The 57,671-nt window shown below is 42.8% G+C and carries 52 protein-coding genes, 3 tRNA genes and 1 pseudogene (1 of these 56 running past the window's edge); 23 read left to right on the forward strand and 33 right to left on the reverse strand.

Annotated elements, in window-relative coordinates; genetic code table 11:
• The 4 genes and pseudogenes from JMX91_RS07700 to JMX91_RS07715 all read left to right on the forward strand — a co-directional run.
• Positions 1-266, forward strand: a 266-nt coding sequence (locus JMX91_RS07700; protein WP_201548381.1) for an IS3 family transposase, incomplete at its 5' end; no start/stop codon positions are given.
• A gap of 89 nt (positions 267-355) precedes the next feature.
• Positions 356-1,297, forward strand: coding sequence for a restriction endonuclease subunit S (locus tag JMX91_RS07705; protein WP_201548382.1), 942 nt, complete (start codon positions 356-358; stop codon positions 1,295-1,297).
• A 217-nt stretch (positions 1,298-1,514) separates the two neighbouring features.
• A pseudogene (gene thyA / locus JMX91_RS07710) lies at positions 1,515-1,799 on the forward strand (thymidylate synthase); the annotation flags it as partial.
• Positions 1,800-1,863: 64 nt separating this feature from the next.
• A complete protein-coding gene (locus tag JMX91_RS07715) occupies positions 1,864-2,436 on the forward strand; it encodes a dihydrofolate reductase (RefSeq protein ID WP_201548383.1) in 573 nt (190 codons plus the stop codon).
• 132 nt (positions 2,437-2,568) lie between these two features.
• Here JMX91_RS07715 and uvrC read toward each other — a convergent pair whose 3' ends face one another.
• Positions 2,569-4,413, reverse strand: coding sequence for an excinuclease ABC subunit UvrC (uvrC, locus tag JMX91_RS07720; RefSeq protein WP_201548384.1), 1,845 nt, complete (start codon positions 4,411-4,413; stop codon positions 2,569-2,571).
• A 154-nt stretch (positions 4,414-4,567) separates the two neighbouring features.
• Positions 4,568-6,091: a DUF3360 family protein gene (locus JMX91_RS07725; protein ID WP_227679326.1), complete on the reverse strand. Its 1,524-nt coding sequence runs from the start codon at positions 6,089-6,091 to the stop codon at positions 4,568-4,570.
• Positions 6,092-6,603: 512 nt separating this feature from the next.
• On the opposite strand from JMX91_RS07725, the gene JMX91_RS07730 reads away from it, so the two are divergent.
• Positions 6,604-7,164, forward strand: a complete 561-nt coding sequence (locus tag JMX91_RS07730) for a DUF4442 domain-containing protein (RefSeq protein WP_201548385.1) — start codon at positions 6,604-6,606, stop codon at positions 7,162-7,164.
• A 275-nt stretch (positions 7,165-7,439) separates the two neighbouring features.
• On the opposite strand, the gene rplS is transcribed toward JMX91_RS07730, so the two are convergent.
• From rplS to rpsP, 4 genes are all read right to left on the reverse strand, one after another.
• A complete protein-coding gene (gene rplS / locus JMX91_RS07735; protein WP_165598205.1) occupies positions 7,440-7,859 on the reverse strand; it encodes a 50S ribosomal protein L19 in 420 nt (139 codons plus the stop codon).
• Positions 7,860-8,064: 205 nt separating this feature from the next.
• Positions 8,065-8,829, reverse strand: coding sequence for a tRNA (guanosine(37)-N1)-methyltransferase TrmD (trmD, locus tag JMX91_RS07740; protein WP_201548386.1), 765 nt, complete (start codon positions 8,827-8,829; stop codon positions 8,065-8,067).
• A gap of 77 nt (positions 8,830-8,906) precedes the next feature.
• Positions 8,907-9,440 carry a ribosome maturation factor RimM gene (gene rimM / locus JMX91_RS07745; protein WP_101205950.1) on the reverse strand — a complete coding sequence of 178 codons (534 nt, stop codon included), beginning with the start codon at positions 9,438-9,440 and terminating at the stop codon, positions 8,907-8,909.
• 164 nt (positions 9,441-9,604) lie between these two features.
• The gene (gene rpsP / locus JMX91_RS07750; protein ID WP_021812802.1) at positions 9,605-9,874 is read right to left on the reverse strand and encodes a 30S ribosomal protein S16; all 270 of its coding nucleotides are present in this window, start codon (positions 9,872-9,874) and stop codon (positions 9,605-9,607) included.
• 426 nt (positions 9,875-10,300) lie between these two features.
• On the opposite strand from rpsP, the gene JMX91_RS07755 reads away from it, so the two are divergent.
• Positions 10,301-11,776, forward strand: coding sequence for an ATP-binding protein (locus JMX91_RS07755; RefSeq protein WP_201548388.1), 1,476 nt, complete (start codon positions 10,301-10,303; stop codon positions 11,774-11,776).
• 38 nt (positions 11,777-11,814) lie between these two features.
• Here JMX91_RS07755 and JMX91_RS07760 read toward each other — a convergent pair whose 3' ends face one another.
• From JMX91_RS07760 to JMX91_RS07820, 13 genes are all read right to left on the reverse strand, one after another.
• On the reverse strand, positions 11,815-11,994 hold the full coding sequence (locus JMX91_RS07760; protein WP_201548390.1) for a hypothetical protein: 180 nt from the start codon (positions 11,992-11,994) through the stop codon (positions 11,815-11,817).
• 204 nt (positions 11,995-12,198) lie between these two features.
• Complete coding sequence (locus tag JMX91_RS07765; protein WP_201548392.1) at positions 12,199-13,896, reverse strand: ATP-binding protein; 1,698 nt, start codon at positions 13,894-13,896, stop codon at positions 12,199-12,201.
• A 449-nt stretch (positions 13,897-14,345) separates the two neighbouring features.
• The gene (locus JMX91_RS07770) at positions 14,346-15,062 is read right to left on the reverse strand and encodes a response regulator (protein WP_057761994.1); all 717 of its coding nucleotides are present in this window, start codon (positions 15,060-15,062) and stop codon (positions 14,346-14,348) included.
• Between the two features lie 599 nt (positions 15,063-15,661).
• Entirely contained in the window at positions 15,662-16,078 is a 417-nt protein-coding gene (locus JMX91_RS07775) for a F0F1 ATP synthase subunit epsilon (RefSeq protein ID WP_057761996.1), read from the reverse strand.
• 114 nt (positions 16,079-16,192) lie between these two features.
• Positions 16,193-17,626, reverse strand: a complete 1,434-nt coding sequence (gene atpD, locus JMX91_RS07780) for a F0F1 ATP synthase subunit beta (protein WP_057761998.1) — start codon at positions 17,624-17,626, stop codon at positions 16,193-16,195.
• A gap of 38 nt (positions 17,627-17,664) precedes the next feature.
• Complete coding sequence (atpG, locus tag JMX91_RS07785) at positions 17,665-18,546, reverse strand: F0F1 ATP synthase subunit gamma (RefSeq protein WP_101205955.1); 882 nt, start codon at positions 18,544-18,546, stop codon at positions 17,665-17,667.
• 216 nt (positions 18,547-18,762) lie between these two features.
• Complete coding sequence (gene atpA / locus JMX91_RS07790) at positions 18,763-20,307, reverse strand: F0F1 ATP synthase subunit alpha (protein ID WP_057762002.1); 1,545 nt, start codon at positions 20,305-20,307, stop codon at positions 18,763-18,765.
• A gap of 93 nt (positions 20,308-20,400) precedes the next feature.
• The gene (locus tag JMX91_RS07795; RefSeq protein ID WP_075106456.1) at positions 20,401-21,024 is read right to left on the reverse strand and encodes a F0F1 ATP synthase subunit delta; all 624 of its coding nucleotides are present in this window, start codon (positions 21,022-21,024) and stop codon (positions 20,401-20,403) included.
• Between the two features lie 13 nt (positions 21,025-21,037).
• Positions 21,038-21,508, reverse strand: a complete 471-nt coding sequence (locus JMX91_RS07800) for a F0F1 ATP synthase subunit B (protein ID WP_058023503.1) — start codon at positions 21,506-21,508, stop codon at positions 21,038-21,040.
• A gap of 117 nt (positions 21,509-21,625) precedes the next feature.
• Entirely contained in the window at positions 21,626-21,874 is a 249-nt protein-coding gene (gene atpE / locus JMX91_RS07805) for a F0F1 ATP synthase subunit C (RefSeq protein ID WP_010197960.1), read from the reverse strand.
• Between the two features lie 33 nt (positions 21,875-21,907).
• Complete coding sequence (gene atpB, locus JMX91_RS07810; protein ID WP_201548394.1) at positions 21,908-22,774, reverse strand: F0F1 ATP synthase subunit A; 867 nt, start codon at positions 22,772-22,774, stop codon at positions 21,908-21,910.
• Between the two features lie 676 nt (positions 22,775-23,450).
• A complete protein-coding gene (locus JMX91_RS07815; protein WP_102093133.1) occupies positions 23,451-23,849 on the reverse strand; it encodes an ATP synthase subunit I in 399 nt (132 codons plus the stop codon).
• A gap of 275 nt (positions 23,850-24,124) precedes the next feature.
• On the reverse strand, positions 24,125-25,021 hold the full coding sequence (locus tag JMX91_RS07820) for a metal ABC transporter solute-binding protein, Zn/Mn family (RefSeq protein ID WP_201548396.1): 897 nt from the start codon (positions 25,019-25,021) through the stop codon (positions 24,125-24,127).
• A 198-nt stretch (positions 25,022-25,219) separates the two neighbouring features.
• Between JMX91_RS07820 and JMX91_RS07825 the strand changes: the two genes are divergently transcribed.
• The 6 genes from JMX91_RS07825 (at position 25,220) to gluQRS (ending at position 30,922) form a co-directional block, all read left to right on the forward strand.
• Positions 25,220-25,768: a Fur family transcriptional regulator gene (locus JMX91_RS07825; RefSeq protein ID WP_201548398.1), complete on the forward strand. Its 549-nt coding sequence runs from the start codon at positions 25,220-25,222 to the stop codon at positions 25,766-25,768.
• Between the two features lie 134 nt (positions 25,769-25,902).
• Entirely contained in the window at positions 25,903-26,706 is an 804-nt protein-coding gene (locus JMX91_RS07830; protein WP_201548400.1) for a metal ABC transporter ATP-binding protein, read from the forward strand.
• Between the two features lie 97 nt (positions 26,707-26,803).
• Positions 26,804-27,607 carry a metal ABC transporter permease gene (locus JMX91_RS07835; protein WP_201548402.1) on the forward strand — a complete coding sequence of 268 codons (804 nt, stop codon included), beginning with the start codon at positions 26,804-26,806 and terminating at the stop codon, positions 27,605-27,607.
• A 310-nt stretch (positions 27,608-27,917) separates the two neighbouring features.
• The gene (locus tag JMX91_RS07840; RefSeq protein ID WP_201548404.1) at positions 27,918-28,757 is read left to right on the forward strand and encodes a metallophosphoesterase; all 840 of its coding nucleotides are present in this window, start codon (positions 27,918-27,920) and stop codon (positions 28,755-28,757) included.
• Between the two features lie 492 nt (positions 28,758-29,249).
• Positions 29,250-29,687 carry an RNA polymerase-binding protein DksA gene (gene dksA, locus JMX91_RS07845; protein WP_057762021.1) on the forward strand — a complete coding sequence of 146 codons (438 nt, stop codon included), beginning with the start codon at positions 29,250-29,252 and terminating at the stop codon, positions 29,685-29,687.
• 242 nt (positions 29,688-29,929) lie between these two features.
• Positions 29,930-30,922, forward strand: coding sequence for a tRNA glutamyl-Q(34) synthetase GluQRS (gene gluQRS / locus JMX91_RS07850; protein WP_201548406.1), 993 nt, complete (start codon positions 29,930-29,932; stop codon positions 30,920-30,922).
• A gap of 126 nt (positions 30,923-31,048) precedes the next feature.
• Here the strand turns inward: gluQRS and JMX91_RS07855 are convergent, their stop codons facing one another.
• Positions 31,049-32,245, reverse strand: a complete 1,197-nt coding sequence (locus JMX91_RS07855; protein ID WP_182176715.1) for an FtsW/RodA/SpoVE family cell cycle protein — start codon at positions 32,243-32,245, stop codon at positions 31,049-31,051.
• Between the two features lie 277 nt (positions 32,246-32,522).
• Positions 32,523-33,947 carry a UDP-N-acetylmuramoyl-L-alanine--D-glutamate ligase gene (gene murD / locus JMX91_RS07860; protein WP_201548408.1) on the reverse strand — a complete coding sequence of 475 codons (1,425 nt, stop codon included), beginning with the start codon at positions 33,945-33,947 and terminating at the stop codon, positions 32,523-32,525.
• Positions 33,948-34,654: 707 nt separating this feature from the next.
• Between murD and JMX91_RS07865 the strand changes: the two genes are divergently transcribed.
• From JMX91_RS07865 to JMX91_RS07880, 4 genes are all read left to right on the forward strand, one after another.
• Positions 34,655-36,154, forward strand: a complete 1,500-nt coding sequence (locus JMX91_RS07865; RefSeq protein WP_057762027.1) for a SulP family inorganic anion transporter — start codon at positions 34,655-34,657, stop codon at positions 36,152-36,154.
• Between the two features lie 174 nt (positions 36,155-36,328).
• Positions 36,329-37,183 carry a universal stress protein gene (locus JMX91_RS07870; RefSeq protein WP_201548410.1) on the forward strand — a complete coding sequence of 285 codons (855 nt, stop codon included), beginning with the start codon at positions 36,329-36,331 and terminating at the stop codon, positions 37,181-37,183.
• Positions 37,184-37,662: 479 nt separating this feature from the next.
• Positions 37,663-38,001, forward strand: a complete 339-nt coding sequence (locus tag JMX91_RS07875) for a P-II family nitrogen regulator (protein WP_010197981.1) — start codon at positions 37,663-37,665, stop codon at positions 37,999-38,001.
• A gap of 107 nt (positions 38,002-38,108) precedes the next feature.
• Positions 38,109-39,371: an ammonium transporter gene (locus JMX91_RS07880; RefSeq protein WP_101205964.1), complete on the forward strand. Its 1,263-nt coding sequence runs from the start codon at positions 38,109-38,111 to the stop codon at positions 39,369-39,371.
• Between the two features lie 194 nt (positions 39,372-39,565).
• Here the strand turns inward: JMX91_RS07880 and JMX91_RS07885 are convergent, their stop codons facing one another.
• The 3 genes from JMX91_RS07885 to JMX91_RS07895 form a co-directional block, all read right to left on the reverse strand.
• Positions 39,566-39,949: a DUF2147 domain-containing protein gene (locus JMX91_RS07885; RefSeq protein WP_101205965.1), complete on the reverse strand. Its 384-nt coding sequence runs from the start codon at positions 39,947-39,949 to the stop codon at positions 39,566-39,568.
• A gap of 261 nt (positions 39,950-40,210) precedes the next feature.
• Positions 40,211-40,474, reverse strand: coding sequence for a hypothetical protein (locus JMX91_RS07890; RefSeq protein WP_102092103.1), 264 nt, complete (start codon positions 40,472-40,474; stop codon positions 40,211-40,213).
• A 71-nt stretch (positions 40,475-40,545) separates the two neighbouring features.
• Positions 40,546-41,391, reverse strand: coding sequence for a DNA/RNA non-specific endonuclease (locus tag JMX91_RS07895; RefSeq protein ID WP_201548412.1), 846 nt, complete (start codon positions 41,389-41,391; stop codon positions 40,546-40,548).
• Positions 41,392-41,568: 177 nt separating this feature from the next.
• On the opposite strand from JMX91_RS07895, the gene JMX91_RS07900 reads away from it, so the two are divergent.
• A tRNA-Ser gene (locus JMX91_RS07900) sits at positions 41,569-41,659 on the forward strand.
• Between the two features lie 1,052 nt (positions 41,660-42,711).
• Positions 42,712-43,431, forward strand: coding sequence for a hypothetical protein (locus JMX91_RS07905; protein WP_201548414.1), 720 nt, complete (start codon positions 42,712-42,714; stop codon positions 43,429-43,431).
• A gap of 89 nt (positions 43,432-43,520) precedes the next feature.
• Here the strand turns inward: JMX91_RS07905 and JMX91_RS07910 are convergent, their stop codons facing one another.
• The 8 genes from JMX91_RS07910 to rsmH form a co-directional block, all read right to left on the reverse strand.
• Positions 43,521-43,817 carry a hypothetical protein gene (locus tag JMX91_RS07910; protein ID WP_201548416.1) on the reverse strand — a complete coding sequence of 99 codons (297 nt, stop codon included), beginning with the start codon at positions 43,815-43,817 and terminating at the stop codon, positions 43,521-43,523.
• A 379-nt stretch (positions 43,818-44,196) separates the two neighbouring features.
• Entirely contained in the window at positions 44,197-45,144 is a 948-nt protein-coding gene (locus JMX91_RS07915) for a putative RNA methyltransferase (protein WP_201548466.1), read from the reverse strand.
• Between the two features lie 135 nt (positions 45,145-45,279).
• Positions 45,280-46,398, reverse strand: coding sequence for a phospho-N-acetylmuramoyl-pentapeptide-transferase (gene mraY, locus JMX91_RS07920; RefSeq protein WP_201548417.1), 1,119 nt, complete (start codon positions 46,396-46,398; stop codon positions 45,280-45,282).
• A 3-nt stretch (positions 46,399-46,401) separates the two neighbouring features.
• Complete coding sequence (locus tag JMX91_RS07925; protein ID WP_201548419.1) at positions 46,402-47,850, reverse strand: UDP-N-acetylmuramoyl-tripeptide--D-alanyl-D-alanine ligase; 1,449 nt, start codon at positions 47,848-47,850, stop codon at positions 46,402-46,404.
• Between the two features lie 82 nt (positions 47,851-47,932).
• Entirely contained in the window at positions 47,933-49,645 is a 1,713-nt protein-coding gene (locus tag JMX91_RS07930; RefSeq protein WP_201548421.1) for a UDP-N-acetylmuramoyl-L-alanyl-D-glutamate--2,6-diaminopimelate ligase, read from the reverse strand.
• Between the two features lie 66 nt (positions 49,646-49,711).
• Positions 49,712-51,802, reverse strand: a complete 2,091-nt coding sequence (locus tag JMX91_RS07935) for a peptidoglycan D,D-transpeptidase FtsI family protein (RefSeq protein ID WP_201548423.1) — start codon at positions 51,800-51,802, stop codon at positions 49,712-49,714.
• The gene (locus JMX91_RS07940; RefSeq protein ID WP_201548425.1) at positions 51,799-52,281 is read right to left on the reverse strand and encodes a cell division protein FtsL; all 483 of its coding nucleotides are present in this window, start codon (positions 52,279-52,281) and stop codon (positions 51,799-51,801) included. Before JMX91_RS07940 ends, JMX91_RS07935 begins: the two co-directional genes overlap by 4 nt.
• A 409-nt stretch (positions 52,282-52,690) precedes the next feature.
• Positions 52,691-53,725: a 16S rRNA (cytosine(1402)-N(4))-methyltransferase RsmH gene (gene rsmH / locus JMX91_RS07945; RefSeq protein WP_413786785.1), complete on the reverse strand. Its 1,035-nt coding sequence runs from the start codon at positions 53,723-53,725 to the stop codon at positions 52,691-52,693.
• 364 nt (positions 53,726-54,089) lie between these two features.
• On the opposite strand from rsmH, the gene gltX reads away from it, so the two are divergent.
• The 5 genes from gltX (at position 54,090) to JMX91_RS07970 (ending at position 57,509) form a co-directional block, all read left to right on the forward strand.
• A complete protein-coding gene (gene gltX / locus JMX91_RS07950) occupies positions 54,090-55,616 on the forward strand; it encodes a glutamate--tRNA ligase (RefSeq protein WP_201548467.1) in 1,527 nt (508 codons plus the stop codon).
• 159 nt (positions 55,617-55,775) lie between these two features.
• Positions 55,776-56,141 carry a hypothetical protein gene (locus JMX91_RS07955; RefSeq protein ID WP_201548429.1) on the forward strand — a complete coding sequence of 122 codons (366 nt, stop codon included), beginning with the start codon at positions 55,776-55,778 and terminating at the stop codon, positions 56,139-56,141.
• A 122-nt stretch (positions 56,142-56,263) separates the two neighbouring features.
• A tRNA-Ala gene (locus tag JMX91_RS07960) sits at positions 56,264-56,339 on the forward strand.
• A 148-nt stretch (positions 56,340-56,487) separates the two neighbouring features.
• Positions 56,488-56,563 (forward strand) — tRNA-Glu (locus JMX91_RS07965).
• A gap of 292 nt (positions 56,564-56,855) precedes the next feature.
• Positions 56,856-57,509, forward strand: coding sequence for a LysE family translocator (locus JMX91_RS07970; protein WP_201548431.1), 654 nt, complete (start codon positions 56,856-56,858; stop codon positions 57,507-57,509).
• Positions 57,510-57,608: 99 nt separating this feature from the next.
• On the opposite strand, the gene JMX91_RS07975 is transcribed toward JMX91_RS07970, so the two are convergent.
• On the reverse strand, positions 57,609-57,671 hold the end of the coding sequence (locus tag JMX91_RS07975) for an aconitate hydratase (RefSeq protein ID WP_201548432.1). It continues 2,775 nt past the right edge of the window; the window shows 63 of its 2,838 coding nt (coding positions 2,776-2,838); its start codon lies beyond the right edge, outside the window; its stop codon occupies positions 57,609-57,611.

The following is a 57,671-nucleotide window of genomic DNA, read 5'->3' on the forward strand; positions in this document are numbered from 1 at the left end:
GCTTTGATAATGCGCCCATAGAAAGCTTCTGGGGCATATTAAAGAATGAGTTGGTGTATCACGAAGACTATAAAACAAGGTTTGAAGCCATCAGTGATATCACTAAATATATTGAGCTTGAGTACAATGAGGAGCGATCAGCAAAGGACTGCTTTGCAGCGACGCAAGGCAAGAGCTATGCTCGCAGTGAAACTAGAATCCAAAAGGGTTTAGGCTATAAAACGCCAAGACAGGTATGGTTTGACTTTTATCGTCAGGCTGCGTAACTAAAATCTCCCAAGTCAATGTCTACAGATTTGACAGCATAGGTCAGAACTTTCTGTCTCCAACTTTTTTTAGCCAGTTTTCGGATTCGATGACAGGGATAATTGGTGGTATTTCAATGGCGAAATTCTCACATCTTGTAATTGCCATTCCTCCCAAAGAAGAACAACAGCGTATTGTTGCCAAAGTTGGTAACTTAATGTTGCTATGTGATCAATTGGAACAGCAAACTGAAGGCAGTATCGATGCTCATTCTACCCTTGTAGAGGTACTGTTAGCCACCTTAACAGAAAGCATTAATTCTGATGAATTGAAGCAAAACTGGAAGAGAATTGCAGAATATTTCGATATTTTATTTACTACTAAACAAAGCATCGAAGAGCTTGCTAAAGCAATTCTCGATATGGCAATTAAAGGGTTACTTACAGACAATTTGGATATCAAAGTTGTACCGCTGGAAAAAGTGTTATTATTTGGACCGAAAAATGGGTATTCACCAAGAGAGGTTGATTATCCCAGCGAAGCAAAAGTTTTATCTTTAGGAGCTACATCAACAGGAAGTTTATTACTCGAAAAAAGCAAAAACTTTGATAAAGAAATAGCAGCTGATTCCCATTTATGGTTAACTAAAGATGATATTTTAATACAGCGTGGAAATTCAGCTGAATACGTTGGAAGTAATTTACTGATACATGAAGATATTCCTGGTTTCATCTATCCAGATTTGATGATGAAAATTCAAGCAGATAGTTGTATACACCCAAAATACTTATCTATAGCTCTATCGTCACCTACTTCGAGGAAGTTTATGTGGGAGAGAATGGTAGGCACTTCTGGTACTATGCCAAAAATAAATAAGAAAACTGTCGAATCCGTTCCAGTTCCTTTACCAACCTTAGAGGAGCAAAGCCAAATCGTTGCCAAAGTTGGTGAACTTATGGCTATTTGTGACCAATTAAAAGAGAAGCTACAGCAATCTCAAGAGACGCAAGTTCAGCTTACCGATGCGTTGGTTGATCGGGCTTTAGGGTGATTTTTAGTATTGGGGTAAGTGTTTTATATGTTTTGATAAGATATAATATATCTTATCAAAACACGCACTCAGTAAATCAGATAATGTTGGTATTACTTCTAAAAACAACTGAGTGATTACATAGTTCGTAGTGTGCATAATTAAAAATGCACAGTCAGAATATAGCGCTCTACACTAGAAAATAAAACGACTTGTGCATAAATTAGGGGTTGTAAATTTTTTAGGCGTGCCTTTCAACATTGCGAGCTATGCGCTATTGACTCATATGATCGCGCAGGTGTGTGGTCTAGAAGTTGGAGAGTTTGTTTGGACAGGTGGTGATTGTCATATTTATCAAAACCACCGTGAGCAGGCCGAGCTACAGTTGACACGATCGCTATATAAACTGCCGACACTGTCTTTGAATCCTGAAGTGAAAGACATATTTGCGTTTGAATACGAAGACATTAGTGTCAATGACTATGAGTCGCACCCTGCTATCAAAGCCAAAGTTGCCGTATAAAGTTAGTCTGGTTAACTACACTGAATCAGAGCAAAATTTAAGAATACAATAAAAAGGATATATTATGAGCTATGCCCATACCGAAGTTGCCCAAATCGCTGCTATTAGTAGCAATCGCTGTATCGGCAAAAACAATGAGCTACCGTGGCATATCTCAGCAGATTTGCAACATTTTAAAAGCATGACGACCAAAGAAAACGATAGTAAGATTCAAGGTATCGTAATTATGGGTCGTAAGACATTTGAGTCGATGGGTAGCAAACCATTACCAAAGCGTGTGAGCTTCATTGTCACGACACAGATGGATTATGCTGAGACAAATGGTCTCGCAGATAGCAGCAATGCTTATGTGGTACACAACTTAGACGATGCTCTGACACAAGCAGCTAGCCTAGCACATGGCGCGCATCTCGATACGATTTGGGTGATTGGCGGTGAGCGAGTATTTAGTGACGCTCTGATGTACACCGACCGTATTGAGCTGACTCATGTAGATACTGATATTGCTGACGGTGATGCATTCTATCCTGAGCTGCCAGAACGCTTTAAAGTAGCAGACGAATCTGAGCAAATGCACGATGAAAAAAGCGATTTAAGCTTTAAATTTACCACTTATAAAGTAGAAACTGATAAGTAGTAAAAGCTTATTAAAAAAGGGGCAGTCTTGGATAATTTTACTTATCCAAGACTGCCCCTTTTTTGTTTAATCTTCACATAGCCTTATTTATAGACAATCAATAAAAACTGCTGCTTGATAATATCTAATCCATTACTCATGCAATACTTTATAAACCGTTTTTGCGAGTACTGGTCCGATTCCTTGTACGCCTGCCAACTCCTGCTGCGAAGCGCCAAGCAATTGCTGCATACCACCAAAGTGATTGAGCAAGTCACGACGACGTTTCTCACCCAATCCCGGTATTACCTCTAGCACTGATGATGAGCGACGCTTATCGCGTTTTTTACGATGAGCAGTAATCGCAAAACGATGTGCCTCATCACGAATATGCATTAACAAGTGCAATGCTTTGCTATCCATCGGTAGATCTAACGGTTCGTGATCGATAAAGTGCAATACCTCAAGCCCAGCCTTGCGCCCTTCCCCTTTTGCCACACTAATGAGCAAAGTATCGCCAAGAATACCCAACTCAGTTAATACTTCTTTGGCAATACCAAGCTGACCTTTACCACCATCAACCAATAGCAAATCCGGCAATGGCTGTTTCTTGTAACGCCGAGTCAGCACTTGTTTCATCGCTGCATAGTCATCGCCACCTTGGATGTCATGAATAGCATACTGACGGTAATCGCGACGGCGCGAGCCACCTTGATCAAATACCACGCAGCTACCAATGGTCGCCTCACCCATCGTATGTGAGATATCGAAGCACTCAATGCGATCTATCGTCCGATCGGTGACAGTCGCCAATACGTCTTTTAGTGCACCAAAGCGTGCATGTAGCTCTAAATAATCGCCAAGCTTGGTTTTTAATGCATTACTGGTATTCAATGTGGCTAAGTCCAGCCACTCTGAGCGATGCTCGCGCACATTGGTCTTAATAACTACTTTATTGCCAAAGTGCGTTGCCAATGCTTCACTCACTGCCACCTGATCCGGTATCTGATGACTCAATATGATTTCAGCGGGCAAATCATCGGTCACTTGGAAATAGAATGAAGTAATAAAGGCCGATAAATTGTCTGCTAACGACTCACTACTATCCACATCTGGGAAATAGTTTTTCCCGCCCAATACACGGCCGCCACGTACCGTCAGTACGTTCACACAGGTCATGCCAGCCTGACTGGCAATCGCAATCACATCTGCCTCACCTTGTACGGTATAGACTGCTTGCCTTGCTTGTACTTCACGCAACATGGACAACTGATCACGATAAAATACTGCTTTCTCAAAATCTAGTGCTTCAGCTGACGCTTCCATCTTTTCAATCAGAGTCGTATGAATATCACTAGAGTCGCCCTTTAAAAAACGAATAGTATTATTCACATCTTCTGCGTACTCTTCTGGCGATACCAAACCGACACAGGGCGCACGGCAACGTTTGATCTGATACTCAAGGCAAGGACGCTGACGCTGCTTAAAAAAGGTGTTAGTACATTGCCGCATTTGAAACATCTTCTGCATCAACACCAACGTTTCTTTTGCCGCATGTGCAGAGGGAAACGGGCCAAAGAATCGACCCTTCTGGTGATTACCTTTGCCACGACCGTAAGCCAAGCGTGGATAAGGCTTATCGGCTGAGATAAACACATAAAGATAGGATTTATCATCACGCAGCAGCACGTTATAGGGCGGACGATGCTCTTTGATTAGATTCTGCTCGAGCAACAGCGCTTCGGTCTCACTACGCGTAATGATAGTCTCAATATTATAAATCCGCGCCACTAGCGCCCGTGTCTTTGGATGATCTATCGTCTTAGCAAAGTAGCTATTTACCCGGCTTTTTAGCGACTTAGCTTTACCAACATATAATATATCGCCGTTCTTACCCAGCATCTTATACACTCCTGGCAAGTTAGGCAGGCGTTTAATCAGATGCTTAAGACGGGCTTTTTTATCATCGACAGGACTCGATTCTGAGACATTAACCATAGAATTTATTGCTCTTAAAAATCTTAGTAATACTGCTAGTTATGGGGCGGGAGTCATTGTTTTACAAGCCAATTATTATCGCAGCGCTACCCATAAAAAAGCCAGCTTTCGCTGGCTTAGTTTGTTCTATTATCGTTTATTCGACTACATACTATTAATGACGGAAGTTTGCCATCAATGCTGGGATACCCGGCAGCATACCGACGATAGCCATGACACCTGTCAGTACTACAAACATAATACCCGGTATGATCCAGCGGCTCATCTTAGTCAAATTGGCACTGCGTTCTTTAGAGCCAATCAAGCCCAAGTTATCAAGCAATAGCGTGAGCGACCAACCGAAGGCTGGGTTAACCAATGCCGACGCGAATACCACGATAGCAGCAGACTGCGTGGTTTTACCTTCACGCGTCATCTCCATACCAGCTTCTAGTAATGGAATAAATACTCCAACGATCAAGGCCACACACATCACTGGTTGCCAAATGGCCAAATCCATCGGATAGCCCCAAACACCTGCGATAATACAAAACAATGCCGTCAATAAAGCACCGGCAGGAATCGGACGTTTCGCAATCGCCGCAGGAACGATATACGTTCCCCACGATGACGCAAAGTTGGCACCGCCTAATACAGAGCCGACGACCTGACGAAATGAAGCACTGGTCATCGTGTCATCAATATCCATAAGCACTTTTTCAGTACGCTTAGGATAGCTGATTTTTTGGAATACTTGATGGCCTAAGAAATCTGGCGACCACATCGCCACAGCCAAAATAGCAAACGGCAGTACTACAATGAAGCTTTCAATCGTCGGCAGACCTAGCATCCAACCTGTGTTTTCGCCCCACCAATACATTGGGTTCATGTTTGGTAAACCTGGCGCTGTTTTGAACTCAAAAGGTGCGCCCAATGCAAATGCAAGACCACCACCCAACACACAGCTTAGCGGAACCGCGAGCCAGCGTTTTTGCCAATGCTCAAGCAATGCATACAGCAGGATGGTCGCCAGAATAATAAAGAAAGCGATATGCGACATGCCAATCCCTTCTGCCCAAGCAAAGAGATTTTTGACCTGTGAGGTAGTTCCGATAAAGCCCAAGTAAATCAAGAGGCCACCGCACACACCTTTACTGGTCAAGTTAGCAAGCAGACTCCCCCCTTTACTAATCGCAAGGAGCAGACCAAAAGCACCGATAAGCAAACCAAAGGCCATCGGGTGCCCACCAGCTGCTACCACAATAGGAATCAGAGGGATTAATGGACCGTGAGTACCAGCAAGGTTGGCCGTCGGCAATAGAAAGCCCGAAAATAAAATAATAAAGAAAGAGACGATCAATAGCTCATAGCGCACGTTTTCTAGAACAAACGCATCACCTAAGCCGAGTGGACCTGCAAAGGTTGCTGCAATGGCGCCCACCATAACAACTTTACCGATGGTCGCGGCCATTGCTGGAATAGTATCTTCGTATTCAAAACGGTAATCACGAAATGGTAAATTAGGACGCCAGCGTTTTGGCTGCATGATTTGTAATTCGTGGTTTAAATAAGCATCACGACTGTCGAAGCTAGAACTGGATTTATGCAAATCTACATAACTTCCTAGTGCTTGACTGTCGTGGTTTACGTTCGAAGTCGGCGGATTAGACCCTGAAGAGGGGGTCTGAGGGTTACTCATCACATTTCCTTGTGTCGATTACGTCTTTGATTGACTGCACACGCTCTGCTCTAATGTCATAGACCAAAGCGCTTATTACAAACTGCGAACTATTGTATGCCAAGACTTGATGAAATGCGAACCTAAAACCATTTAAAGATACTATACATCTCATTATAATATATAAACTAAAGTTTCTATTTGAGACAAAATTAACCTTAATAGAAAACTATAAGGAAAAAACCTCTCTCTTATAGACTTTGCATTAGAATAAACGACCGTTTTATTGATAATGATTTACATCTCGGTGATTTTTTTATCACATAGATGAATAGCAAAGATAGTTATAATAAATAACGATCGTTACTTATAAGTGGGCATAAATATGTCATTTCGGTTACGCTTTAGAGCTAGCGGGCTGAGTACTTTTTAATTATGATAAATACTTTTTATCGATTTATTTCTCAGTGATTCTGTGTAAAACCGCATTATTAATACAATCAAAAATTGAGAAAAGGCAACAGGACAAGTTTATGAGCGTATTACCTACCAACCTTGAGACTTTGAAACGACGGGCCAAGCAAAGCATCATGCCGTTGCTGACACCACATCTATTAAAACTGCGCCTTAATACTTATGCACCATATATTGGCGCAAGTATCAAAATCGATCATATCAGTCTTGATCAGGGTTTGTGCGTGGTAAGCATGGGACTGACCACTCTCAACAAAAATATCGTCGGTACTCAATTCGGTGGTAGTTTATACTCCATGGTAGATCCCTTCTATATGCTGATGCTGATGCATCAATTAGGTAGCAACTATGTGGTTTGGGACAAAAGCTCACATATTGATTTTATCGCGCCCGGTAATAGTAAAGTCACCGCACGAATGAAAATACCTAGCACTGAGGTGATTACCATTCAAGAGTTGGCAAAAGACGGTGAAGCTGTATTTCGTGAATATAAAGTCGATATCGTAGACGACCAGCAAAAGCTCATTGCTACCGTCACCAAAACCTTGTATATCAGACTACGCAAATACAGCAAATCTAAAGAGCAGGCCAGCCGAATTGAAACACCCCATACTGAATAGTTTTTGGCTACTTTACTGGCAAGGCTTTTTGACTAATGGCAAGGCATAATACCTATCAGCTGTTAATCGCTAGCTAGTCACTCAACAAGCCTAAATTGATAAGCTCACACATACAAAAACCCCAATCTAGCTTTCGCATAGATTGGGGTTTCGTCTTTTTTGGTATGGCCCGCTTATTTATAAATAAACCTATGAATAAGGGCTTGTATCTACTATTACCTTGTCTTGAGCCAACCCTAAAATAATACGATCAGCTCAAAATGGCAAACTTGTGCTTAAATACCAGGTGCAGTATCAACGGCATCAGGTACGCCAGCATCAGTCTTTTTCTGAGCTGGACGTGGCGCAAGTTTTTCGCGGATACGTGCTGATTTACCAGAACGCTCACGTAAGTAGTACAGTTTCGCACGGCGAACAGCACCACGACGTTTCACTTCAATGCTATCGATGATTGGTGAGTGCAATTGGAATGCACGCTCAACGCCAACGCCGCTTGAGATTTTACGTACGGTAAACGCTGAGTTTAAACCGCGGTTACGCTTAGCAATTACAACGCCTTCAAAAGCCTGTAAACGCTCACGCTCACCTTCACGTACTTTTACTTGTACCACAACGGTATCGCCGGGTGCAAAGCTTGGGCGCTCAAGCAATTGAGCGTTTTCGATGACCTGAACCAATGGATGCTTGTTGCTCATGAGAGTTATCTCCTCACATTAGATAATAGAGGCTTGACGCATATCACCTGTTTGTAATAATTAATCGCATCTCTTTATAGTGAGACACAACGTAAATGGGTTATAACCAACGGCCACTATGCTATGACTCGTTTTATTATTGCTCAAAATTCTGTTTCTTAACTGTTTATCAAACCTAGTAACGATAAAATCAGATTCTAAAAATCTACTTTTTATCTGCTTTAGCCAATGCTTTCAACCACTTCGCTTGCTCTACCGTTGGGGTAAACGCTTGCCATAAGTCTGGACGACGCGTTTGCGTACGACTGACTTGCTGACTAAAACGCCACTTAGCGATATTGGCATGGTGACCTGAAAGTAATACCTCAGGAACCGCCATACCCGCAAACTCATGCGGCTTAGTATAGTGTGGACAGTCAAGCAAGCCATCGACAAAAGAGTCTTGCTCCGCTGACTTGTCATCACCCATGATATCGGGCAGACGACGTATCACACTATCCATCAGCACCATTGCTGGCAACTCGCCACCAGTCAACACGTAATCACCTAACGATACTTCCATATCGACGTATTTTGATAGTAAACGCTCGTCGATGCCTTCATAACGACCGCATAATAAAATTATGCCATCGTAATCAGTCATATTGACTACGCTACTCTCACTAAGCGTCTGTCCTTGCGGCGACATATAAATCACCGGACAGTGCTCACTATCGACACGGCAACCATACTGACTGGCACGCAATCGTGCATCCTCAATGGCTTTCGATAATGGCTCAGCCATCATCACCATCCCAGGACCACCCCCATAAGGGCGCTCATCAATACGGCGATAGTTATCGGTGGTATAATCACGTGGATTAATGCATTCAATCGTAACTTGCTCTTGAGTCACTGCTCGGCCCGTGATTCCAAATTCACGAATCGTGGCAAACATCTCAGGAAAAATACTAATTACGGCAAAATACATCTGATGTCTACTTGCATTAAGGCTAAAACAATCGGTGTAAGTACTAATAACGTCTGACTAAAAAGCCAGAAACGCTATCAGTAATCACTCGGCCATGCCACAAGCACTGTTTTTTCAGTCATATTGACTTCTATCACAGTTTGCTTATGCCATGGAATCAGGCGTTCTTCATTGTCTAAACTGTCTGAATTTGCCGTTACACGCATGATGTCATGGGCACCGGTTTCAAACATTTCAGTGATATTACCTAGATACTCATCCTGCTCGTTCATCACGCGCAGACTGACCAAATCCGACCAATAATATTCGTCTTCAGCTGTTTCAGGTAGGACGTTTTGTTCGACCCAAACGGTAACACCGTTCATAGTCTCAGCAACATTACGATCAGGAATCTGCTCAAATTGAGCCACAATTCCTGTTCCTTGCTCACGCCAAGCCTTCACAGTTAAAGGTTTCATGCCAGTGGCAGTTTTCATCCACCACGGCTTCATGTCGAATATCGCTGTACGGTCATCCGTATCACTAAATACCCAAAGCCAGCCTTTAATGCCGTAAGGCTTCTTAAGCTGACCAATTTTCATAAGGGCACTAGCGTTTGGAACAGATGACATAGCAGCTAACCTAACAATGATTAAAACAGCAATTGCAAAAACAATTGCGTCAAAAGCGATAAACAGTTAATGGCGCACCCTGGTCAGACCAGTTACGCTATGTATTCTAAAGTCTACTGAGTCATGTCATAGTTTGCTATGAACGTCTCAGTAACAACCAAAACTTAAGCAGTTGCTTCAGTTTGAGCTGCAGACTTGTTGTAAGCTTTTGCTAATGAAGCAACGCGATCTGAAGGTTGTGCACCTTTTGCGATCCACGCATTGTACGCTTCCATGTTTAGGCGTACTGCTTCTTCAGACTCTTTAGCGAGTGGGTTAAAAAAGCCGATGTTTTCAATATAGCGACCGTCACGCGCGCGGCGTTGATCAGCAACAACTACTTGATAAAATGGGCGTTTCTTGGCACCGCCCCGTGCTAAACGAATAACAACCATGTGAATTCTCTCTTTCGCAGGTATACCAAAAAGGGCATAATTATATCACAGTCTTTATTTGTTGAAAACATAAACTGTGCATATTTAATTATTTATTAACAATAGCTTAAATGTCGACCTAAGTAAAATATAACTGATGATAATGGCTTATTTTTAAAGTTTTTCTTTAGATTCTATAGATTACTATTGCTCTCTCTAAAAAATAGATGATTGCTAAATATATTTATCCTTCAGCTTAACTTTACATCTATTCTAATGACTATCTGGCTCGCTCGTCGATTGCATACTGTATCAGTACTATTTATTGGTTATGCTATTCTATGATATACCGCTATAGATTGATGCACAGACTAGCTTTAAGACAATCATATTTAGAGAACTACACGCTATATCACAATAACTTTTCTTTTACTCTGTTGGACCCATATGATCTCTCCGAACCCAAAGCCGCGTCGCAAAGGTTGGCTGCCACGCTCTTATTCCAACACTTGGTTAACAACCTTGATGGTTGCCTTTATCGTGCTTATCAGTGTGAGCTTATCAATTTTGTTCTTTTGGCGCAGTCTATATCTGCCAGAGCTAAAAAACCATGCGCGTTATTTGACGAGTGAATTGCAGCTGATCAATAGTGTCAATAAAGACTGGCAAGGTCGTCCCGAAGTACGCCAATGGATTTACCAGCACTCTCATGTCGTCGTGGTAAACAATCCCAGCGACTTTCCAGAAGTCGCTGATAAGCCGTTCGTGAGCTTTTTTACGGACGTACTACAGCGTGAAATCGGTGCGCAGCTTGGTCGTCCTGTAGAGGTCTATTTTAAATTTAAGCCAACGCCACAGCTATGGGTACAAGATAGCCGTGATGACAGTTTTTGGGTGCGTGAGCCTGTGGTTTACTATTCACAATATAGCCCGACGTTACTGGTGCTATTTTTGATCGGACTGCCTATCCTATCGTTACTAACGATTATTCTATTAGCCCGTCAGTTGAATCGCCCGCTACGCTACCTACAGCGGGCAGCCACTAACTATATTAGGCTTGGTCATGCAACCACACTGCCAACGCAAAAAGGCCCCACAGAGATACGTCAGGTTAATATGGCGTTCAACCGACTGTTTACAACATTGAACCAAGCGCAGAAAGAGCGAACCATTATGCTTGCCGGTATCTCACACGATCTGCGGACGCCGTTGACTCGTATGCGCTTGACCGCAGAAATGCTACCAGATGATTTTTTCCGTGAAGGGCTGATTTACGATATTGAGGATATGGATGCCATTTTGGAGCAATTCATCTCATTCATGAAAGACGGTTCTGATGAGCCAGTCAGCTTGACCAACCTAGACACTATATTTAATGAAATCATGGTGCAGTTTGCGCCAATGAAGTTTGTATATGAGTCAGAATGCGACAAGGTCGTTCCCGTACGTCCATTATCCATCAAGCGTCTGATTATAAATTTGGTTAATAATGCCAATCGTTATGGAAAACCACCAATTTATTTATCGGCAACGGTTGTACCGACATTTATAGAAACTTTCGAAGACGAAGATACCGATGTGGTCAGCGAAAATGTGGTGAACAAAGAAGCACAAGAACAGTTAGTGATTTGTGTACGAGATTGCGGTGATGGCGTCGCTGACGATCAATTAGAGCGGATTATGCAACCGTTTGAACGTGGAGAGACGGCACGAACTACTCAAGGTAGCGGACTAGGTCTTGCGATTGTTGATCGTATTGCACGATTACATCATGGTACTGTTGAAGCCATCAACCACCCTGAAGGTGGGTTACAAGTATGCGTACGTATTCCCCTACTCTCTAAAGTCGCTGGAGATACTACGCTAGCGGCTGAAGTAGAAGAGGTATCTGAGGTAGACAATACGGTGCCAAATTCAAAATAGCGATGAGACTTTAATCTGAATAAGCAAAGAGGTCAACGCTAGTCTTTGCTACCAATAGCCGGCGGGATATACTCAGCACTGTTAGTAAAAGCTAGTGGCTGGGTAATTTCAGCCTGAGCTGCTTGTAGTGTTTGGGTCGTTGACGGCTGTTTTAAAAATAAATAATAGCCTAGCGTAATCGCATTCAACACTACCAAGCCACCAAATAAATATGGCATCCTATGCCCTCCTATGACATTGTCCAACTGTCTTAAAAATAGCGACGAGCGCGTCACCCAGCTATAAATCTGTATCCTGTTATACCATTAAGATGACGCTTATTCTCTTTAGCAACATGAATAATAATTATGGCCTAGCCTGATAATTTAGTCTGATGATTTAGCCTGATAGCTTTCTCTTATAGCTTAGCCCTATAACTTGGTTTAATCTGACAACTTAGTATCGAAGTCGCGCTCGCTTTTCTCTTGCGTCAATTCATCAGCAGCAAGAATCTGCGTCAATGGTTTAATAGGCCATGTCATCACAAACCTTGCACCGCCTAATTCACGACTCTCATCTACTTTCATACTACCATTAAACCAAAAGGCAATGCGCGATACAATAGACAAGCCTAAACCATAGCCACCTGACGCGCGTGTACGACTGTCATCTAAGCGTGAGAATGGAATGAATACTTTTTCGCGATCTGCTTCAGGAATACCATGACCATCATCTTCGACACTAACGAAGGCATTGCCTTTTTTGACACCAGCACTAATGATAATGGTTGTTTCTGCATAGCGTAATGCATTACCTGCAAGATTTTGAATCACACGGTGTAAGTAGCGTCTATCCGCAACTGCTGTGACTTTTGCATTTGGTAAACTGGTTACTATTTTGATAGATTTACCTAGCGCATTGGTTTCGCGCTCGATCTGCTCTAACAGCTCTCTTAAGTTTACTGGTTCTAAATCTAACTTTGGTGACCCTTCCTCAAGCTTAGCATAGGTCAAGATCTCATCAATCAAACCATTAAGCGATTCAATATCTTCATCAATATAGTCACGCTGCATAAAACGTGAGTCTTCGTCATCCGTATCAGCAAGCATATCTACGGCAAATCGAATACGAGCCACTGGAGTACGAAGCTCATGTGAAACCGCTCGGGTAAGCTCTCGCTGTGATTCAATCAAACGCTTAATATGCGAGGTCATGGCATTAAAAGTTGCTGACAAACGTGCTATTTCATCTTGACCAATAACCTGTACTTGAATATCAAGGTTACCTTGACTGACCTCATTCACGCCTACCTGAATCAATTGTAGCTTACGTTCAAGCGGGAAGATGAGCGCATATACACCTAAGCTAATTAGGAACATACTAATAAGAATCATACTAATAATTAAGTTAAGCGGAAACCAATTGAATAACGGTATAGGCCCAATCAAAATTGCCATATCATTGATTTCAGAGGGTACCACTACCCTAATCGCAGAGTTACTCGTACTACTGTTAGTATCTTGCAGCGATATAACAACTTCGTCACGACGCAGACGAGCCATCTGATCTGAATCTAACTCAAGCGTATTAACTGCTTTGAATGCTAAAGGAAAAGAAAACTTCTTCTCCAATTCAGCCAGACGTGCGCGCTTGTCCGATAGCGTCATGTGATAAGACAAATCATCTAATAAAAAGACCGCGATTGCCCGTACTTGCTGCTCGGTAACCTGTGAGATTCTCGCTGTTAATACACTCTTATTATCCGGCAGGCGATAATAAACATCTGCATATACAGGCTGGTTGAAATAACGTACAACGGTATTATCATTTTTAAAGCGTCGTAGCTCACTGGCGCTAAAATCTACTTCGTCAATAGGCAAGACTTTAAAAGTAGTACCAAACAAACTACTCGCATCTGATAACCAATATTCACGCTCTTCTTCGCTATTTTGGTGAGAGATGCCTTCACTCACCAAATGAAACGCGCCCTTTGCCATATTTTCACGATAGGACTGGACACGCTCCTTATTGATGGTATCCATCAATAACTGCGCAAACAGTGCCACACATAAGCAGACTATAAGTAGCCCAGCATAGATACGAACAAAAATACTGTGTTTTAAAGAAGAGACTAATGACATACGTGCCGTGACCAACTTAATAAATAGAGATTGCTAATATCATCAAACATATAGGTAGTGCTATGTGTTTGACGATATCGAACATGATCGAATAGGGATAGACTTTAACTTTAACTTTAACTTTAACTTTAACTTTAACTTTAACTTTAACTTTAACTTTAACTTTAACTTTGACTTTAACTTTAACTTTAACTTTAACTTTGACTTTGACTTTGACTTTGACTTTGACTTTGACTTTTAAGTACCGCATTTTAATTCATATGTGGCAATCATCCAAAGACTTATATGTATGACATATATTTAGTCAGCGTCTATAATAATGAGTTAATTAAACCACATAACACTGCATTTAAGTTTAAAAATTAAAATTTAGCCACAAAAAAACCAGCATCGTTGCTGGTTTTTTCGAATAGTGATTAATAATTAATCAACCTATAGAAGCAACAATATTAGTTGCCTTCTTTTACGAATAGATAGCCTTTACTACGTACGGTCTTAATACGCTTTGGATTTTCTGGATCATCACCGATTTTTGGACGAATACGTGAGATACGTACGTCAATTGAACGATCTTGACCATCATACTCAATACCGCGTAGACGCTCAAAGATATCTTCACGAGATAGAATACGACCTGCGTTAGAAGCAAGCAACCATAGTAAATCATATTCAGCACTGGTGAAATCAACCAATTCATCACCTAGATTAACTGAACGACCACCGTTGTCGATTACTAACTCGCCAAACTCTAGACGTTGTGGTACATCTTCTGATGGTGCATTTTCTGAGCGGCGCAGTAGCGCACGAATACGAGCAAGCAATACGCGTGGCTGAGCAGGCTTGGCAACATAGTCGTCAGCACCCATCTCAAGACCCAATACCTGATCCATGTCTTCAGTACGTGCCGTCAACATCAAAATTGGATTTTGATAATGCGGACGCACTTCACGGCATACGGTCAAACCATCGCTACCAGGTAGCATGACATCAAGTACAACCATATCTGGCTGCTCATTGACGATACGGCGAATAGCACGATTACCATCAGTTTCAATTGCCACTTCTAAACCATTTTTGACCAAGTAATCTTGAGTCAACATGGCCAGACGCTCATCATCTTCAACAATCAAGATTCGGGGGGTGTTGTCTTCTTCATTCGTTGTCATTGTTATATCCTCTAATACATCTAATTTAAAAGCAGTAAAAGTAAGAGCGGTAAAATTAATAGCACCGTATAGTGGCACAATTGATGTTCGTATAGCTGTTACAAACTTGGTAGCACAGTATACTATTAAATTATCAGCTTCCTGTACTATAGCTGATAGTCGGTAACAAAACCTATAAACTACCCCTATCAAAACTTTAGTTTGCATCCAGAAATTACGCCAATTACTTCGTTAGTACATCGCAATTTGTATTATCTATCGTTTGCTAATTACCCAAACCATCGAGCCAACGTTATCGCGTACAGTTACTGCTCGTTACTTATAATACGTTATGTCTAATATAACCATATATTACCCTTGTCGCCAGTGTCTTTTTAAGAAAATTTCAATAGGCGATGATTCATTGATAATAAAAGATTTTTCCTGAGAATAGATTGAACTACCACAAATACTATCCAAGTAATAACCGTGTGTATTTACCGCAGAACCGTTAATTTCATAATGAATAGACATAAAAAAACAGCCCATATAATGGACTGTTTTTTATCATTACTTATAGCGATAACTCTAAATGACTAGCTATAGCTATCAGTAGTAAATTACGCGCGGTTTTTGTACTTACGAATAGTCTGTAATTGTCCTACTGACTCTGCAAGTGAGGCCAAAGCCGCATTGGTTTGTAGCGTATCAGACTGATTAACTAGCATTTGCTCAGCCTTTTTACGTGCTTCAACGATTTTGCTTTCGTCAAGATTGTGTGCACGCATGGCTGTATCAGCCAATACCGTAACCATCTTAGGCTGTACTTCTAGTACGCCACCTGAGACGTAAATTACTTCTTCTTCACCGTTTGGTGTTTGCACTCGCATTGCACCTGGCTTTAGCAAAGTAATAAGCGGTGTGTGACCTGGCAATACACCAATCTCGCCTTCGGTACCAGTAGCTATTAACATGCTAATTTCGCCTGAATACAACTCTTCACGAGCACTTACGACGCGACATTGTAACGTTGCCATACTTAATTCCTTACCATCAAAGCGCGATCAAAAAACAGTAAAACTGCGATGCGTTACTGAAGAGTAGATACAAGGTTTATATTATATCTACTCGTTAGCTTATGCTCATACAACTTACGCTGACTTAGACTTCATTTTTTCAGCTTTAGCGACTACTTCATCGATGCTACCAGCCATGTAGAACGCTTGCTCTGGTAGGTCATCGTATTCACCAGCGATGATTGCTTTAAAGCTAGCAATGGTATCGCGTAGTGGTACGTATTTACCAGGTGCACCAGTGAAGACTTCGGCTACGTGGAATGGCTGAGACAAGAAGCGCTGAATCTTACGAGCACGATAAACAACCAGTTTATCTTCTTCTGATAACTCATCCATACCCAAGATAGCGATGATGTCTTTCAGCTCTTTATAACGCTGTAGAACTTCCTGAACACCACGAGCAACATTGTAATGATCTTCACCGATTACTTGTGGATCTAGCTGACGTGATGTTGAATCCAATGGATCAACCGCAGGATAGATACCTTGTGATGCGATATCACGGCTTAGTACAACTGTTGCATCCAAGTGAGCAAACGTTGTAGCAGGTGATGGATCGGTCAAATCATCCGCAGGTACGTATACCGCCTGAACTGAAGTGATAGAGCCTGACTGAGTTGACGTAATACGTTCTTGTAGTAAGCCCATCTCTTCAGCTAGTGTTGGCTGATAACCAACCGCTGATGGCATACGACCAAGTAGTGCTGATACTTCTGTACCCGCTAGTGTATAACGGTAGATGTTATCAACAAACAATAGGACGTCACGACCTTTGCCAGTAACAGGATCTTTGGTATCACGGAAGTACTCAGCCATAGTCAAACCAGACAGTGCAACACGTAAACGGTTACCCGGTGGCTCATTCATCTGGCCATATACCATTGCTACTTTAGACTTACTGAAGTCTTCAGTGTTTACAACGCCAGCTTCCTGCATTTCGTGATAGAAATCGTTACCTTCACGAGTACGCTCACCAACACCAGCAAATACTGACAAACCTTCATGTTTTAGAGCGATGTTGTTAATCAGCTCCATCATGTTAACGGTTTTACCAACACCAGCACCGCCAAACAGACCAACTTTACCACCTTTAGCGAACGGGCAAAGTAGATCGATAACTTTAATACCAGTTTCTAGTAGCTCAGTGCTGTTTGACTGATCTGCGTAGCTTGGCGCTTCACGGTGGATAGACCATTTTTCGTCAGCAACAACAGGACCTTCTTCATCGATAGGACGACCAAGAACATCCATGATGCGACCTAGCGTACCAGTACCTACAGGCACAGAGATAGGTGCGCCAGTATTAGTAACAGGTAGGTTACGCTTTAAACCTTCGGTTGAACCCATTGCAATAGTACGTACAATACCGTCACCCAGCTGTTGCTGTACTTCTAGGGTAGTTTCGGTACCGTCTACTTGCAAGGCATCAAAAATTTGAGGAACTTCATTACGGTTGAACTCAACGTCAAGAACCGCGCCAATAATCTGTACAATACGACCGCTACTCATTGCGTTCTCCTTGAACTTCTATATATAGGTGTAGTCAATTATGAAACAGCAGCAGCACCGCCAACGATTTCCGAGATTTCTCGGGTAATCGCCGCTTGACGCAGCTTGTTATAAACCAACTGTAAATCGTTAATAAGGTCACCAGCATTATCTGTTGCCGCTTTCATCGCAACCATACGTGAAGACTGCTCAGAGGCAATGTTTTCCATTACCGCTTGATAAACAATCGACTCAATATAGCGACCAAGCAATTCATCAATCAACGTCTTGATGTCAGGCTCGTAGATATAATCCCAGCTAAGTTCTGTCTGTAGACCACTGTCTTCATCATCAAATGACTGCTCTGGTAGAGGAACCAACTGATTAACTGTTGGTTTCTGAGTCATTGCATTGACGAATCGGTTATAGACTACATAAATACGGTCAATATTGCCGTTATTATAGTCTTCAAGCATCGCTTGAACCGGTGCATTCAATTGTTCAAACGTTGGTTTATCGCCATAATCGGTCACAGCCGACGTAACTTTACCACCAAAGTTTTTGAAGAAACTCACACCTTTGGCACCGATGACTGCAAACTCAGCCTGTACAGACTGATCTTGATAATCTTGGATACTTTTAGTTAGGGCTTTGAATAAGTTAATATTCAAACCACCCGCTAGGCCACGGTCAGAGGTAATGACAATATAGCCAACCTTATTGACTGGACGCGATACCATATACGGATGTTTGTAGTCTGATGAGGCATGCACCAAATGTGAAATAACCCGGCGCATACTATCAGCATACGGGCGACCCACGTCCATGCGCTCTTGCGCACGGCGCATTTTACTTGCCGCTACCATTTGCATAGCACGAGTAATTTTCTGGGTGCTTTTAATACTGGTGACTTTGGCACGTATCTCTTTTAAGCTTGCCATAATGATTCCAATATAAGAGGGTTAAAAAGCATTGGCGCATGCGACAATCGTTTGATATACAACATCAGTCTTACAGAATAACATTTTATATCTTGTGGCATTACGCGATCTAATACCGATAATGGTTAAAACAGTGGCGCAAATATCTGATCAGACAACGCGCCACTTTATCAGCTCTAAGCTACAGTTATAACCAATTCGGCTTAACCCGTTAAATTAATAACTGTGATTTTGTTTAAAGGTCTCTAGAGATGACTTTAAACGACCTGCGATATCATCGTTGTAGTTCGCAGTGTCATCAATCTCACGCATCAATTCACTTTGCTCATCATGCATATAACGTAGGTATGCTTCTTCGAAAGAACCAATCTTTTCGACAGGTACGTCAGCTAAGAAGCCTTCGTTTGAAGCATAGATAACGGCTGCTTGCTCAGAGATTGACATCGGCTGATACTGCTTCTGCTTCATCAATTCAGTCACACGCTCACCATGATCAAGCTGTTCGCGAGTTGCGTCATCAAGATCTGATGCGAACTGAGCGAATGCTGCTAGTTCACGATACTGAGCTAGAGCGGTACGAATACCACCAGATAGCTTTTTGATGATCTTAGTCTGAGCGGCACCACCAACACGAGATACCGAGATACCAGCGTTTACTGCTGGACGGATACCTGAGGCGAATAAACTAGACTCTAGGAAGATCTGACCATCAGTGATCGAAATCACGTTGGTTGGTACGAATGCAGATACATCACCAGCTTGTGTTTCAATGATTGGTAGTGCGGTTAAAGAACCAGTTTTACCTTTCACTTCACCGTTAGTGAACTTTTCTACATAATCAGCATTTACACGTGATGCACGCTCAAGTAGGCGTGAGTGTAAATAGAATACGTCACCAGGATAAGCTTCACGACCTGGCGGACGACGTAATAGTAGTGAAATCTGACGATAAGCAACGGCTTGCTTTGATAAGTCATCAAATACAATCAGTGCATCTTCGCCGCGGTCACGGAAGTATTCGCCCATCGTACAACCTGAGTACGGTGCGATATACTGAAGTGCTGCAGGCTCTGATGCTGAAGCAACCACAACAGTGGTATATTCTAGTGCACCAGTTTGCTCAAGCTTACGTACGACGTTAGCGATAGTCGAACGTTTCTGTCCGATAGCCACGTATACACATTTAATGCCTGAAGCTTTCTGTGCGATGATCGCATCGATAGCCATCGCTGTTTTACCAGTCTGACGGTCACCAATGATAAGCTCACGCTGACCACGACCGATTGGAATCATGGTATCAACGGCTTTATAACCAGTCATTACTGGTTGATCTACTGATTGACGGTCGATAACGCCTGGAGCGATCTTTTCGACTTTATCAGTCATCTTGGCATCGATAGGACCTTTGCCATCAATAGGATTACCCAAAGCATCAACAACACGGCCTAACAGCTCAGGACCTACTGGTACTTCAAGAATACGACCAGTACAATAGGCTTTTTGACCTTCTTGCAGCTTTAGGTAATCACCAAGTACTACCGCGCCAACAGAATCACGCTCTAAGTTTAGAGCCATTCCGTAGATTTCGCCTTCAAACTCAATCATTTCGCCGTACATGGCATCTTCAAGACCATGAATCTGCACGATACCGTCAGATACTTTGACAATCGTGCCTTCATTCTTTGCAGTTGCACCCGCATCAAGGTCTTGAATACGCTGCTTAATCAGGTTACTGATTTCCGCTGGATTCAATTGTTGCATTGCCTTGTTTCCTTTAATTTATGATAACCCGCCCACTGACTCAAATGCTCTTGCTATGACGCAGATAATATATGACTGCATCAATAAATGGCATTAGGCAGTTAGCTGTGTTTTTAACTGTTGTAACTTGCCGCGCATCGAATCATCAATGACTTTATCACCGACTTTGATTGTAGCGCCTGCCAATAAACTTGGATCAACTGATTCGTGAATCACTACACTGGCATTTAGCGAGGCAGCAAGACGCGTTTGTAGCATTTGACGCTGGTCATCAGTCAATGGGTAGGCAGAAGTCACATATGCGTCAAGCTGCTTTAAGCTTATTGCCTTGTGACGGCGATAATGCTCATAAACTTCAGGAAGCAGCGCTAGACGCTCTTGTTGCGCCAACTGCTTAACAAAATTATTGAGCTGGGGTGATACTTTAGGGTAGCTAATACTGTTACCGTAACGAGAACCTTTGCTCTCGCCTAGTAGCTGTTTAAAAGCAGAGTCGCTATCACCGGCCACTTGTGAGTCATAAAGATCGACCAAAGCAGCTGACTTATGCTCAGCAGAAACAGCTGGATTGTCTAGCCAAGTACTGAACGACTTGTCATTGACAACAGTGCTAGCGACAAGTAAGAAATCTTCCCACTCGTGTACAGCGCCGTTTTCATTGGCATAGTCAAACGCGGCTTTAGCGTACGGTCGTGCTAAGGTTGATAAGTCAGCCATTATATCCTCACAATTACAGCTTCGCCGCCAGTTGGTCTAACATACTGGCATGTTTTTGCACATCGACTTTGTCTTGCAAAATCTTCTCTGCACCAAGTACAGCCAGTTCAGCAACTTGGGCACGTAATGATTCACGCGCTTGATTGATTTCTTGGTCGATAGACGCTTGCGCTTGTTGACGAATGCGCTCGCCTTCCGCTTGGGCTTGCGATTTTGCATCTTCGATGAGCTGATTGGCACTCTTGTTTGCTTGCTCGATTAGAGCGGCAGCCTTGGTCTTTGCAAGATCAAGTTCCTGCTGGACATTTTGCTCCGCGGTCGCCAAATCTGCTTTTGCTTTTTCTGCGGCATTCAGACCTTCAGCAATTTTACGCTGACGCTCATTGATGGCACCGATAAGTGGTGGCCACACGAATTTCATGCAAAAAATCACAAATATTGCAAAAGCAATGGCTTGACCGACGAGGGTAAAATTGATATTCACGTGATCACCTCTTTGTTAATGAAAAATCAGTTTCATTGATCATGTTTGGTAGTCAAATCTTGACTATATTTGATAGAAAGTCTCCGAATACCAAACATTTACAACTGAGCTTTCGGATTAACCTGCTAGAGGGTTAGCGAACAACAATAGCATAGCAATACCAACACCGATCATCGGAATAGCATCAAGAAGACCTGCTACGATGAACATACGAGTTTGCAATTGTGAGCCAAGCTCTGGTTGACGCGCAACGCCTTCTAAGAATTTTCCACCTAGAATAGCAAAACCAATACCTGTGCCAAGTGCGCCAAGACCGATAAGTAGTGCTACTGCGATAACTGTGTAACCACCTAATACTGGATCCATTGATGTATCCTCATTTACCTATTGAATGTCTAATTAATGTTCAGTTGATGATGCAAGCGACATGTAAACTATCGTCAGCATCATGAATACGAACGCTTGAAGTGTAATAACTAAGATGTGGAAGATAGCCCACGGTACCGATAACGCCCATTGAATCCAAAACGGCATTAGAGCAATCAGTATGAAAATCAATTCCCCAGCATACATGTTGCCGAATAGACGCAAACCAAGTGATACAGGTTTGGCTATTAGAGTAACTGCTTCTAGGATGAAGTTGATGGGAATCAAAATCGCTTGTACGATTGGGTTTTTGGCGCCAAACGGATGTAGTGTTAACTCACCGATAAAGCCGCCCAAACCTTTTTCTTTAATGCTATAAAAGATAATCAGTGCAAAGACAGAGAACGACATACCAAGCGTGATGTTAGGATCAGTCGTTGGAACAATCTTAAAGAAAACATGATCTGGATCATGGCCCATAGCGGCACCGATTTGCCCAGCAATACCTGGAATGAAATCAACAGGTATCAAATCCATCAAGTTCATCAAAAAGATCCAGACAAAAATAGTCAACGCCAATGGCGCAATCAGTTTTGATGTACCACTGTATGAATCACGAACGTTGTTATCAACAAACTCAACGATCATCTCAACTGCTGCCTGAGTTTTTCCTGGCACGCCTGAAGTGACTTTTTTGGCAACCATCCAAAAGACGGCGCAAAACAAGATACCTAGACCAATCGACCATAGCATAGAATCAAGATGGATAGCGTTAAAGCCCATTGCCCCTGCTTCTTCAGCAGTATGAGCAACTTTCCAACCTTCGCCCGGCAGATAGCCATACGTCCAATTCGTTAAGTGGTGAGAGATATATTCTGATGATGTTTGCTCGGATGCCATAATGTAAGCTTCTTATTAATCAACGATTTAATCAACTACCAAAAATATGGTTGTCATCTGATGAGGTGTAGTATTTGTATCTGTCTTGCTATTAATCAGACAAATAAACCGTACTAAATCACTCATGTAACCAACAACATCCAACCCATAGTTCTATTACTAATATGCAGTATTTGATAGCGTGAGATAAATTTTAGCTATCAAAAAAGGGCTTATGATAACTCAGTAATAGCCCTTGCATTTTTATACGCAAAATTATTATATATGTGCTTGCCCACTGACCGTTTTTTACAATCGGCGCTTAATGTAGCGCTTATAAGCAAAGTATTTAGCCGCCTATATTAATGCAGCGTTGTATTCGTGTAAAGTCAATTGTGATTTTTTTATCCACTGTATGAATAAGTTAGCCACCAGTTTTACTTGCTAATATAGCTACTAACCATAATCAGATATCAGTAATCTAATTATCAGCAATACAGATAGTTGAATAACCCCTACCCTCTCACTACATACTACGTCTAACATGGAGACTCATAGTGCGGTCTTTATACTCACTGGTGCTATCCTAAGACAGCGTTGTGCTTCGACTTTTCGAACTAGTCATAGAGAAGCTGGACGGCAGGGTGACTTGCCAGTACTATTAATAAACCATCTGTTTAGCGATCATTTATTAGCGCTAGCGTATATGCCACAACATCCAACTGTGACTAATTTGCATTACCATAAAACCGATAAACAGCGCTGGCGCAGATAGGGGTTGTACGGTAATAAAAATTAGTGCAAAACCAAACACGGTCAATAACCATTTTGACATTTGACCCCGATATAGCTGGCTAACGATGTGTTGGCGCGCGCGATATCCGGTGTACCAAAAAATAAAAAACGCAAATACTGCTTGAGTGATAAAACTTAGTAGCGCACCAATTGCAGCGCTTTTTGCTATCGTAAGCTCACTATGTAGCCAAATAGTATCTACTATCCAAGCAATGATAATAAGGATAAATAGTATCCATGCTTGTCGTTTAATATAGATGCCAATCTTGTCTTTTTGCGTGCGTTTGGCAGGCTTGGTCATCGGTATTCCTATAGCCCTTACAGCATTGGGACAATATATCATACTTATGATAATTTTATCCGTGAATGACTTACTCTACAGGTATTACCTTTCGGCCAAAATAAAACGCTACTTATTATAGGTAGAGCGTAACTATTAAGCAAGTAAAATATGACTTTTATCAGTCACCTAACTCGCAGACTTATGGCAATGGCGTGTTCTCATCTATTAAACTCAAATCACGCCATTACTTGAACACCTCTATATGACCCGTGGTGTAGCAGTATATTTCACGTTTATGGTGTTATACATTGATTGATTTGCTGGGCCATGGTTTGCCAACCACTGATAAAATCTGTGCTACTGCTCATGTCTTCAGCCTGTATGCTTGTTTTTACTGGCTGCAACTTGGCAAGCAGACCTTTAGAGACAGCGCCTTGGTTGACCATACACATCTGATTCACAGGGCGATTCTCATTTAACCAACGCAGCTGACTGGCTTTTGGAGAAATATGATGATCAGGGCTCAAGCTACCGGCTAACTTTATATGTGCTGCTTTTTCAATATACTGATAAGCATCATGATAAACCCAGTAAGGACGGACGGTTTGCGACCCTTGCTGGATGTCAGCAACGGCTTTATCCATACGTTCAGAAAACTTTTTGACATTGGCCTGATAAGTACTTGTATACTCCGGATTGGCGTGACTGTGTATCACTGCCAATGCACGGGTAATGGCTTTAGCATTCTCAGGATCTAGCCAAATATGCGGATCCATTGTGCCCTCAATCACCTCGCCTTTTACATCACGCAGCGGATAACGGTTAAACGCATCAAAGTCAAACATCGCAATGGCATTAGGGGCATCTTGCAAACTGCCCGTTAAACTATTTTCTAATGCAGGTCCAAACCAGACGACGAACTTACTTTCTTTGATGGCTTTCATATCACTTGGACTGACACTACCATGATGCCCAACATCGCCTGGCTGTAAGATTCTATTCGCCGATGGTGCACCATCAGTGACCGCTTCACTGAGTAAAAACATCGGATAGTTACTCACACTCACGGTTGCTGCTTGAGCACTAAGTGTCAAAAAGCTGAGCGCCATGCCTGAGATTAGCAAACGTTTTAACAGTAAGCGCTTTAACATAGTAACTGGGCTTAGTAGAGGATTAAAAACTGAGTTCATAGTAAGTGTCTTTGATATATGAATGATGGGGCTTAGGCATCATGTTTGGTAAAGCGTCATCATGATCAAAAGTTACCGTACAGTAGATAACTGCAATAGATACCTTGAGACAGATTATCTGCTTATGGTTTTATTATGTTATACTATAACAATAAAAAAATGAATAAAAAAGCCATTTTATTTTTAGGAGTCCGTACCATGTCTACCCATACGTCGATTTGTGAACATTTACATGATGCGCAAGACTTTACGCCGCAAGAGATTACAGAGCGCCTCAACGCTGCAAAGGAACAATGTCGCTTAAATGGCTCACGTTTTACTGCGCTGCGTCAGCAAATATATCAGCTGATATTAGAAGCCAATAAGCCTATCGGTGCCTATGACTTGATCGCTCAATTACAGAGCATGCGCCTATCAGATACAGACAGTCATGACGAGACACAAAAGCAATCGGGCAAAAAGCAAACCACAAAGAACGTCGCCCCGCCAACGGTTTATCGCAGTTTAGAGTTTTTATTAAGCGAAGGTTTGATTCATCAATTGACCTCTATTAACGCTTATGTTCCTTGCTGTCATCCAAGAGCACAGCATACAGCGGCGTTTCTGATCTGTGGACAGTGCCAGCGGGTGCAAGAATGTAGTAGCTTGCCAGTACAAGAAATAATGGGCTTTGCTGAGCAGGACGTGGGATTTGTCGTTGAACGCAGCGTGATCGAACTCAGTGGACGGTGCCAAGCCTGTCAATAGCTTGTAAATTAAGTAGCCTATAAATTCAGTAGCTTATAAATACTGACTGCTCTTCTTTTAATGCTTTTTTATTCGTTCTTAATACCCATATTTTAGTTATCTCTAACTTTTACTTATTTATTCGTTGTCATATTATGAGCCTGTCTACTCTACCTTCTAAACAGTCATTCGCACCTAATGCATATAGCAATGCTGCAAACGATGCAAGCCAGCTGCTGAGCCTACGTGATATCGGCTACTATATTGGGCCGCAACGTATTCTTTCGAATATCGATATCGACATTGCGACCAACGAAACCGTGAGTCTCGTTGGGCCTAACGGCGCTGGCAAATCCACACTAGTTAAACTCATCTTGGGTTTAATTGACCCGACTAAAGGCAGCATCACAGCGCACCAGCCGTTACAGCTTGGCTACGTGCCGCAGCGATTTACCGTCCCGCCAATATTGCCATTACGAGTCAGTGACCTACTGGATCAAGCAGATAAAAAGCGGCTAACCGCTGAACAGCGCCAGTTTATATTTGATAATTTGGCATTGACGCATTTGTTATCGCGGCAAATGTTGCATTTGTCCGGCGGAGAAGCCCAGCGAGTTTTGCTTGCCAGAGCATTGTTGGACAAACCCAACTTATTGATTTTAGATGAGCCTATGCAAGGGCTTGACCCTGATACAGAAGTTTGGCTATATCAGTTTATCGATAAGTTACCTGATTTCTTACGTTGTGCCATGTTAGTGATATCCCATGATTTGCACTGGGTTATGAGAGGTAGTCGACGCGTTATCTGTCTCAATAAGCATATTTGCTGCGAAGGTCAACCAAGCGAGCTTGCCATTAGTAGCGAGTTCAAAAAGTTGTTTGGTCACTATTATGAGCAGCCCTACGTGCATCAACCACATGCATGCCAGCATCATACACCAAACGAGCTCGAACTATAATCCTTAGCACCACATATATTACAGCTGTATATCTCTTGGTGTTTTGACACCTAGCAATGCAGCATTAAGCCTTTATAAAATTTCACGGATATTTATTATGACCTCTTGGTTAGCTATTATCGCTCCTGCTTGGATCGCTGGCAGTATTTTAGCGCTACTATCAGCACCTTTAGGTTGTTTGGTATTGTGGCGACGTATGGCCTTTTTTGCGGATGCTTTAGCACATGGCACTTTGTTGGGCGTGGCTCTAGCAGCTTGGTGGCAGATGCCGATGGGAATTGGCGTTACGTTAGTCAGTATCGCCGTAGTGTTGGGGCTAGTTTTGATTGATGATGAGCGTTTGCCTGCTGATGCAGTGTTGGCCGTTGTTGCGGTGTCATTGCTGTGTTTGGGTCTATTGACCTTAACCCAGCTGACAGACCAACAAGCCAATGTACTGGGGTTTTTGTTCGGTAATTTACTGGAGCTTGGTTGGGGTGAGTTACCCCTACTCGCAGGGTGCGTACTCGTAGGCTTAGGCCTGCTCAATTATATTTGGCCCGCTCAAATCAAACTAGCCACCCATGAGGCATTGGCACGTATCCAAGGCATTAACCCCACCCGTCAACGACTGTTCTTCATGGGTATTTTGGCAGGTTTTTGTGCCGTTGCCTTACAAGCTGTCGGTAGCTTATTGATCAGTGGGCTATTGGTATTACCTGCTCTTACCGCGCGCTTATGGGTCACCTCACCAAAACAAATGGTGATTGTGGCCATGATCACGGCGCAATGCGGTGTGACACTAGGTGTGTGGGGCAGTATCTGGTTGGACATACAAACTGGTCTGTCTATCGTCTTGATATTGGCGGCTTTATTTTTTGTAGCCTTGATTTTTTCAAAGCTAATAAAGATAAAACTTTAGTTAGCGTCGCTGTAAATACGTTATAATAAATAAAACATGACTGTTTTTCGCTATCTTTTTGTTCAACTTTATTTTATTAATATAATGAATACTTTAGCTCGATAATACTATAAGGTGGATCTAACTTCGATATTACTAGTTGATAGTATAAATATTGTTGATTAGAGTCAAAGTAAGCTCAAGGCAAACGCTGTGCTTTTTTATAGTAGATTGATGATAATTATAAATACCCAGTGAAAAAATAGTAGCTCATTTATCCATACTCGCGCTAACAATACTTATTGTTGTGATTCGATAAGGGACTGAACCAATGCCAAAATATCCTGCCAATAAGTTAAGCACCTCCGACCAAACAATAAATATTTTACAGATTACTGATTTGCATTTATCGACGCCTGTCTTTGTTGCTGAGAGTAATACCTATAGTGATGACATGGCTTGTCAGCATAGCTTTGAAGCAGTTCTCCAACAGGCGCTTAGTGAAGATATTCGCTGTGATTTGATTATTGTGACCGGTGACTTGGTCAATCGAGTAAAGTCTTCAATTTACGATCATATCTTTACTGTATTACAGGCGACTCAGATTCCTTTTGCTTGTATTGCTGGTAATCATGATGTGACGGACGAGAATGGTAAAGACTTGCCGTTTTTTCAGCGAGAGCTTGTCGCTCAACCTGCTGACTCACGTTTGTTAAGTCGTCATGTCATTGAGACTGAATACTGGCAGCTGTTGTTATTAGACTCATCCATTTCCGGTAAGGTCGCAGGCGAGATCACGCCCACTGATATCGATTGGTTATGTGAGAGACTTAGCACCTGTGATAAGCCCGCATTAATCGCCCTACACCATCATATTGTTCCAGTTGATTCTGACTGGATTGATACCCATATGGCAGAAAACACTGAAAGTTTTTGGCAGCATATGGCACCATTTGAACAGCTACAAGTGGTAATCAGTGGCCATACTCACCAAGAGCAAGTTCGACTGCGCCAAGGCGTCACGGTGTATAGCACGCCATCTACCTGCTATCAGTTCAAACCCTATGAAGATGATTTCTCTTATGATGAGCATGCACTACCAGGATATCGCTGGTTGCAATTAGCCAACAATGGAACAGTTGCAAGCTGGGTTGAAAGACTGGATACTTGATGCCCAGAATTATTAGCACTAGTATAAGTCTTAGCCCTTATTACTTATAGCTTTCGTCAATATTTTTTGATAAAAAATACAGTAATAAACAAATAAAATATGCATTCAATATAAAAAATCACTTCATTATTATTACAAACAATGATACAACTTATGAAATAAAGCAAGGGTGGCCCAATATCTAATATGAAGCCACTGCACGATAGCTAGGATGGCCCATTAACCACAAGCTCAGTTTTCACAATCAATGACCTACGGCATGCTTTAGACAGTATTATTAAAACCGAAGTTTGTATAACAACCTATCTAACACTCGGTATATAACTGTCAAGATATAAAGTCTACGATATTATTTGATCAGCTGTGTTACTTGTATTACCAAGTGGTGAAACGTTTGATAAAAGGACAAATTGTAGCGTTTGTAGCATTAATAACGTCTTGTCTTTTGATACGTCGTTTTATTGAATTAATTTGAAAAAGTAGGATACCCATATGAGCACCCTGACCACGAATCCGAGTGAAGTTAAATTTACTCCTTATGTGCCGGCCAAAGACGAAGAGTATATGTCTGATGCGCAGTTGGAGCACTTTAAGGCTATTTTATTGGATTGGAAAAACCAACTGATTGGCGAAGCGGATCGTACCAAAAACTACATCCAAGATGAGTCAAGCGCCATGCCAGACATCAATGACCGTGCCACTCAAGAAGAAGAGTTTGCATTGGCATTACGTACTCGTGACCGTGAGCGCAAACTTATCCGCAAAATCGACAAATCTATGTTAGAAATCGAAAATGATGACTATGGATTTTGTGAGACTTGTGGTGTAGAGATTGGATTACGTCGCCTTGAGGCACGTCCAACCGCTACCCAATGTATCGACTGCAAAACCTTATCTGAAATCAAAGAACGTCAAAACCAAGGCGCTTAGATCAGATATTACAGATATAAATGTAAGCAGAAGCGACCTTGTAATAGGTCGCTTTTTGTATTTTAGACTGTCACTATTTTGCTGCGTTACTGACTTTGCTCTGACAAATATAATCGCCTGAATAATGACATGACTAACAAAACAATCTCATTTAATGAATATCTTTTGATACTCATATTTATTATTCTATCTTTATTACCTTTTATAGACAGCCATTTATTTTGAAAACAATGCCTACCACCATGCCAACTCAAACGCCACCATCACAGCCTATTGGCCGCTTTGCGCCTTCACCAACGGGTGAGTTACATCTCGGCTCTTTAACGACTGCGCTTGCCAGCTTTTGTCATATCAAATCAATCGATGGTAAGTGGTTGTTGCGTATGGAAGATACCGATACTGAACGCTGTGATCGGCAGTTCACTGAGCAAATTTTGATAGATCTTGAGGCACTTGGATTGCATTGGGATGGTGATGTTATTTATCAGTCTGAGCGCATTGATATCTACAACGATTATCTATCATCATACCTGCGACCGTTGACCTATGGCTGCCAATGCTCCCGTAAAGACTTAGAACAGTACTGGGCGCAAGAAGAGATAAGTAGAAACCATAGTCTTGCCAGCTTAGCTGCGCTGACCGACCAATCATTAAACGAACAAGCTTTATCAATTGTCCAAGTACAACCAAATAGGCAGCGGTATCCGCGGCGCTGTGTGGCAGCTGACCTTGATAGACAGCAGCATAAGCTACGTATTCAGCTACCAGACTATCGGATTGGCTTTAATGATGGTATTCAAGGACTACAATGGGATAATCCGCAGCAGACATTAGGCGATATGGTTGCTCGTCGTCAGGATGGTATGATTAACTATATACTGGCAGCCAGTCTCGATGATGGTCTACAGCAGATTACTCATATCATGCGTGGTCTCGACATTCTACCTATGACGACTGCACAGATCGGCATTATGCAAGCCGCCCGCCTACCCACTATTGACCGATGGTATCATCTGCCATTGATTAATAATGCTGACGGCCAAAAGCTCTCTAAGCAAAACCTTGCTCAACCGATCGACACATCAGACCCGAGTCAACTTATTGTTGAAGCCCTATCACTATTACAGCAAGCAGAGATCGATATCGATACTCCAGAAAATATGCTTAAACAAGCCATTGCTCAATGGGACAATACCCCAATACAAGGCAAGCAGCAGTTAAATTTGCCTTATTAATGAGAGTTCAAAAGCTATAAATAGACAATAAAAAGCGCCACTATGAGTGACGCTTTTTATTGCAATAATGCTAGACACTATTTACCGAAACTCTGAAGCTATGCAGAGACTATTATATAGAGCCTATTAGTAATAACGGCATTGGCTTTTCTCGATTTCAGGGCTTTCTTTATATATCTTCAATAATAGCGCGACCATAACCAAGCTAATCAACATAGACGAACCGCCATAACTAAAGAACGGCATAGTCAGACCTTTGGTTGGGATGGCACCCATGTTCATCGCAGCGTTAATAATCGTCTGGGCAATAAATACCACACCAATACCGAAAGCAGTATAGCTCATGCGCATCTGGCGGCGTTTGAGCGCGTTGTAACTGATACGCATCGCACTACCGATGATCAGCGCTTCAAGTATCAGCACCATGCTAACCCCGACGAACCCTAACTCTTCACCCGTAATGGCTAATAGGAAATCCGTGTGCGCCTCAGGCAAATGCGACAGTTTCTGTACACTTTCGCCATAGCCAACACCCGTGAACTGCCCACGACCAAAGGCGATCAAACTACGTGCGAGCTGATAATCAGTATCTTGTACATCGTCAAATGGATCCATAAACGACATCACACGCACCAGTCGGTACTCTGCCGTAGTCACCATCAACACTGCACCACCAACAGCAGCAGCACCCAAGGCTAAGAAGTGCTTATAAGGTGCTCCAGCAATATAAAAAATCGCGAACAGCGTACCAATAATGACGACAAAAGAACCAAAATCCGGCTGCGATAATAGCAGTATCGTTATCAGCGCCACTACCAGCATAATTCGCAAGAAGCCATCTAAGCCATTACGAACTTCAAAAGATCGGCGCACCACAAAGTCAGATACAAATACAATCATGACCAGTTTGGCCAACTCAGCTACCTGAAAGTTAAAGCCGCCTACCGTAAGCCAGCGCTTAGAACCATTAATTGGCGTACTAAACAACGTAGCAACAAGTAATAGCCCTGTGATGCCTAACAAAGCAAACTGAGTCTCGGTCTTATAAAGTGTGCGTAAAGACACGCCATAATAAGGAATGACCGCAACGATTAAACCAATCGTCATATACAACAGCTGGTTTTTGAAAAAATATAGCTCGGTCATACCGCGGCTAAGCGCAAAAGGGATAGAAGCAGAAGCAACCATCAGCAGACTAAGCACCATCATACAGCCGACGCTTGATAACAAAATTGCGCGTGCTGATGGCATAGACAGAACACCGTCTGAGCCAGAGGTTTGCTTGGTTTGGGGCGAGGAACGAAAAAAAGAAGAGAGCGCCATAATTTTATATACACTAACAAACGAAAAAACACGGCGTCTATGAAACGCCACCGTTTAAAAAATCATAAAGTAAATCGTACTAGATAGATGCTAGAAAGCCCTTAACCCTCGGCAAACGCCTTAGCTAGCACCTATTTTAGTAATCAGGATTATATGCTTGACAGTAGCAGCAATCTATAAGCAAAACAATCATTTATCCAGAAAATACTGGCTGTTGCTAAAGGTGCGATATGCGCTATGCCAATCTATATAGCTGATTGATATATTCGGCTACCTATTAAGCTTCTGATTGTGCAGTATCTAATTGATTGACCAGTTGGCTAAAGTGCTCACCGCGAGCCGCATAACCACTATATTGGTCAAAGCTAGCACAGGCAGGTGACAACAATACAGCCTGTACTTGCGATAAACTACTGGTAGTGACTTGTTGAATAGTCGCAAACGCATTCTCTAATGTCTGACACTGATGTAGCGCAACATCATCACTCAATTTCGCCGCTCTTAGATGTTGTTCAATCTGCTGACCATCCTCACCAATAAACAAGACTTGGCTCACATATTGATTGATAAAAGGCGTTAATTCACCAAACTGTTGCCCTTTGCCTTGCCCGCCTAAGATCAATAATAGCTTACCGTCTTTTGGCGCATAGACTGCACCCAAGCCTTCGATAGCGGCCATGGTCGAACCAATATTGGTGCCTTTAGAATCATTGAAGTAATCAATACCAGCAGCATTAGCCACATATTGGCAGCGGTGCTCAAGACCTGTGAACTGCTGCAAAGTGGTTAGCATGCTCTCTAGCGGTAATCCTGCAAGCTCACCAAGTGCCAGAGCCGCTTGAGCATTCAGTAGATTATGACGACCTTTAATCAACAGTTTGTCTGCCGACAGTAATCGTTCTGTACCACGAGCAAGATGAGTTTGGCCTTCTGTGTCGGTAATCAGACCATACTGACCTTTATCAGGGGCATGAATACCCGTACTAATTCTCGGTAGGTTGTCTGCGACCAATGGACGAGTAAGTGCATCTTCGCGGTTAATCATCACCGATTTAGCACCTTGGAAGATACGGTGTTTGGCTTGATGGTAACCGAGCATATCTCCATGACGATCTAAATGATCAGGCGACATATTGAGCACAGTCGCTACTTTTGCGCCCAAGTTGGTGACGGTTTCTAATTGGAAACTAGACAGCTCAAGCACCGCAAGTTCCATATCAGAATTATCTAGCAATGTTAAAGCTGGTACACCGATATTGCCGCCGACACCCACATTAACGCCAGCATCCGCTGCCATTTGGCCGACTAACGTAGTGACCGTACTTTTGGCATTAGAACCTGTAATCGCTACGATGGGTACGGTACACGCTTCACAGAACAGTTGAATATCACTAACTACAGGAATATTGGCTTGGCGAGCAGCAGCCACAGCGTCAGTCTCAAGAGAAATACCTGGGCTAATAATAATACGTGCCGCTTGCTGCAATAAATCGGCATCTATCCCACCAAACTGACGAATCTCAATCTCGGCTGGCAACTTATCGGCCAATTTAGGGGTAACTTGAGCATCAGTGACTGCGACTTGATAGCCTTGTTTGGCCAGATAATGCGCGACTGACAATCCAGACTGCCCCAAACCGACCACGACTTGTAGACCACTACCCTTATGAAGTAAGGCTTCTGTTGCTGTATTAGTGGTCATATCTATTCCTTCTATTAAACGAGAAAAGTTGTAACAAATAAACTTGTTGTATAGCGATTCTAATCGACGCCGCTAAGATGTGAAGCATCTTAACGCCATCGTTCAGATTTCGGTACTGATTTTTTATGAGTTTATGCTATTATTCGCCTGTTTTTATATTAAGTGGCTAATGCTATAATAGTCAGCTTGATTAATATTTATCAGTATTTTGCTGAGCACATTGCTCAAGCATTTTAGTTTAGCATGTTGTCACATTTATCGCGCGATTGTCACGCCTCTTCATCAACGATTCTCGTCGTGATAAGGGTGTATCAGACAATTTTGGTAATTTGACGAGTGATATATCACCTTCTACTACAGCAAGTGATTGCTGATTCTATATATTATTGTAGGTACATCTATCTAGTTGCCTATTTTAAGCAATCTTTTAAAAAATATTTTTAGGTAATTTACTGCCCTTATCATCGTATTGATTATTGATGAGCGTATTTTTGATACCAAAAAAATCAGTAGATACTTTGGTTATTAGTTAGATACCTCAGTTATTAGTTAAATATCTTGGTTATTAGTTTCTCACAATCCAACACAGCAACATGACCTAGTGCATGTTGAAGTAAAAGAAAAATGAATAGCTATTATTAGCGACGCGATCATTTTATAAATGAGTAATGATTACTTTTTTGCCTCTAACCCTATGTAGTTTACTTATGACATCTTTTATTGATAACTTGCGTGACGAGTGGTTTTCCAATGTTCGCGGCGACGTTTTATCGGGTTTGGTTGTAGCCCTAGCCCTTATTCCAGAAGCCATTGCCTTTTCTATTATCGCTGGTGTTGATCCAAAGGTTGGCTTATATGCCTCATTTTGTATCGCGGTAGTGATCAGTTTTGTCGGTGGTCGTCCAGGTATGATTTCGGCGGCGACTGGCGCTATGGCACTGGTCATGGTCGACTTGGTTGCTGACCATGGTCTGCAATATTTGCTTGCCGCAACTTTGCTTTGCGGTGCCATTCAGGTCGTAATGGGCATTTTAAAGCTTGGTAATCTGATGCGCTTTGTCTCTCGCTCAGTGGTTATCGGTTTCGTCAACGCTCTAGCAATATTGATCTTTGCCGCGCAATTACCAGAACTGAACCCAATGACTGAGCGTGTTGGCATGACTGTTTATATCATGACGGCAGCTGGTTTGGCGATTATTTATCTGTTTCCACTTATTCCTAAAATCGGTCGCATCGTTCCTTCACCGCTTATTTGTATTGTAGGTTTGACCGCTGTTGCAATGTATATGAATCTTGATATTCGCAACGTTGGCAGCATGGGTGATTTGCCAGATTCATTACCAGTATTCTTGTTACCTGACATTCCATTAAACCTAAATACCTTGCTGATTATTGCGCCCTATTCTATCGCGCTTGCCATCGTCGGTCTTTTAGAGTCTATGATGACAGCGACGATCGTCGATGAATTGACCGATACACCAAGTGATAAAAACAAAGAGTGTCGTGGTCAAGGTATGGCCAACGTTGTGTCAGGTTTCTTTGGTGGTATGGCAGGCTGTGCGATGATTGGCCAATCAATGATCAACGTCAAATCTGGTGGTCGTACACGTCTATCTACTTTGATGGCTGGTGTTGTTCTTCTTATTATGGTCGTGTTCTTGAGCGAATGGGTCAGTCAAATTCCAATGGCAGCCTTAGTTGCAGTCATGATTATGGTATCGATTGGTACGTTTAACTGGCAATCTATTCGCGAGTTTAAGACGCATCCCATGTCGTTTAATATCGTAATGCTGGCGACTGTATTGACTACTGTCTTTACTCACAATTTAGCTTACGGTGTCGGCGTAGGTGTCTTACTATCTGCCTTGGCATTTGCTAATAAAATTGGTCAGTTCTTAACCATTTTTAGTGAATATGATGACAGCAGCAATACCCGCTACTATTATGTTCAAGGGCAGGTATTCTTTGCCTCTACCACCCAGTTCTTGCATAGTTTCGATACCAAAGAGGCTGTAGATAGTATTCAGATTGATGTAAGCCAAGCACATTTTTGGGATGTTAGCGCTGTTGATACCTTGGACAAGCTAGTGATGCGCTTGCAACGTGAAGGTATTGATGTCAAAGTGGTAGGACTCAACAATGCGAGTCGAACACTGATTGATCGCTTCTCTGTTCATGACCGCCGAGACATTGGCTTGTTAGACTAGGCGAAACTGCTAAGCGAATCTACGCGGTTGCCATGTGGCTATATTCTTAGTCTATGGCTAATATATCGGATATTAATAGACAGTTATATTGGTAAAAGGGTTGGATGTATTTTTCATACGCCAACCCTAAACTAAGATAGCAGATTTTTATTATTAAAATGATGTGGTCGTTTTATGAGTAATTTAAAACCAGATAGTGTGATTGCTTGCTTGGACTGTCCTGATCATGTTCAAGCGGTACTAGAGGCCAGTATGTGGGCTTCTATTCGCCTGCGCGCGCCTGTTGGCTTATTGCACTCGATGCCAAGCTTGCAGCAAAAAGCCGCTATTAATTACTCTGGTTGCCTCAATATTGATGACGAAAATGCTTTGCTCGAACAGTTCACATCCAAAGAGCATCTGAGCAACTGTGAGCTAAAGGCACAGGGCCGATTGCTATTATCTCAAGCAACCTCGTATTGTGAACAGCAACGCCATAAGCTAAAGACATATACACTGCATCGTCATGAGAACCTCAATCAGAGCATTGATTACGTCGATGACCAAGCACAATTGATCGTTATAGGTCACCATGTCACCTGCAAATCAACACTGAGCCAACTCATTCGAGTCAGTCACTGCCCCATTTTGGTGACACATGCACCATTTTTGCCCCCTACTACCGCTTTATTTGCGTTTGATAACAGTCTAACGTGCCATAAACTACTAAATTGGCTGTGTAAAACGCCACTGGTGCGTGCACTAACGGTTCATATTGTGATGGTCGGCAAGGAAACTTCTGATAACTGTGATGCGTTGCGTGAAGCCTATGCCAAGCTCAAACAGGCGGGTATCAAATCCAAAAAGACATTGCTTGACTGCCGTGATGTTGCAGCGGCTTTGAACTACTATCAAAATCAGCATGATATCGGTTTACTTATGACTGGGGCTTTTGGCCAATCTCGTCTCCGCGAATTACTACAAGGTAGCGATACAAAAAAGCTATTGGTCAGCACAAAAACCCCTTATCTATTGTTTCCTAAAGCCTAACGACGTATATATAAACACGCCCAAACCCTTTATTTACCTAAGCCCAGGGGTCTGACTACTATGTTAGGCTCTGCCGCTTATCTCTATTTTCTCTCTACCTTTCCGCCATTCATCTTTGATACGCTTGCATGAAAAGGCCAAGCTAACGACCAAACTCAAGTTAGCAAATCGTCACATGAAATAAAGGGATAGCCTCCCCAAGCACTCAAAAAGTTGGTTATAATAAAGTTTTCGTTAACCAAACGCTAAAGATTGATTCACCTTTATTATGCTTGTAGCGATGGCTCTAATCGTTGCATCGTAGCCCATATTCTATGTTACTACTGTCATTACTTTTTAATGAACAATACCAATTCTACCTCCCCCCTTGAGTAGGTTGGCACGGTTCTTGAATAACTTACAGTAAGCAAGGCAGAGATATGATGATGCACCATAGTACTTCTATCAATCTGCGGCATCACACAAATAAGGAATTTTTTATGAAGCTAATCACTGCGATCTTAAAACCGTTTAAGCTCGACGACGTGCGTGAAGCGCTTTCCGACATCGGTGTTAAAGGTGTCACTGTCACTGAAGTCAAAGGTTTCGGTCGTCAAAAAGGTCATACAGAGCTCTATCGCGGCGCAGAATACGTGGTGGACTTTTTACCTAAAGTAAAAGTCGAAGTCGCTGTGATCGACGAGATGGTTGAGCCTGCTATCGAGGCAATCACTCGTATCGCTAGCACTGGTAAGATTGGTGATGGCAAGATTTTCGTCACTGCACTTGAGCAAGTTATCCGCATCCGTACGGGTGAAACGGGACCTGACGCTATCTAAATTTGAAGACCTACCTACGGGCATAAACTTATAGGTACAGACTCTTACAGCATTTTTATCTATCGGTAATGCCGATATCTATATTATAAATTCAAGGGGGAATTTAAATGGAAAGTCAAATCTTTGAGCTCCAATATGCGCTCGATACGTTTTACTTTTTGATATGTGGTGCGTTGGTCATGTGGATGGCAGCAGGCTTCACTATGTTAGAGGCTGGACTGGTCCGATCAAAAAATACAGTCGAAATCTTAACCAAAAACGTCGCACTATTTGCAACGGCTAGTATCATGTATATGGTATGCGGCTATGCGATTATGTATGGTGGCGACCTATTCTTAAGCGGAATTGCAGGCGGTGATACGTTAGTAGAAGACGCCTTAGCAGCCTCTGCTGAAAACGGCTTCGGTGGCGACTCTGTCTACTCTGCCGCATCAGACTTTTTCTTCCAAGTGGTCTTTGTAGCGACCTGTATGTCAATCGTATCAGGTGCTGTTGCTGAGCGCATGAAACTGTGGTCATTCTTATTATTCGCTGTGGTCATGACCGGTGTTATCTACCCATTAGAAGGTAGCTGGACATGGGGCGGCAACGATGTCTTTGGTCTATTTAACCTAGGCGACATGGGCTTCTCTGACTTTGCAGGCTCTGGTATTGTACATATGGCAGGTGCAGCAGCAGCTCTAGCAGGTGTATTGCTCTTAGGCTCACGTAAAGGTAAATATGGCCCTAATGGCGAGATACGCGCTATTCCTGGTGCCAACCTACCATTGGCGGCACTCGGTACACTAATCTTATGGATGGGTTGGTTCGGTTTCAACGGTGGTTCAGTGCTTAAATTAGGCGACATCGCTAGTGCTAATGCTGTTGCAATGGTATTCTTGAACACTAATGCTGCTGCTGCTGGCGGTGCTGTCGGTGCCTTAATCTTAGCCCGCATCATCTTTGGTAAAGCGGATCTAACCATGCTTCTAAACGGTGTACTAGCAGGTCTAGTTGCCATTACTGCTGAGCCTTCAACTCCTTCTGCATTACAAGCTACTATCTTCGGTGTTATTGCCGGTATCATTGTAGTGTTATCAATCTTAGCCTTAGACAAAATTAAAATTGATGATCCAGTTGGTGCAATCTCAGTTCACGGTGTGGTCGGTCTATTCGGTCTACTAATCGTACCTATTACTAACCCAGCATCTACCTTTATCGGTCAGATTGTGGGTGCTGCAACCATCTTTGCTTGGGTATTCATTGCCAGCTTAGTGGTTTGGTCTATCATCAAGCTAGTTATCGGTCTACGTATCTCTGAAGAAGACGAGTACGAAGGTGCTGATATTGCAGAATGTGGTATGGAAGCTTACCCAGAATTTATAAGATAAGCTCCTTTCAAGTAAGCTAAAGATTGATGTTAAATGCGCTGATACTACCCACTGTAGTATCGGCGTTTATAATTTTAGTGTTTAAAGTTCTCCCCTGTTGAAGCCATAAGCTTAAATCTAAAACGTAAAAAATCCCGCGAGACCTTTCGGTAACGCGGGATTTTTATGTATTACGCTAAAACTAATTTTTTAGTTTATTTCTTTTTCCACTCTTGGCTACGAGAGAATGGTCCGATATAGCCTTTTAGCTTCAATGTGTTGCCGCTTAAGCTTGCAGTCATACGATAGTCTTTGCCTTTTTCAGGGTCAGTAATCGTACCACCACTATATTTACCACCACCGTCAGCTTTTAGACCTTTAATAATGGTCGTACCAACGTGCTTTTTGCCTTTAGCTGAGTTAGTAGCAATAAGAGTACCGGTCAACACACCATTTGACTCAGTGATCTTTACCGTACCTTTTGGCTTGCCTTCATCATATGTCTGCCAAGTAGTGTTGGCTAATGGGTCAGCGGCGAATGCCATGCTAGCAATACCAATACCAGCAACTGCTAAAGTGGTCTTTGTAAATAATTTCATAGATTGACTCCCTTCATACAATGATTACTCGAAACGTTATGTTTCTGTTGTCCTATGCTTATCCTTTGCTAGAACCTTTCATTACGAGCTTTACGGTTTCGACCTTTTTAAATGATAGTTACCATTACAACTTATAAGCTTTTGGTTAAAGATTCAAGCGACACAAGCGATGTCTTAACTCATTATAAGCAATTTTTAGGTTTTGCCTAGTAATTTTTTTATAGTTTCTTATTTCTGTAAAAATAAAACTATATCAAAGACTTATAGGAAAGGATTGTCGATATCTTTATCTAATTGGTCATCATTTTCCTTTGACTTAGCATCATTCTTACTATATAGATTTTTATCTGCAAATGCTTGTACGATTTTCCCCGACAGCTCATGTAGCTGTTGGGCTTGGTCGTATCCTAATTCGTCAAAAGTGAGATCAATATCACCATATATAATAATCTTGTCTTTTTGATTTTCAATGACAAGATCACCAATCTGCATGCTTTGATGGTCGTTGGCGAATGGCTCAATCATTTGATTATCCTTATTATCAGTAACATTTTATTTTTTTCGAAATGAGGCTATTTTTGGGTCTTACTTTCAGCTTAAGCTTGCAACTGTGCAATTAACCATTCTAAAATAGCCCAGACAAATAGCATCCACTCAGGCTCCTCCACAGGTGCCTCAGGGGTATCTGAGCTCTCACCTGCCTTCAATGGTAAATCAAACGCTTGAGATTTGGACTGACTATCTAGCATAGGTAATACATCGATGCCAATCTCAGTGGTCAGCTCATCGATACTGATCACATCGATGCGTTCTGACTCATCATTTGGTGCGTAATACACGCCTGCTTGATTGGTTGCTGGGATATATACCGCTTTGAAGAAGTGGCTAGGCACAAGGACACGGTTAGCGAGCTGCTTGGTTTTTTTATCAGTAAATGCCACACCCGTGATGGTATACACCTCACCGTATTGCTGAGTCAAATATCGAGTGGCAGATTCAATATTACGCCAAATGTAGCGATTGTTACGTGGTGACTGCGGGGCAATATTGGCTAAACTAAAACTATCATACTGCTGGCTGCGATTGGCCATATTGGCATTGGGTGCCAAATGACCTCGATCATAGCCAGAACCTGAATAATCAGACAATGAGGCTCGTGCTGACTTTGGTAGTTTACTCTCTTCGTGGAAGCTATCTTCACGATCGATCTGCTTAGCTTGTTGCAGACGTGTGCGATCGAGATGCTCTGCTGACCAAAGCGGTGTACGCGATACTCCTGAATACATAACCGCAAAGCCATCCATGCATAGCGCTTGTGTGTCTTTTTTTAGCTTGGTATTGGTAAATTCAGGATAAACACCCCCATAAAAAGACTGGCTACACTGGGTCAAATCATCAGCGTGTGCTTGGGTAATACCCGTCGCGACAAGCAATACTGCCATCAGTGCACTATTCTTACATCCGTACTTAAGCCTACTAAAACTTATCATTCAACTTTCAACCATTTATACTTGCCGTTACATACTTGCTATCCTAGCAGGCGCTTGCCAATAAAGAAAGATAGCGCGCAAGTCGTGACATTCTAAATGGTATCCGCTATACTTAGGCGTTCAAAAAACGGTGAAGTGGGTGAGTGGCTGAAACCGCACGCCTGGAAAGTGTGTATACGTTCATAGCGTATCGAGGGTTCGAATCCCTCCTTCACCGCCAATCTTATTTTGCTTAAGCAAAGCATCAGTTTTCCTGTCTTGTTCTACCTTTCTTTAGATATTTTTTATACTTTTTAATAGTAAGACTTTCAGTCTATACTCATTCTCTACTGCTGTCTGAAACACTTCTGTTTAGCCTTAATTCTGGGTGTTGTATGAGTCTAATAACTATATACCTAGTCAAATAACACATTAATTGACCAAGCTAAAAATTTCGTACCATGGGCTGAGAGTTACTTATAAAAGGTTATAACACAGGATAACTACCTACTCTTCTATACCGATAGTAGCGCCTGCACCGTTTTTCAAAGTGCCAACCACACCAGTGCCACCCAAGCCTTGATAAACTTTAATACCAAAAGATGGTAATTTATCTACGATGAATGAATAGGTCTTAAATTCTTTGAATCCACGTTCAGGCTAGCTATGGATCTGCTTGCGCCATTGTTTGACTTCATCTAATAATGCTTCATTAACTGACATTTATTTTTTCCTTTGAGAGTATGTATTGATATACCGACGCTGGCATTGATACGCGCTATCGACTTTTGGACAGCGAAAAACCCTCTAATTTTTTGCACTCTTTTATTTTTACCAAATAACTAAGCCACTTAAAGTAGCTTGTTTATGACGTACTAGAGGTATGTTTTCTTGGACAACCATAGTAACCTATTTTCACGCACTCGAATAATGTCAAGCCGTATTAGCAGGCTTCGCCTTTGTCTCTTTTTTGAATAGATTTTTTACAGTAGTGCAGATTATAAGCATTTTTCAGTCGTGTTTGGCCGCATAAAACTGCCGTTAAATGAGTGGATGCTCTATTACGATTCGTTTTATTATCAGCTTAATTTTATTCCTAAACCCTTATACGAAAAGGCTTTAAGTTTTTTTAAGCGTTCAATCTAGTTTTATATCGATGCTGGTCAATATTGCTATTCCGTACAAAAATGTAATAACGATAGGGTCTCTGATACTCGGCAAGTGCCATTGTCAAAAAATTGAATTATAGTAGATATCGGTAGTATTTATTTAAATAAACTAAAGGATACAATAATGAAAACACTAGGAATGTGTATCGTGGCAGGACTCGGATTGAGTGCTTGCGCTACCGGCATGGGCGGCATGGCAACAGGCAATACCAATCAAAATAACAACTCTGATAACGTTGTCACTCAATACCCAGTTGAAACTGCCCTACTCAATATCTATACCAAACAACGTAGTGAAAAATTGGTAGCCACTATCGGCGGACAAAGCGTAGCCGCAGATATTCAAATAACCCCTAAAGGCAGCATGCGTTTTAATAATAAAATGGTACAAGGCGCAGAAGTCAGCACAATCAACACAGTGAATCAGCAGATTACGGATCAGTCCGTCACTATCAATTACTTTACGCTAAATCCATTGGTGTTCCATGGTTTTACGGATAGTACGGGTGAGTATTCAATCGCTAACCAAACGACTAGTATCCCTAAAATGGCTACTGTAGGCGACTCAAATCAGCTCATCACTGAAAACGTATATGCTGACAGTAGTATGCGTCAGAAAACCGCCACTTATAAGCAGGACTGGTCACTCACACAAGATACAAATAACACAGCGTGGCTCTGTATAGAGACCTCCGGCAATCTGCTTTTGACTTCTGATGCTGCAGGTACGTCTTCAGAGTGCTATAAAATCAATGCTAAAGGCGATGTTTTGAGTAGCAAGGTCACACTTACTCAGCCTAATAAAAATGGCGTGTCCAAATCAATGACGTTAATTAGTCAGTAGCGTTTGCTCAACTAGTAACGATCAATAGTGTCATATAAAAAAAATAGCGCCTAATTAAGGCGCTATTTTTGGATGCTAGGATTGTATTTTTACGAGCGACGATCATGGTTGTTTCTGTCATGATTGTTTTTATCATGGCTATTTTTAGCATGAACATTTTTGGCTATTGCTTTGTGTTTAGCAGCCACTACATTCGCTTTGTGATGTGACTTGGCTGCCTTAACTTTGGCATGCTTATAGTTATTACTCGTTTTATTGCTACTATGCTTTTGTTGCTGTACTTGAGCCGAATGATGCTTATCAAAATTAGGTGCAGCATTGGCTTGACCCACCATCGACAAACAAGCAGTAGCGGCTAAAATCGAACTAACTAGTATCTTTTTCATCATTTTATTCCTTTCAATTTATATTTAGAGTCGTTATAGATAATTCACTTAGTGTTAAATGAACTATCGTGATAAAGCTTTACTCTATCGACAAAGAGAATGATAAATGATTCTAGTATTAAGTAGATTTATGAAACTTGAAGAAAGGTTGCGATTGTTACGAGGGCATGCGTGCTTAAGGGCATGTTAGGTATTGGCGTAATGTTTGGTTAAATAACAGCGCATTTACGCTTTATCGGTAAGCATCGTAAACAGGATATTTATAAAAACGCGAATTACTAACTAGTTGATAACGAATGCAAATACGGACATGGTGGAGTTACTGGCTAATATTTAAAACGAGCATAGCAATACTCCATACTACTATGCTCTAAATGTGCTAAACAGAAGTTTTCCGCAAAATATAAACCACAAACTTCGCCTCTGTGCCAAATGCTGCTGTTTCTACGGCGGCCAATAGTGCTTGCCTTTTTTCACTGCGGGCACGGTACGCATAAGGTGTCATCGTCATCAAATCAGCCAAATCCTCTGCGGATAACGTCAGCTCTGTACTGACACGGCAGGTCTCAACCAATGTAAAATATGGTGCCAATTCTTGTAAGAATTTATCAGAATCATGCTCACGCACATCATCAAATAGCGCATCACGCATCGTTGCCAAATGCCCGATATCAGGTTTGGCAATGATTAAATAGCCACCATCCATCAATACATTATCAAACGCCTCGGGCAAAATAGGGCTAAAAATACTGCTAATACCCGTCATACTGTGCGGGCGTAATGGTAAATGTGCAGCACTGGTCACTAATGGATAGACCGCTGTCGTATTGGCAGTATCTTCTTTACGCATCTGATACCATAGACGACCTGCTACTTTACTGACTTTGGCCAGCTCAACCACTGCAGGCTTACTGATGTCAGCGGCTATCAGCGTGTCTATAACATCCGATCCCATTTGTGCCATTGCGTGCGTGTAGTATCCTTCTCCGCAACCAATATCTAGCCAATTGACTGGCTTGTTATCTTGTTTATCCACTAACTCATCGTTAGACAGTAACTCTGTCATCTTTTGGCTAATTAAGTTTTGTAGCGGTGCGTAGTGCCCATGATTCAAGAACCGTTTACGCGCATCGATAGACTCTTGGCTATCCCCAGGTGCTTTAGACTTTTTTTGTTGTACTGGCAGCAGGTTGACATAGCCTTGACGCGCCACATCAAAGGGATGTGAAGTCTGCTTAGGGTGCAAACTACCATCACAGCGCCAAGTATCTGCGGCGGGTTGTAGCGGTGACTGACAAAGTGGACAAATAAATAACGACACGGGCATCTCAAAGTGATAGCAGTATGCTTGGCATTTTAACAAAATTCATCTGCCTTGAGCGACAAAAAGCCGTCTCAATCATGATTGAAACGGCTTTTTGGAGTTATGCAAATATCTATATAGATATTTGGCGGTTATAGCTTAACGCAGTTTTAGCGTCATTAGCCCAAGGATGACAAGAATAATGGCAATAATCCAAAATCTAGCTACCACTTGCGTTTCTTTCCAGCCAATTTCTTCAAAATGATGATGCAGCGGTGCCATACGGAAGACGCGTTTCTTGCGCAGTTTGTACGAGCCAACTTGCAACATCACTGATAGCGCTTCTGCGACAAACAAACCACCCATAATTGCAAAGGCAATCTCTTGACGGGTCATCACGGCGATAGTACCTAGCATTGCACCCAGTGCTAGCGCGCCAACATCACCCATAAACACTTGTGCTGGATGCGCGTTGAACCATAGGAAACCAAGGCCTGCTCCCACCATTGAGCCACAGACGATGATGACTTCGGAGTTATAAGGAATATAAGGCACATGCAAGTAATCAGCAAAGCGTACATCGCCTGATACATAGGCCATCGCACCCAAACCTGCAGCGACGAGAACGACTGGCAAAATCGCTAAACCATCCAACCCATCGGTTAGATTGACTGCGTTAGAAGCGCCATTAATCACAAAGTAGGTAAAGATGATGAAGCCAATACCAAATGGCACTGCTGAAAATGGAATCATCCAATCTTTGAATACTGGCAATAGCAAATCCTGCATCTCGCGCGTGGTGTTGATATTGGGTTGTAGCGTGGCGATATAGTACAAAGAAACACCGACAAATAGCGCGCCTATAGATAGCCAAAAATACTTTTTGCGAGCGATTAGGCCTTTCGGATCTTTGTACTTAATTTTTAACCAATCATCAGCCCAACCTACGGCACCAAAGATAACCATAACCACGAGCAAAATCCAAACATAAGGATTGTTTAATCGTGCCCACAGTAGCGTCGATATCCCAATCGCACTTAGGATCAGTACCCCGCCCATGGTTGGTGTGCCAGTCTTGGCTAAATGCGATTGAGGTCCGTCATTACGAATGGCCTGACCATATTTGAGCGATCGCAGGTGCCGAATGACACGGCCACCAAACATCATGCTAAACATAAGGGCGGTAACAACGGCAAGCAATGCTCGCAGCGTCAACGAAGAAACCGCAGAAAACGGCGTATAATACTGGCCAAGCCAGCCGAACAACCAAACTAACACCGCCTACTCCTCTACTAGCGCATGAATAAGTGTTTCCATTCCCATGGAACGAGAGCCTTTGAACAACACAGTACAAGGCTTAGCTTGTTGCGCTTGCAAATACGGCTGTAAATACTGTAATAAACTGTCTTTATCTGCAAAGGCATGAGCACTGATATCAGATACCTCTTGCGCACCCGCAACGGTATAAGGGGCATATTCGCCAACACAAAGCAGCACGTTGATACCTGTGGTTGCGATAGTACGGCCCAAGCTTTGATGCTCACTGATAGCCGCCTCTCCTAGCTCACCGATATCGCCTAGCACCATGACCTGCGTACCTGTTTGCGCAGCCAATACTTTGGCAGCAGCACGTACCGAATGAGGGTTGGCATTATAAGTATCATCAATAAGACGATGCATACCAAGTATCTGGCTATTTAGACGACCTTTAGCAGGGCGTGCATTTTCGAGCCCGATGACGATGTCGCTTACCTCAATATTTAGCGCATGCGCACAGGCAGCAGCGGCCAAGGCATTATTGACATTGTGTTCACCTGCCAATGGCAAATTGATATCATGGACTTGGTTACCAATATGTAGCTTAAATTCGCTACGTTCAGGCTCTACGTCTAGATGGCTTGCGCTTACATCCGTATTACCAAAGCCAATCACATGTGAGGTGTGCTTTTCAGCGATACGACGCAACTGATTGGTAAAATCATCCTTATCGGGAACGATTGCAAACTGCGCGTCCGTCAAAGTATGGTAAATCTCAGCCTTGGTTTGGCAGATGCCTTCACGGCTACCGAACTCACCCAAATGCGCTGTACCGATGTTTAAGATACAGGCCACATCAGGCTGAACAATTTCAGTCGTATAAGCAATCTCGCCAATATGGTTTGCGCCCAACTCTAAAATAGCATAGCGATGATGGTCTGATAGCTCAAGCAACATCATTGGCACACCCAAATCGTTATTGAGGTTACCACGAGTGATCAAGGTCGGTGCCAATCTACCAAAAATACTGCCTAGCATTTCTTTGCAAGTAGTCTTGCCACTAGAACCCGTAATAGCAATCACGGTTAAATCTGGATGCTGCTGACGACGATATGCTGCCAATTGACCTAGCGCCAAACGGGTATCGCTGACCACCAATTGCGGAATAGCATTTGGGCCGGACAACGAGATAGGACGCGAGACGACAGCGGCAACAGCGCCTTTAGACATCGCTGTCTCAATATAATCATGTCCATCGAAATTATCGCCGCTTAGCGCCAAAAATATATCGCCTGGCTTTATCGTACGGGTATCGGTGGCTATACGTTTACTGGCTAAAGCAGTCTGCTCTGCTGCATAGCCTTGTGGTAGTTGCCACTGCCCATCGAGCGACGTGGTCGCTGCGAGCAGATTGTCCATTTGCCAGACATAGAGCCCTTGCGACTGGGCAGTATTATCGGTGTCGGCTGTCATAATGATTACCTTATATGATGACTACTTAATTTTTATATTTAATGATCAATTTTTACTAATGCATGTATTGAAAGCCAATCAATTACACACGTCCCGCCTGACTCAACGCCTGCTGCAACACAACACTGTCATCGAAATCATAGCGAACGTTATTAATCTCTTGATAGGTCTCATGACCTTTGCCTGCGATGACAACGATATCATCTACACCTGAGTGACTAACTGCATACTCAATAGCGGTTTGGCGGGCAGGCTCGATATGGGTTCGTTGATATTGCTCAGCGGTCATACCAGCCTGCATATCTTGCAAAATTACATTTGGGTCTTCGGTACGTGGATTATCCGCGGTCAAAATAACTTGATCAGCACCTTCTAGACCTGCTTGCGCCATCAACGGTCGCTTGCCTGCATCACGATCTCCGCCGCAACCAAATACCGCCCAAAGCTGACCTTTACAGTGGGTTTTTAAACTTGCCAGCACTTGGTTTAGAGCGTCTGGAGTATGCGCATAATCAACGATAAAGCAGCCATCATTTGATGGTACGCGCTGCATACGCCCAACTGCACCTTGCAACTGTGCAACAGCAGGCGCAATACGCTCGATATTCATAGCCAAGTCATCATCAAGTGCTACGACGGCTGCTATCGCTGCGAGCAAATTGGCTACATTGAAGCGACCTAATAATGGACTGAAAATCTCTATGTTATCAGCTTTGTCATCACCAAAATCAGTACGCAGATTGATTTTGACGCCTTGCAGACTGGGTGTAATATCAGCAGCAACAAAAGTAGCAGTTTTTGATGAATCCAAACTGTATGTCCATACCGTCAAACCGCTAGCGTTTGCCGTATCTAACATAACCTGAGCGTGCTCATCATCGATGTTGATAATGGCATGGGTCAAATCTGGAAAATGTGCTTTATCAAACAGCTTGGCTTTGGCAGCGGCGTACTCTGCCATATCGGCATGATAGTCTAAATGGTCACGACTCAAATTGGTATAAATCGCCACAGTGACTGGCATACCTTGTAGACGTTGTTGATCTAACCCGTGAGAGCTGGCCTCTAATGCCAATATCTCAGCCTCTTCTGTTCCCATTTGATATAAGAACTGTTGGACAGCTAAAGCATCGCCCGTGGTATGACTGGCCTGTACTAGAGCGCCAAGTCGACCATTACCTGCCGTACCCATCACCGCGCTACTCTGACCCATCAACTGAGTAAGCTGTGCTACTAATTGACTGATGGTTGTTTTGCCATTCGTACCAGTTACTGCAACCACAGTCGGTAGAGTCACTGGCTGCTGATATTGCAGGCGCGCTTGAATTAAGCTACCTAAAAAGTCGCGAATGTTAGGAACGTACAATACAGGGCATGACAGTGCTGCTAATTGCTGTGCATTAGCAATACTATCTGTCTGCGGTTCACTACTGGGATTTGAGGGATTTGTTGCTTCGCTAAGTAAAACACTAGGGTCAATTTCTGAGAGAATAAACGCGGCTTGTTTAGCGGCTTGCCGTAAATAGTCGCGACTTTTTTGAGGGTTGGCTGTTTGACTCTTTAGAAGGACGAATACGTCGTTCACTTCCAATTGGCGATTATCCAAGCGAAACTGTTGAAACGGAATATGGGCAGTAGATTGAGCTTGTTCTGACTCTGCCTGCTTGAATACTTTCTGAATCGATGTTTCTATCATCGCTGTAAGTTGCTCAGCCAGTTTTTGCTGCTGGCTTTTATTGGCATCTATAAGCTGTTTTAAGGTAACAGTAGCGCTATCTAGCGATGATATAGTCATAGATAAATCCTAAACAGTTAAAACGTGTCAGCTCAGTAGAGCTGGACATTTAAAATAATTGAACGCTTACTGCGCTTCCGTTTTTAGTGGCTTATCCAAAGGCACATTATACAATCGCAATGCTTCTTTCATCACATTATGGAAGACAGGGGCGACCGTTAGACCAGCATAAATCTGACCGCGCGGGTCTTCGATAAGCATTACGCCTACCAGCTTTGGATTAGATGCAGGTGCCATACCAGCAAAGACGTTACGATACTGATCCGTATAGTAACCACCGTCTGGATTGATACGGCGTGACGTACCCGTCTTACCTGCCACGCGATATCCATCAATGGCGGCGGCTTTCGCCGTACCACCAGGCTCAGTCACGCTCTCAAGCATCTGTACAATCGACATTGCTTGCTCATGTGCCATAATGCGTTTGCTTGGCTGCGACTTATCATCTTTAATTAAAGTTAATGGATGCATGACTCCACCTGCTGCTAGGGCTGAATACGCCTGTGCAACCTGTGCCAATGTCACTTGCAGACCATAACCATAACTAACCGTCGCACGGCGCGAGGTTTCTTTCTCTTTTGGCGTAACAATCAGACCGCTGCCCTCACCTGGGAACTGCAAAGGTGTTTTTGAGCCAAAGCCAAACTGTCGTTGCATATTGCTAATAGCATCGGCTGGCAGTGATAGCGCAATCTTGGTAGAAGCAACGTTACTGGATTTCTGTAGTAGCGTTGCCATGTTAATCATACCCAAATTATTATGATCTCGAATGGTATAGCCACGTACGCGAATCGAACCGGGATTGGTATCAATCAAGGTCGTTGGCGTATATTTACCCGAGTCTAGCGCTGCCGCCACGGTAAACGGTTTCATCACCGAACCTGGCTCAAACACATCTAACAGTGCGCGGTTACGCTGATTTTCACCTGTCATCTCGTTAAGGTTGTTCGAGTTAAACGACGGCCATGTCGATAGTGCTAATACTTCACCAGTTTGTACATCAACAATCATACCCGTGGACCAGCGGGCTTTTTGCAAGCGTCCAGCTTTTTCTAACTCTTTATATAGCAAATACTGTAAGCGCGAATCAATCGTCAATGCCACATCTTTGCCTGGTACTTCCGGCTCAATCTGCTTAATTTCTTTTAGGCTGTTTTGTTTGGCGTCTTTTAGAACCAGAACTTTCCCATCATCACCTGCCAGATCTTTTTCATACTGACGCTCAATACCAGCACGGCCTTCATAGCCGCCTTCAGGATCCTTGGCGTTTTGACCCATAAAGCCCAGCAGCTGTGCATTAGACTGTGGCTGCGGGTAATAACGCTGAAAGAAATTCTTTTCGTAGACACCAGGGAAATCAAGCGAACTGACGCTTTGGGCAATCTCAGGTGTGACCTTATTAAGCAGTGGCAAATAGTGCGAACCTGCGCCAGATGGCAAAGCAGCTTTTACGGCTTTCTCATCGGTCACATCGATACTGTCATCAATAGCCGTGACTTTCTTTAGTTCATCGACCGAGATATTGGCAGCAGCGGCTAGCTTGGTCAGGTCCATATTATCTAGACGCTTTTGCATACGCGCCTGTAATTGTGGACTGCTAGGATTGGTAATGATAATGCGCTTTAGCTCGTAATATTCACGCGAATAATCATGCGGACTGAATGAAACCGTCGCGAGCGGCGCGCTGACCGCAAGCGGTAGATTATTACGATCGGTAATCATACCGCGATAAGACTTCTGGGTACGCTCACTGGTAATAAGCTCATTGCCTTTGTCTTGATAGAACTGTGCGTTGGCAACCTGAATATAATAGGCGCGGCTAATCAATAGCGCTAATATGACCAGCGCTAGACCCCAGACCATACGAAAACGGTTTTTGTCTTGTTCGAAACCACCGAGAGCAGAAGCACCTGACGCTTTGCTCGAAAAAACCATTTTGCTCTTGCGGTTTTTTACACTGGTGTAAGCCCCTTGGGTATCGCTTTTTTTGATGCGTCCGAATAGTTTTGCCTTACGATTGCTTGCAGCTTTATCGGGCTTGCTGCTCGTCTGACCAGATTTAGCAGCACTGGCTCGGCGGAGAGGTTTGGTTATCTTGCCGCTGGCTGGTTTCTTGCTGGTGTTTTTTGCGGTGGATTTAGGCTTTTTCTCACTCATTGTCCTGCCTCCATCGCTGGTTCTTCAGGAGAGATGTCGGTAGAGGCACGTGGACCAATAACGTCAGACATATCTTCATCTGAGTCTTCCGTAACCACTGGCACCAATGCCGTAGCGACACCAGGCTGGATAATCAGCTTATCCTTTAATGTTGGCGAATACATACCCAGTTCAGCAACCGCTCGACTGGCAATCTGCGGAGTGGCGCTAAAAGTTTGTTGCTCAATCAATAGACGCTGATGCTCTACTTGTAGCTTACGTTCTTGTTTTTTCATGTCTTGCAAGGTTTTGTAGTCCTGATGATATTGCTGAACTTCTTCGGCAGTTTTGATACCACTCCATACAATCGTGGCTGCCAATAGCAGTAGCACGACCACATAAATGCTCACCACATTAAACCGGCGCACGAACAGCTCGCCGACATCGGTATTATAAGGTGTAGCAGTGCGGCGATTCGCAGGTTTGTCAGATATTGCCATGACGATCTCAAAAAGGTGAACGTAAACGATAGAGTAGATAACGGATTGCGAAAGATGAACGTGTCATTATTCGGTCATACCATCGATAAATATAAAAACAAAGACACTTATAAGTGTAAAAACTAAACTAAAAAAAACGAATGTAAAAACACATTCAATAGCTAATATATTTAGGAGCCATAAATCATTACAACTCATGGCTATCAATAGGTCATGCCACAACCAAACACGTTGCATGGCTATCTACATATAAAGCCATTCAACTATCATGCAGATAAAAACCAACTGCTGAGCCTAACAGACAATATTTACAGATTTTTAACAGTGGCGTAGCCATTAGGACATTTGCGCATCATTTAGACAAACATTAGCAATCTTATTCGACTATGGCTTGTGGCATCATGTTGTTCTATGATTTTGTTGTCTGCTCATAAGCTGTATCAGTACGCGTTGCCATACGCAACCATGCACTGCGCGCGCGCGGGTTTTGGCTCGTTTCAGCTTTGCTTGGGCCAACGCGTTTAGGTTTGCTAAAGTAACGTGGACGATTCGGCGGCATTGGCAGGTTTTCGTCTTCTGGATACTGCCCTTTGCTATGACGCTGCAAAAACTGCTTGATACGGCGATCTTCTAATGAGTGAAAACTAATGACCGCAAGCTGCCCACCTGACTTTAAGATAGGAATGCTTTGCGCTAAAAAGTCGTCAACATCGCCCAACTCATTATTAATAAAGATACGCATGGCCTGAAAGCTTTGCGTTGCTGGATGTTTGCCGCGCTGCCAGTTGGGATGCGCTACTTTGATAACTTCTGCTAGCTCGAGCGTAGACTCATAGCTCTCCATCTGTTTGATAGCGCGGGCAATACGGCGACTATGACGCTCTTCGCCAAACTCATAAAGCACATTGGCCAACGTTTCATCATCGACTTTCTCAAGCCATTCGGCAACTGACTGGCCACGACTGGTATCCATACGCATGTCTACTGCCCCATCACGCATAAAGCTAAAGCCGCGACTACCATCATCAATCTGCGGTGATGAAATACCCAAATCTGCCATTAAGCCATCAACTTCACTGGTACCCATAGCAGCCAGACTGTCGGTCAACGTCGCAAAACTATCGTGAACCACACGCACGCGGCTGTCTTTGCTTGCCAGCTCTTGCGCCACACTAATGGCTGTTGGATCTTTGTCAAAGACAATCAGTGTGGCGTCATCGGCAAGTTGACTTAGTAGCAGTCGGCTATGGCCACCACGGCCAAAAGTTGCATCAACGTAGATACCACTTATATTTAAGCTATTTTGGTCGCCTTCTGTTTGCTTAGGCAAGGATTTTACACCGAGCACCGCAGCGACAGTCTCTTGCAGCAGCACCGCATCATGGACAAAACTTAATTCATCAGACGTGATATCGCCCTCATGACGGGCGTGAGTAACATCCAGATCGACATCTTGCGTAGACGCATCCTTTATAGCAGAAGGACTAGACACTGACTCAGAGAGATCAGCGGCGGCAGAAGGACTGGCTTTCGATTTTGGCTTAGACTTTGATAGGGACACAAACAACTCAATAGATGACGACCGTACTGGCCAGTAATTAGATGAAAATAAACAAGTTATGACTTGCTTAGCATTATTATCGCAAGGATACACCTGTAGTCAAGCACTAGAAGGGCTTTTCATTAAAAATATCACATGTCTCTGTTATACTAGCGCTATATTTTACGCTATTTCTTAACATCGACTTCATATCTTTCATCGCTATTTATACTAATAGCTTATATCGATAGCAAACTTTGAGACTTTTATCATGCAAACCTCTACTGACAGCACGCGCCCTGTACGTACGCGTATCGCCCCATCACCAACTGGCTTCCCGCACGTAGGTACTGCCTATATTGCTCTATTTAACTTGGCTTTTGCCAAAGCTCACGGCGGCGAATTCATCTTACGTATCGAAGACACTGATCAGACTCGCTCGACTGAGCAATCAGAACAAATGATTTTGGATGCCCTACGCTGGGTTGGTCTAGATTGGAGCGAGGGCCCAGATATTGGCGGCCCACACGCCCCTTATCGTCAGAGCGAACGTAGCGATATCTATAAAAAGCACGCTGAGATACTCATAGAAAAAGACCATGCGTTCCGCTGTTTTTGTACCCCTGAAGAGTTAGACGCTATGCGTGCTGAGCAAATGGCCAATGGCGAGACCCCTCGTTATGATGGTCGCTGTGCCCATCTTGCACCAGAAAAAACTGAGCAATTGGTAAGCGAGGGCAAATCACACGTGATTCGTATGCGAGTGCCAACCGAAGGCACTTGTCAAGTACAAGACATGCTGCGCGGTACGGTTGAGTTCCCTTGGACTCAAGTCGATATGCAAGTACTGCTAAAAACAGACGGCATGCCAACCTATCATCTAGCCAACGTCGTCGATGACCATCTGATGGAAATCACCCATGTGATGCGCGGTGAAGAGTGGTTGAACTCTGCGCCTAAGCATCAACTACTTTATGATTATTTTGGTTGGGAAATGCCTACGCTTTGCCACATGCCGCTACTGCGTAATCCTGATAAATCAAAACTGTCTAAACGCAAAAACCCAACCTCTATCACCTACTATCGTGATGCAGGCGTGCTACCTGAAGCGCTGCTAAACTATCTCGGTCGTATGGGCTACTCAATGCCTAATGATGCTGAGCAGTTCACACTAGAAGAAATGATTGCCAGCTTTGATATTCAGCGTGTGTCGCTTGGTGGCCCTATCTTCGATATCGAAAAGCTCAACTGGCTCAATGCAGAATGGCTACGTGCGCTTAGCCCTGAAGAGCTAAAGAATAAAATCCTTGAGTGGGCCAGCAACAGTGACAAGCTAACCGCTATCGCAGCGGCGATTCAGCCACGTATCGAGCTATTGTCTGATGCGGTTAATTGGGGTGGTTTCTACTTCCAAAACCTACCTGACATCAATGCTGAGAGTTTCACTCATAAATCGCTCACCCCTGAGCAAATTATCGAGATGCTGCAATTAGCACTTTGGCAATTAGAAGTCTTGCCAACGTGGTCAGAAGAAAACATCTACGCCACACTAAAAGGCCTTGCTGCTCATCTGGATATCAAGATGCGTGACTTTATGGCGCCGTTCTTTATCGCTATCGCTGGTAGCACCTCATCGACGCCAGTCATGAACTCTATGGCGATTATCGGTGCTGACATGACCTTGACTCGCTTGCGTCATGCAGTTGATGTATTAGGCGGCCTCGGTAAAAAGAAACTGAAAAAACTTGAGAAACAAGCGGCAGAATTGCCAGATTTCTTAGCTGCTGCTGAATAGTTCAGAAGCTGAACAACTTATCTACTAAACAGTTAACTAGCTAAACTTGTCGAATGTAAAAGGGTCAGGCCATCTCTGGCCCTTTTTTCGTTGTTAATCAGTACAACTACCCTCGTATTATTAAACGTCTTTTATTAAATATTTCAATTGGAAATAAACATGGCCGCTAAAACCATCACAATAGAAAGCAAAGATTATGTCTTTAACACGCTAAAAGAAGCACAGAAATATTATGATGCCATCGTCAAAGAGCTTTTTGAGGCAAACCTAACCCTGACGACAGGTCAAGACTTCGAAGATTTTAAATGGATATACACCACGTACTGTGGCTACACCAAGCATAATCTAGATAAATTGGGCGAATATGACATCATTGGCGTCAAAGGTATCAGAACGATCCGAGAAAAAGGCGGTCAATATATGCCAACTGAATGCTGTGCGATTGTTTTTTCTGATGGCAGCGAAGAAGAGTTTTATACCGATAAAGCCATCAAAGAGATCGCACTTAAGCAAAATCCACGCTAATTCGGACGTGTTGAGCCTTTAAAATAGGCTAAATCACTTTTTTTTGCATATTTATGAATTATTTTTAAAATAGTTGTTGACAGGGCTGCCGGTCTTGCATAAAATACGCACACTCTTAGCGAGGGGCTATAGCTCAGTTGGTAGAGCACTTGCATGGCATGCAAGGGGTCAACGGTTCGACTCCGTTTAGCTCCACCATACTTATTTATAGCAACGCTCAGTATTACTGAAACGTAATAATAAATACTCGCTAGTAGGACGATATCAGCACCTAGGCAATGCTTATTTAATAAGCTATCTGATATTGTGAAGTACCGTTGTAACCACTGGTTATAACACTCTATGCGTCCCCATCGTCTAGAGGCCTAGGACACCGCCCTTTCACGGCGGTAACGGGGGTTCGAATCCCCCTGGGGACGCCACTATTCGGCGTCACTTATTAGCACTTTTGCTTAGCATTAGGTTAGACTAATAAGCGAACAATAAAAAAGCCCAGCCATCATATGGTGACTGGGCTTTTTTATGTCTGTCGTTTCTCAACATCCTCTATTCTGTTGTCGTTAGCTTATTATTAATAGCTGCTAGCTTACTGTTGATAGCACTATTGCCAACCTATCTAATACTCGTTAATATCGATCTGACAAGCGTATTTATAAAGTGCAGCCACATACTATAAATGATGGGGCTTAGCGTGATTAAAGGGAAGTGATTGCTATGTTTGGTATCGAGAATTATCTAGGGTTTATTTTAGCGGCTATTTTGTTAAACCTAACGCCAGGTACGGATAGCATGTACATCATCACCCGTAGTGTCTCACAGGGGCAAACAGCAGGGGTTTATTCTGTTCTTGGCATTACTTCGGGTATTTTGGTACATACGTTATTGGCGGCGCTAGGATTGTCCGTATTACTTGCCAACTCCCCTACCGCTTTTATGATTGTTAAGTATATTGGGGCCAGCTATTTGTGTTATTTAGGTCTAAAAATGCTACTGAGCAAAAACTCGAGCTCGATAGCAAACAATTTATTCAAAGATCAGAACGTGACTAGCCAAAAGGCTGTAGATGGTTGGCAAATATATAAGCAAGGTGTGTTAACCAATACTTTTAACCCAAAAGTCGCTCTATTCTTTCTCGCGTTTTTTCCTCAGTTTATCGACGCTAATTATGCTTATGGCATGCTGTCATTTTTAATGTTGGGACTGACTTTTGCCACCACAGGCTTTATATGGTGCTTGTGTTTGGCAATGTTGGCGTCAAAGTTCAGCAAAAAACTAAGAGAGAATCCAAAAATTGAATCCATGATGAATAAAATAAGTGGTGTCGTATTTATGGGGCTAGGAATTAAGCTGTTGACTGAGAAGACTTAAAGAGTAAAGTAACAAGAAGAAAAACGTCTTCCATAAAAAAGCCCAATCCCCTACTTTGAAGGAGATTGGGCTTTTTGTCATATAAAGCTTAACTAATTGCTAGCCTGCTTCTTTGCTCTCAGCAGCCAATTGACGTAGTACATAGTGTAATACGCCGCCATG

The sequence above is a fragment of the Psychrobacter sp. Pi2-1 genome, from assembly GCF_904846645.1.
Lineage (GTDB): Bacteria > Pseudomonadota > Gammaproteobacteria > Pseudomonadales > Moraxellaceae > Psychrobacter.

Excerpts from the sequence above, each read along its gene's own strand:
- JMX91_RS07815 (WP_102093133.1), bottom strand. The coding sequence starts at position 23,849 with ATGACCAAGCCTGCCAAACGCACGCAAAAAGACAAGATTGGCATCTAT.
- JMX91_RS07795 (WP_075106456.1), bottom strand. The coding sequence starts at position 21,024 with ATGGCTGACTTATCAACCTTAGCACGACCGTACGCTAAAGCCGCGTTT.
- JMX91_RS07890 (WP_102092103.1), bottom strand. The coding sequence starts at position 40,474 with ATGATTGAGCCATTCGCCAACGACCATCAAAGCATGCAGATTGGTGAT.
- JMX91_RS07955 (WP_201548429.1), top strand. The coding sequence starts at position 55,776 with ATGGCCGCTAAAACCATCACAATAGAAAGCAAAGATTATGTCTTTAAC.
- JMX91_RS07970 (WP_201548431.1), top strand. The coding sequence starts at position 56,856 with ATGTTTGGTATCGAGAATTATCTAGGGTTTATTTTAGCGGCTATTTTG.
- JMX91_RS07775 (WP_057761996.1), bottom strand. The coding sequence starts at position 16,078 with ATGGCAACGTTACAATGTCGCGTCGTAAGTGCTCGTGAAGAGTTGTAT.
- JMX91_RS07935 (WP_201548423.1), bottom strand. The coding sequence starts at position 51,802 with ATGAGTGAGAAAAAGCCTAAATCCACCGCAAAAAACACCAGCAAGAAA.
- rplS (WP_165598205.1), bottom strand. The coding sequence starts at position 7,859 with ATGAGCAACAAGCATCCATTGGTTCAGGTCATCGAAAACGCTCAATTG.
- JMX91_RS07830 (WP_201548400.1), top strand. The coding sequence starts at position 25,903 with ATGAGCCTGTCTACTCTACCTTCTAAACAGTCATTCGCACCTAATGCA.
- atpB (WP_201548394.1), bottom strand. The coding sequence starts at position 22,774 with ATGGCATCCGAGCAAACATCATCAGAATATATCTCTCACCACTTAACG.
- JMX91_RS07770 (WP_057761994.1), bottom strand. The coding sequence starts at position 15,062 with ATGACAACGAATGAAGAAGACAACACCCCCCGAATCTTGATTGTTGAA.
- atpG (WP_101205955.1), bottom strand. The coding sequence starts at position 18,546 with ATGGCAAGCTTAAAAGAGATACGTGCCAAAGTCACCAGTATTAAAAGC.
- JMX91_RS07820 (WP_201548396.1), bottom strand. The coding sequence starts at position 25,021 with ATGAACTCAGTTTTTAATCCTCTACTAAGCCCAGTTACTATGTTAAAG.
- atpD (WP_057761998.1), bottom strand. The coding sequence starts at position 17,626 with ATGAGTAGCGGTCGTATTGTACAGATTATTGGCGCGGTTCTTGACGTT.
- JMX91_RS07730 (WP_201548385.1), top strand. The coding sequence starts at position 6,604 with ATGAGCGTATTACCTACCAACCTTGAGACTTTGAAACGACGGGCCAAG.
- JMX91_RS07705 (WP_201548382.1), top strand. The coding sequence starts at position 356 with ATGACAGGGATAATTGGTGGTATTTCAATGGCGAAATTCTCACATCTT.
- atpA (WP_057762002.1), bottom strand. The coding sequence starts at position 20,307 with ATGCAACAATTGAATCCAGCGGAAATCAGTAACCTGATTAAGCAGCGT.
- JMX91_RS07880 (WP_101205964.1), top strand. The coding sequence starts at position 38,109 with ATGGAAAGTCAAATCTTTGAGCTCCAATATGCGCTCGATACGTTTTAC.
- JMX91_RS07760 (WP_201548390.1), bottom strand. The coding sequence starts at position 11,994 with ATGCCATATTTATTTGGTGGCTTGGTAGTGTTGAATGCGATTACGCTA.
- uvrC (WP_201548384.1), bottom strand. The coding sequence starts at position 4,413 with ATGGTTAATGTCTCAGAATCGAGTCCTGTCGATGATAAAAAAGCCCGT.
- trmD (WP_201548386.1), bottom strand. The coding sequence starts at position 8,829 with ATGTATTTTGCCGTAATTAGTATTTTTCCTGAGATGTTTGCCACGATT.
- gluQRS (WP_201548406.1), top strand. The coding sequence starts at position 29,930 with ATGCCAACTCAAACGCCACCATCACAGCCTATTGGCCGCTTTGCGCCT.
- atpE (WP_010197960.1), bottom strand. The coding sequence starts at position 21,874 with ATGGATCCAGTATTAGGTGGTTACACAGTTATCGCAGTAGCACTACTT.
- JMX91_RS07925 (WP_201548419.1), bottom strand. The coding sequence starts at position 47,850 with ATGACAGCCGACACCGATAATACTGCCCAGTCGCAAGGGCTCTATGTC.
- JMX91_RS07895 (WP_201548412.1), bottom strand. The coding sequence starts at position 41,391 with ATGGCAGTATTGCTTGTCGCGACGGGTATTACCCAAGCACACGCTGAT.
- JMX91_RS07910 (WP_201548416.1), bottom strand. The coding sequence starts at position 43,817 with ATGAAAAAGATACTAGTTAGTTCGATTTTAGCCGCTACTGCTTGTTTG.
- JMX91_RS07915 (WP_201548466.1), bottom strand. The coding sequence starts at position 45,144 with ATGCCCGTGTCGTTATTTATTTGTCCACTTTGTCAGTCACCGCTACAA.
- JMX91_RS07835 (WP_201548402.1), top strand. The coding sequence starts at position 26,804 with ATGACCTCTTGGTTAGCTATTATCGCTCCTGCTTGGATCGCTGGCAGT.
- JMX91_RS07765 (WP_201548392.1), bottom strand. The coding sequence starts at position 13,896 with ATGTCATTAGTCTCTTCTTTAAAACACAGTATTTTTGTTCGTATCTAT.
- JMX91_RS07825 (WP_201548398.1), top strand. The coding sequence starts at position 25,220 with ATGTCTACCCATACGTCGATTTGTGAACATTTACATGATGCGCAAGAC.
- dksA (WP_057762021.1), top strand. The coding sequence starts at position 29,250 with ATGAGCACCCTGACCACGAATCCGAGTGAAGTTAAATTTACTCCTTAT.
- JMX91_RS07755 (WP_201548388.1), top strand. The coding sequence starts at position 10,301 with ATGATCTCTCCGAACCCAAAGCCGCGTCGCAAAGGTTGGCTGCCACGC.
- JMX91_RS07940 (WP_201548425.1), bottom strand. The coding sequence starts at position 52,281 with ATGGCAATATCTGACAAACCTGCGAATCGCCGCACTGCTACACCTTAT.
- JMX91_RS07855 (WP_182176715.1), bottom strand. The coding sequence starts at position 32,245 with ATGGCGCTCTCTTCTTTTTTTCGTTCCTCGCCCCAAACCAAGCAAACC.
- rpsP (WP_021812802.1), bottom strand. The coding sequence starts at position 9,874 with ATGGTTGTTATTCGTTTAGCACGGGGCGGTGCCAAGAAACGCCCATTT.
- JMX91_RS07870 (WP_201548410.1), top strand. The coding sequence starts at position 36,329 with ATGAGTAATTTAAAACCAGATAGTGTGATTGCTTGCTTGGACTGTCCT.
- JMX91_RS07930 (WP_201548421.1), bottom strand. The coding sequence starts at position 49,645 with ATGACTATATCATCGCTAGATAGCGCTACTGTTACCTTAAAACAGCTT.
- murD (WP_201548408.1), bottom strand. The coding sequence starts at position 33,947 with ATGACCACTAATACAGCAACAGAAGCCTTACTTCATAAGGGTAGTGGT.
- JMX91_RS07725 (WP_227679326.1), bottom strand. The coding sequence starts at position 6,091 with ATGAGTAACCCTCAGACCCCCTCTTCAGGGTCTAATCCGCCGACTTCG.
- JMX91_RS07840 (WP_201548404.1), top strand. The coding sequence starts at position 27,918 with ATGCCAAAATATCCTGCCAATAAGTTAAGCACCTCCGACCAAACAATA.
- rimM (WP_101205950.1), bottom strand. The coding sequence starts at position 9,440 with ATGTCATCTGTTCCAAACGCTAGTGCCCTTATGAAAATTGGTCAGCTT.
- JMX91_RS07865 (WP_057762027.1), top strand. The coding sequence starts at position 34,655 with ATGACATCTTTTATTGATAACTTGCGTGACGAGTGGTTTTCCAATGTT.
- JMX91_RS07905 (WP_201548414.1), top strand. The coding sequence starts at position 42,712 with ATGAAAACACTAGGAATGTGTATCGTGGCAGGACTCGGATTGAGTGCT.
- JMX91_RS07885 (WP_101205965.1), bottom strand. The coding sequence starts at position 39,949 with ATGAAATTATTTACAAAGACCACTTTAGCAGTTGCTGGTATTGGTATT.
- JMX91_RS07715 (WP_201548383.1), top strand. The coding sequence starts at position 1,864 with ATGAGCTATGCCCATACCGAAGTTGCCCAAATCGCTGCTATTAGTAGC.
- JMX91_RS07875 (WP_010197981.1), top strand. The coding sequence starts at position 37,663 with ATGAAGCTAATCACTGCGATCTTAAAACCGTTTAAGCTCGACGACGTG.